The sequence below is a fragment of the Vibrio sp. 1F279 genome (genome assembly GCF_041439815.1).
Classification (GTDB): domain Bacteria; phylum Pseudomonadota; class Gammaproteobacteria; order Enterobacterales; family Vibrionaceae; genus Vibrio; species Vibrio tasmaniensis_A.
Genome location: NZ_JBGOOU010000040.1, coordinates 1 through 41,372 on the forward strand (window position 1 = coordinate 1; position 41,372 = coordinate 41,372).

The 41,372-nt window shown below is 44.1% G+C and carries 35 protein-coding genes; 15 read left to right on the top strand and 20 right to left on the bottom strand.

Annotated elements, in window-relative coordinates:
• The first annotated feature begins 407 nt into the window (after nucleotides 1-407).
• Complete coding sequence (locus tag ACED60_RS21690) at nucleotides 408-1,676, top strand: O-acetylhomoserine aminocarboxypropyltransferase/cysteine synthase family protein (protein ID WP_010434545.1); 1,269 nt, start codon at nucleotides 408-410, stop codon at nucleotides 1,674-1,676.
• Nucleotides 1,677-1,794: 118 nt separating this feature from the next.
• On the opposite strand, the gene glmS is transcribed toward ACED60_RS21690, so the two are convergent.
• Complete coding sequence (gene glmS / locus ACED60_RS21695; protein ID WP_371728451.1) at nucleotides 1,795-3,627, bottom strand: glutamine--fructose-6-phosphate transaminase (isomerizing); 1,833 nt, start codon at nucleotides 3,625-3,627, stop codon at nucleotides 1,795-1,797.
• A gap of 107 nt (nucleotides 3,628-3,734) precedes the next feature.
• Nucleotides 3,735-4,505 (bottom strand): DeoR/GlpR family DNA-binding transcription regulator, encoded by a 771-nt coding sequence (locus ACED60_RS21700; RefSeq protein ID WP_004736011.1) that lies wholly within the window; start codon nucleotides 4,503-4,505, stop codon nucleotides 3,735-3,737.
• Between the two features lie 429 nt (nucleotides 4,506-4,934).
• Between ACED60_RS21700 and pykF the strand changes: the two genes are divergently transcribed.
• Both pykF and ACED60_RS21710 read left to right on the top strand, forming a co-directional pair.
• Nucleotides 4,935-6,347, top strand: coding sequence for a pyruvate kinase PykF (pykF, locus tag ACED60_RS21705; RefSeq protein WP_012603178.1), 1,413 nt, complete (start codon nucleotides 4,935-4,937; stop codon nucleotides 6,345-6,347).
• Between the two features lie 176 nt (nucleotides 6,348-6,523).
• Nucleotides 6,524-7,195, top strand: a complete 672-nt coding sequence (locus ACED60_RS21710; RefSeq protein WP_012603177.1) for a GntR family transcriptional regulator — start codon at nucleotides 6,524-6,526, stop codon at nucleotides 7,193-7,195.
• 432 nt (nucleotides 7,196-7,627) lie between these two features.
• Here the strand turns inward: ACED60_RS21710 and ilvN are convergent, their stop codons facing one another.
• From ilvN to ACED60_RS21755, 9 genes are all read right to left on the bottom strand, one after another.
• Nucleotides 7,628-8,122 carry an acetolactate synthase small subunit gene (gene ilvN / locus ACED60_RS21715; protein ID WP_004735875.1) on the bottom strand — a complete coding sequence of 165 codons (495 nt, stop codon included), beginning with the start codon at nucleotides 8,120-8,122 and terminating at the stop codon, nucleotides 7,628-7,630.
• A gap of 1 nt (nucleotide 8,123) precedes the next feature.
• Nucleotides 8,124-9,881, bottom strand: coding sequence for an acetolactate synthase 3 large subunit (locus ACED60_RS21720; protein WP_009847808.1), 1,758 nt, complete (start codon nucleotides 9,879-9,881; stop codon nucleotides 8,124-8,126).
• A 460-nt stretch (nucleotides 9,882-10,341) separates the two neighbouring features.
• A complete protein-coding gene (locus ACED60_RS21725) occupies nucleotides 10,342-12,150 on the bottom strand; it encodes a long-chain fatty acid--CoA ligase (RefSeq protein WP_371728452.1) in 1,809 nt (602 codons plus the stop codon).
• A gap of 201 nt (nucleotides 12,151-12,351) precedes the next feature.
• Nucleotides 12,352-13,311, bottom strand: coding sequence for a transcriptional regulator LeuO (leuO, locus tag ACED60_RS21730; RefSeq protein ID WP_017100430.1), 960 nt, complete (start codon nucleotides 13,309-13,311; stop codon nucleotides 12,352-12,354).
• Between the two features lie 347 nt (nucleotides 13,312-13,658).
• Nucleotides 13,659-14,714, bottom strand: coding sequence for an MJ1255/VC2487 family glycosyltransferase (locus ACED60_RS21735; protein WP_371728453.1), 1,056 nt, complete (start codon nucleotides 14,712-14,714; stop codon nucleotides 13,659-13,661).
• A gap of 94 nt (nucleotides 14,715-14,808) precedes the next feature.
• A complete protein-coding gene (locus ACED60_RS21740) occupies nucleotides 14,809-15,333 on the bottom strand; it encodes a phosphatase PAP2 family protein (RefSeq protein ID WP_009847812.1) in 525 nt (174 codons plus the stop codon).
• Between the two features lie 273 nt (nucleotides 15,334-15,606).
• Nucleotides 15,607-18,714, bottom strand: coding sequence for an efflux RND transporter permease subunit (locus tag ACED60_RS21745; RefSeq protein WP_371728454.1), 3,108 nt, complete (start codon nucleotides 18,712-18,714; stop codon nucleotides 15,607-15,609).
• Nucleotides 18,711-20,048, bottom strand: a complete 1,338-nt coding sequence (locus tag ACED60_RS21750) for an efflux RND transporter periplasmic adaptor subunit (protein ID WP_371728455.1) — start codon at nucleotides 20,046-20,048, stop codon at nucleotides 18,711-18,713. Before ACED60_RS21750 ends, ACED60_RS21745 begins: the two co-directional genes overlap by 4 nt.
• Nucleotides 20,048-20,707, bottom strand: a complete 660-nt coding sequence (locus tag ACED60_RS21755) for a TetR/AcrR family transcriptional regulator (RefSeq protein ID WP_371728456.1) — start codon at nucleotides 20,705-20,707, stop codon at nucleotides 20,048-20,050. The genes ACED60_RS21750 and ACED60_RS21755 overlap by 1 nt, the downstream gene beginning before the upstream one ends.
• Before the next feature lie 568 nt (nucleotides 20,708-21,275).
• On the opposite strand from ACED60_RS21755, the gene leuA reads away from it, so the two are divergent.
• The 5 genes from leuA (at nucleotide 21,276) to ACED60_RS21780 (ending at nucleotide 27,147) form a co-directional block, all read left to right on the top strand.
• Nucleotides 21,276-22,823, top strand: a complete 1,548-nt coding sequence (leuA, locus tag ACED60_RS21760) for a 2-isopropylmalate synthase (RefSeq protein ID WP_009847816.1) — start codon at nucleotides 21,276-21,278, stop codon at nucleotides 22,821-22,823.
• A 97-nt stretch (nucleotides 22,824-22,920) separates the two neighbouring features.
• Entirely contained in the window at nucleotides 22,921-24,012 is a 1,092-nt protein-coding gene (leuB, locus tag ACED60_RS21765) for a 3-isopropylmalate dehydrogenase (RefSeq protein ID WP_017098917.1), read from the top strand.
• Nucleotides 24,013-24,129: 117 nt separating this feature from the next.
• Complete coding sequence (gene leuC, locus ACED60_RS21770; protein WP_371728457.1) at nucleotides 24,130-25,542, top strand: 3-isopropylmalate dehydratase large subunit; 1,413 nt, start codon at nucleotides 24,130-24,132, stop codon at nucleotides 25,540-25,542.
• A gap of 14 nt (nucleotides 25,543-25,556) precedes the next feature.
• On the top strand, nucleotides 25,557-26,159 hold the full coding sequence (gene leuD / locus ACED60_RS21775; RefSeq protein ID WP_371728458.1) for a 3-isopropylmalate dehydratase small subunit: 603 nt from the start codon (nucleotides 25,557-25,559) through the stop codon (nucleotides 26,157-26,159).
• A 205-nt stretch (nucleotides 26,160-26,364) separates the two neighbouring features.
• The gene (locus ACED60_RS21780) at nucleotides 26,365-27,147 is read left to right on the top strand and encodes a DUF547 domain-containing protein (protein WP_371728459.1); all 783 of its coding nucleotides are present in this window, start codon (nucleotides 26,365-26,367) and stop codon (nucleotides 27,145-27,147) included.
• A gap of 100 nt (nucleotides 27,148-27,247) precedes the next feature.
• On the opposite strand, the gene ACED60_RS21785 is transcribed toward ACED60_RS21780, so the two are convergent.
• Nucleotides 27,248-27,793 (bottom strand): DUF924 family protein, encoded by a 546-nt coding sequence (locus tag ACED60_RS21785; protein WP_371728460.1) that lies wholly within the window; start codon nucleotides 27,791-27,793, stop codon nucleotides 27,248-27,250.
• A 58-nt stretch (nucleotides 27,794-27,851) separates the two neighbouring features.
• Complete coding sequence (gene djlA / locus ACED60_RS21790) at nucleotides 27,852-28,706, bottom strand: co-chaperone DjlA (RefSeq protein WP_017098912.1); 855 nt, start codon at nucleotides 28,704-28,706, stop codon at nucleotides 27,852-27,854.
• Between the two features lie 149 nt (nucleotides 28,707-28,855).
• On the opposite strand from djlA, the gene lptD reads away from it, so the two are divergent.
• The 6 genes from lptD (at nucleotide 28,856) to ACED60_RS21820 (ending at nucleotide 35,631) form a co-directional block, all read left to right on the top strand.
• Nucleotides 28,856-31,204 (top strand): LPS assembly protein LptD, encoded by a 2,349-nt coding sequence (lptD, locus tag ACED60_RS21795; protein WP_017098911.1) that lies wholly within the window; start codon nucleotides 28,856-28,858, stop codon nucleotides 31,202-31,204.
• A 43-nt stretch (nucleotides 31,205-31,247) separates the two neighbouring features.
• Nucleotides 31,248-32,543 carry a peptidylprolyl isomerase SurA gene (gene surA, locus ACED60_RS21800; protein ID WP_009847824.1) on the top strand — a complete coding sequence of 432 codons (1,296 nt, stop codon included), beginning with the start codon at nucleotides 31,248-31,250 and terminating at the stop codon, nucleotides 32,541-32,543.
• Nucleotides 32,533-33,522: a 4-hydroxythreonine-4-phosphate dehydrogenase PdxA gene (gene pdxA / locus ACED60_RS21805; RefSeq protein WP_371728461.1), complete on the top strand. Its 990-nt coding sequence runs from the start codon at nucleotides 32,533-32,535 to the stop codon at nucleotides 33,520-33,522. Before surA ends, pdxA begins: the two co-directional genes overlap by 11 nt.
• Nucleotides 33,519-34,334 (top strand): 16S rRNA (adenine(1518)-N(6)/adenine(1519)-N(6))-dimethyltransferase RsmA, encoded by an 816-nt coding sequence (rsmA, locus tag ACED60_RS21810; protein ID WP_009847826.1) that lies wholly within the window; start codon nucleotides 33,519-33,521, stop codon nucleotides 34,332-34,334. Before pdxA ends, rsmA begins: the two co-directional genes overlap by 4 nt.
• Nucleotides 34,335-34,415: 81 nt before the next feature.
• A complete protein-coding gene (gene apaG / locus ACED60_RS21815) occupies nucleotides 34,416-34,796 on the top strand; it encodes a Co2+/Mg2+ efflux protein ApaG (protein ID WP_017098907.1) in 381 nt (126 codons plus the stop codon).
• Between the two features lie 31 nt (nucleotides 34,797-34,827).
• Nucleotides 34,828-35,631 carry a symmetrical bis(5'-nucleosyl)-tetraphosphatase gene (locus tag ACED60_RS21820; RefSeq protein ID WP_371728462.1) on the top strand — a complete coding sequence of 268 codons (804 nt, stop codon included), beginning with the start codon at nucleotides 34,828-34,830 and terminating at the stop codon, nucleotides 35,629-35,631.
• 64 nt (nucleotides 35,632-35,695) lie between these two features.
• Here ACED60_RS21820 and folA read toward each other — a convergent pair whose 3' ends face one another.
• From folA to rplU, 6 genes are all read right to left on the bottom strand, one after another.
• Nucleotides 35,696-36,175, bottom strand: coding sequence for a type 3 dihydrofolate reductase (folA, locus tag ACED60_RS21825; protein ID WP_371728463.1), 480 nt, complete (start codon nucleotides 36,173-36,175; stop codon nucleotides 35,696-35,698).
• Between the two features lie 40 nt (nucleotides 36,176-36,215).
• Nucleotides 36,216-36,689, bottom strand: coding sequence for a threonine/serine exporter family protein (locus ACED60_RS21830; RefSeq protein ID WP_371728464.1), 474 nt, complete (start codon nucleotides 36,687-36,689; stop codon nucleotides 36,216-36,218).
• Nucleotides 36,686-37,456 (bottom strand): threonine/serine exporter family protein, encoded by a 771-nt coding sequence (locus tag ACED60_RS21835; protein ID WP_371728465.1) that lies wholly within the window; start codon nucleotides 37,454-37,456, stop codon nucleotides 36,686-36,688. The genes ACED60_RS21830 and ACED60_RS21835 overlap by 4 nt, the downstream gene beginning before the upstream one ends.
• Nucleotides 37,457-37,624: 168 nt before the next feature.
• Nucleotides 37,625-38,803 carry an Obg family GTPase CgtA gene (cgtA, locus tag ACED60_RS21840; protein WP_371728466.1) on the bottom strand — a complete coding sequence of 393 codons (1,179 nt, stop codon included), beginning with the start codon at nucleotides 38,801-38,803 and terminating at the stop codon, nucleotides 37,625-37,627.
• A gap of 322 nt (nucleotides 38,804-39,125) precedes the next feature.
• Nucleotides 39,126-39,383: a 50S ribosomal protein L27 gene (rpmA, locus tag ACED60_RS21845; protein ID WP_004735905.1), complete on the bottom strand. Its 258-nt coding sequence runs from the start codon at nucleotides 39,381-39,383 to the stop codon at nucleotides 39,126-39,128.
• Nucleotides 39,384-39,402: 19 nt separating this feature from the next.
• Nucleotides 39,403-39,714, bottom strand: a complete 312-nt coding sequence (rplU, locus tag ACED60_RS21850; RefSeq protein ID WP_004740823.1) for a 50S ribosomal protein L21 — start codon at nucleotides 39,712-39,714, stop codon at nucleotides 39,403-39,405.
• Nucleotides 39,715-39,982: 268 nt separating this feature from the next.
• On the opposite strand from rplU, the gene ispB reads away from it, so the two are divergent.
• Nucleotides 39,983-40,954, top strand: a complete 972-nt coding sequence (gene ispB / locus ACED60_RS21855; RefSeq protein WP_269335451.1) for an octaprenyl diphosphate synthase — start codon at nucleotides 39,983-39,985, stop codon at nucleotides 40,952-40,954.
• An 87-nt stretch (nucleotides 40,955-41,041) separates the two neighbouring features.
• Here ispB and ACED60_RS21860 read toward each other — a convergent pair whose 3' ends face one another.
• Complete coding sequence (locus ACED60_RS21860) at nucleotides 41,042-41,233, bottom strand: hypothetical protein (protein WP_371728467.1); 192 nt, start codon at nucleotides 41,231-41,233, stop codon at nucleotides 41,042-41,044.
• Nucleotides 41,234-41,372 lie beyond the last annotated feature (139 nt).

The window sequence follows — 41,372 nt, forward strand, 5'->3', positions numbered from 1 at the left end:
CTCGACGGCGTCGTCGTACTAAATTCCCCCCATCATCCTCATCAACCTCGTCGTCGACGTCAGTAAACTCATGCGGATAATCAGGTGATGTGATTTTGCTGGTGGATTTCGGAGTGATTCGGGGCAGGGTTACTATGTTGATTACAGGGCTGAAGCTTGGCTCATAATCGTTCGGTCCCCAGTTCAAATCTGGGAGGGGCCACCAAATTAGAAAAGCCAGAACAGTTCACACTGCTCTGGCTTTTTGCTTTTCTGAAGCTGTACAACTCACCGCTGTATTTCCTACAAATAACGAATTGTCCCACACGCAATTCCAATTCCCTCTCTGTGACTAAATATACTTTTCTTTTATAAAAAAATCGGCAATATGAGAGTACACAAATCATTCAATAGTTCAGGGAAGACTCATGAAAGACGAAACGCTCTCGATTCACTTCGGCTACGAAACTGATCCAACAACCAAATCAGTTGCGACCCCTATTTACCAAACCGTTGCTTACGAATTCGATGACGCACAACACGGTGCAGACCTGTTTAATCTTGCGGTACCCGGTAATATCTACACTCGCATAATGAACCCAACCAATGATGTGTTGGAAAAACGCATGGCAGCCTTAGAGGGTGGTATTGCAGGCTTAGTGGTGAGTGCGGGCAGCGCGGCGATCAACTACGCCATTCAAACGTTGGCACAAATCGGTGACAACATCGTTTCAACGCCTCAGCTTTACGGCGGTACTTACACTCTATTTGCTCACATGCTGCCAAACCAAGGGATAGAAGTTCGCTTTGCCAAAGACGACAAACCTGAAAGCTTAGCGGCACTGATTGATGAAAAAACCAAAGCGGTTTACTGCGAAAGTATCGGTAACCCCGCTGGTAATATTATCGACTTAGAACGAGTTGCTGAGCTTGCTCACGCACAAGGTGTACCTGTGATTGTCGATAACACGGTGGCGACACCTGTGTTGTGTAAACCTATCGATTTTGGTGCTGATATTGTGGTGCACTCACTCACCAAATACGTTGGTGGTCACGGAACAACATTGGGTGGCGTGATTGTCGACTCAGGCAAATTCCCATGGGCAGAGCACAAAGATCGCTTCCCAGTATTTAATCAGCCAGAACCTTCTTACCACGGTGTGGTGTACACCGAGGCTTTTGGTGAAGCCGCGTTTATTGGTCGTGCTCGAACGGTTCCACTACGTAATACAGGCGCTGCACTGTCGCCTATGAATGCCTTCATGCTAATGCAAGGTCTAGAAACGTTGTCGTTACGCATGGAGCGACACACAGAGAACGCACTAAAAGTAGCAGAGTACCTTCAGCAACATGAGAAAGTGAGTTGGGTGAGCTACGCTGGTTTACCAACGTCTGAGTTCTATCCGCTGGCTGAGAAATACATGCAAGGTAAGCCGTCTGCCATTTTATCTTTTGGCTTGAAAGATGGTTATGAAGCCGGTGTTCGTTTCTATGATGCGCTACAAATATTCAAGCGCTTGGTGAACATTGGCGATGCAAAATCTCTCGCTTGTCACCCTGCTTCTACAACACACCGTCAATTAAGCGAAGCGGAACAAAAGCAAGCAGGTGTGTCACCAGAGATGATTCGTCTCTCAGTAGGTATCGAGCACATTGACGATATCTTGGCTGACCTAGAGCAAGCACTTAGCGCTTAATGCTTAATGCTTAATGACGCTACAGCTAGCTCTAACACGAATCGTTAACTAGCAGACACAAAAAAGCCCATCACAGGATGGGCTTCTTATTATCTAATTTTCTTAGATAAGCTAACGATTACTCAACAGTAACCGCTTTCGCAAGGTTACGAGGTTGGTCAACGTCAGTACCTTTGATTAGCGCTACGTGGTAAGACAACAACTGCATCGGTACTGTGTAGTAGATAGGTGCTGTTACTTCACTTACGTGAGGCATCTTGATGATCTTCATGTTCTCATCGCTTTCAAAGCCTGCATCTTCATCTGCGAATACGTAAAGTAGACCGCCACGAGCACGTACTTCTTCAACGTTTGATTTCAGTTTCTCTAGCAAGTCGTTGCTTGGTGCAATAACGACGACTGGCATATCTGCATCGATAAGAGCCAAAGGACCGTGCTTAAGCTCACCAGCCGCGTATGCTTCTGCGTGGATGTAAGAGATCTCTTTCAGTTTAAGAGACGCTTCCATCGCGATTGGGTAGAACTCACCACGACCCAAGAATAGTGTGTGGTGCTTATCTGCAAAATCAGGTGCTAGCGCTTCGATCTCTTTATCAAACGCTAATGCTTTTTCAATATCAGCAGGCAGTTGATGCAGTGCTTGAACGATCTCAGCTTCTTTCTCTTCATTGATGCGACCTTGTAGACGACCAATTGACGTTACCATCATCAGCATAGCCGCTAGCTGTGTCGTGAAGGCTTTAGTTGAAGCAACGCCGATCTCAGTTCCTGCGCGAGTCATGAAGGCAAAATCAGATTCACGAACTAGCGAAGAACCCGCAACGTTACAGATAGTCATTGCCGACATGTAACCTTTTTCTTTTGCAAGACGAAGTGCAGCAAGCGTATCCGCCGTTTCACCAGACTGAGACAGAGTCACCAATAGGCTGTTCGGGCGAACAACGAAATCACGGTAACGGAATTCAGAGGCAATCTCTACGTCACAGCTTACGCCTGCTAGAGACTCAAACCAGTAACGAGCTGCCATGCCTGAGTTGTAAGACGTACCACATGCGATGATCTGCACGTGTTCTACCTTGCTTAGGATCTCTTCCGCTTTAACACCGATTGCATTAGTGATTACAGAAGTGTCAGAGATACGACCTTCCATTGTGTTGATCAGCGCTGTTGGCTGCTCAAAGATCTCTTTCTGCATGAAGTGACGGTATTGACCTTTATCACCTGCATCGTGTTCTGCGTTTGATTCAACGATTTCACGCCCTACACGCTCGCCCGCTACATCAAATACTGTTACATCACGACGAGTCACCTCAGCAACATCACCCTCTTCTAAGTACATGAAGCGACGAGTTACGCTTAATAGCGCTAGTTGGTCAGAAGCAAGGAAGTTCTCGCCCACACCAAAACCGATAACGATTGGGCTACCAGAACGAGCAACAACGATACGGCTAGGATCTTTACGATCAACCGCCACCGTGCCGTATGCACCGTCTAATTGTTTTGCTGTTTTTTGCAGAGCTTCAACCAAAGAAGCTGACGTGCGAAGTTCCCACTCAACAAGATGAGCGATAACTTCAGTATCCGTTTGTGAAGTAAACACATAACCACGCTCTTGAAGAAGAGCACGCAGTGCTTCGTGGTTTTCGATAATACCATTGTGTACAACAGCAATATCACCAGACATGTGTGGGTGTGCGTTTGCTTCAGAAGGCTCACCGTGTGTCGCCCAACGTGTATGAGCTATACCAGTACCGCCAATAACATGTTGTTGATCGACTGCGTCTGCTAGCTCTTGTACTTTACCAAGGCGGCGTACACGAGTTAGGTTAGATTCGCTATCAACTACAGCGACACCCGCTGAATCGTAGCCTCGGTATTCTAGGCGGCGAAGGCCTTCTACTAAAATTTCGGCTACATCACGCTGTGCTACTGCACCAACAATTCCACACATAGTTTCACTCCATCAATTTCGTTTTATTCCTATTGGCAGCAAGCAAAGGCCAGATCTTTATCAAGATCAATTATAGGAAGGTAAATGCATAATACTTAAATTTGTTTTTACGCTGGATCAGTCAAGATCACACGAACATCATGTGATTCGATACTTGCTTTGGATTCTTCGCCTAAGTCTGTATCGGTAATTAAGATGTCAATGTGCTCCCATGCCAGCTCTAAGTTCGGGATCTTTCGTCCCACCTTTTCCGACTCAACCATCACGATCACTTCTCGTGACACTTCAGCCATTACTTTACTTAGACCAACCAATTCATTGAACGTGGTCGTGCCTCTATCAAGGTCGATACCATCAGCCCCAATAAATAGTTGATCAAAATCGTAAGCACGAAGTACTGACTCTGCGACTTTGCCTTGGAAAGAATCCGAATGGGTATCCCAAGTGCCACCGGTCATTAGCAGTGTTGGTTCGCTTTCCAACTCATTAAGTGCATTAGCAACGTGCAACGAGTTGGTCATCACAACCAAACCACGCTTGCTATTGAGCTGCTGAATTAGCGCCCCTGTCGTGCTACCGCTATCGATCACAATGCGATTATGGTCGCGAATTAAATCTGCCGCGGCTTTCGCTAATGAAATCTTTCGAGTCGAAACTTGTGGACCCAGCTCTTCGTTCACAACCTCTTTCGGTAATGAAATCGCACCACCATAACGGCGCAAAAGCTGACCGTTTTTCTCTAAAGACGCCAAGTCCTTTCTAATCGTGACCTCTGAGGTTTCGAACTTAGCGGATAATTCATCAACACTAACCTCCCCTTTTTCATTCACTAGGTTAGAAATTGCATGTCTTCTGAGCTGGGTGTTTCGTTTCGACATTTAAAAAAGGCCATTAAGTTTCGATGTGAAACATATTATAGTTACAACGAAACTATTTAGTCCATTTATTTTGATCCAAAAAATTAATAAATAGCGATAAAACCTTGTCCTAAGACAATTGTTAAGCAGTGATATTGAACTCATTAGGTGGTAGAATCCGCACCCGAAAAGAAAAAAAATTACAAAACTGACTGTTATTTTTTTGCAACTTACCGCCTATATAGTGGGGTAAGTCACAGAAAACCGATATTGAATCAAAATCTTTTGGTCATAAAATGACTAAAATTGATGAAAGACTTACAACTCTGAAGGACATATTGGAAGTCCCGCGCTTTTACACAACAGGCACAAAATGTTGATGTAGCGGACCAATCTTCAGAACTTAAATAAATTTCAAATTGTAACAATACTTACCGGAGAGTACCTTCCATGAAAAAGACCAAAATCGTATGTACGATTGGCCCTAAAACTGAATCTGTAGAGAAGCTAACTGAACTAGTAGATGCTGGCATGAACGTTATGCGTCTTAACTTCTCTCACGGTGATTTCGCAGAGCACGGCACTCGTATCGCGAACTTCCGTAAAGTAATGGAAAACAATGGTGAGCAACTTGCGATCCTTCTAGATACTAAAGGTCCAGAAATCCGTACTATCAAACTTGAAGATGGTAACGACGTAGATCTAGTAGCTGGTCAAGAGTTCACTTTCACAACTGACGCAACAGTTGTTGGTAACAAAGACGTAGTAGCAGTAACTTACCTAGGTTTCGCTAAGGACCTAACAGCAGGTAACACTATCCTTGTTGATGATGGCCTAATCGAAATGGAAGTTATCGCAACAACAGAAACTGAAGTTAAGTGTAAAGTTCTTAACAACGGTGCTCTAGGCGAAAACAAAGGTGTTAACCTTCCTGGCGTTTCTGTTCAACTTCCAGCTCTTTCTGAGAAAGACAAAGCTGACCTTAAGTTTGGTTGCGAGCAAGGCGTTGATTTCGTAGCTGCTTCTTTCATTCGTAAAGAAGAAGACGTTAAAGAAATCCGTGAGCTTCTAAACGCTAACGGCGGCGAGAACATCCACATCATTTCTAAGATTGAAAACCAAGAAGGTGTAGATAACTTCGATTCAATCCTTGAAGCTTCTGACGGCATCATGGTTGCTCGTGGTGACCTAGGTGTTGAAATCCCAGCTGAAGAAGTAATCTTCGCTCAGAAGATGATGATCGAGAAGTGTAACCGCGCACGTAAGATGGTTATCACTGCAACTCAAATGCTTGACTCTATGATCAGCAACCCACGTCCAACTCGTGCAGAAGCGGGTGACGTTGCGAACGCAATCATGGATGGTACTGATGCAGTAATGCTTTCTGGTGAAACTGCTAAAGGTAAGTACCCAGTTGAAGCTGTTACTATCATGGCTCAAATCGCGAACCGTACTGATTCAGCTCTTAAAGCTGAGCTAGGTTCTCGTCTAGACAGCCCACGTCTACGCATCACTGAAGCAGTATGTAAAGGCGCTGTAGACACAGCAGAGAAGCTAGCTGCTCCTCTAATCGTTGTTGCAACTGAAGGCGGTAAGTCTGCACGTTCAGTACGTAAGTACTTCCCAACTGCAAACATCCTTGCTCTAACAACTAACGAAAAGACCGCTGCACAGCTAGTTCTTACTAAAGGTGTTAAGCCAGTTCTTGTTGACTCTATCGAGAACACAGACGCGTTCTACATCAACGGTAAAGAAATCGCTCTACAATCTGGCCTAGGTAACAAAGGCGACATCGTAGTTATGGTTTCTGGTGCTCTAGTCGCTTCTGGTACTACAAACACAGCATCTGTTCACGTTCTATAAGAATGAACCGATTCGCATAAAATATAAAAGAGGGCTTCGGCCCTCTTTTTTTATGAAACAAAATCTTGCCTAACTTTTCAGTACGCTGTATTATCAATCACATTAGAACTACGTACTGTTAAAGTCCAATAAACTCTTCCTAAGAAACGGATTAGCAGACTAGAAATCAAATATACATGAGGTTTGTAATGTCTAGTCCTACGCTTACTGACAAAGTATCAAAGATGATTCGCCAAGATATTCTCAATGGTGAATTAACCCCAGGTAAAAAACTCGTTGTAGCTGATCTCAAAGCACGATACAACGTCGGCGCATCTCCAATTCGCGAAGCCTTAGTGCAACTATCTTGGAGTAAATACGTAAAGCTAGAGCCACAAAAAGGCTGCTGGGTATCACCGGTATCAAAGAAAGAACTCAATGACCTATATGAAAGCCTTCGTGTTGTCTCTTCTGTTCTGCTTAAAAAGGCAATTTCAGCAGGCGATGAAAGCTGGGAACTGGAAGTATTAACCTCCTACCACAAGCTATCACGCATACAATATGTCTCAGAAGAGTTTGATTGTGTTGAGTGGGAAGAACGTCACCAGCAGTTTCATGCAGCGTTACTTGAAGGCGCAGACTCAGAGAACATGTTTAAGTTCTTTGATGATCTTATCAATCAAGTAAAACGCTACCGCTTCCTAGCGATGTCAGCGAAAAGCGCATCTGATGATCTGTTCAATATTGATGAGCATGAAATGATCATGAAGCTGGTACTTGCTAAAAATGTCGATCAAGCGACAGAACTATTGGATCAACACCTGTTAAGTTCAATGAAGCGAATTGAAGAAGTTATCGAAGCCGCATAATGTCAAGATAGATTCTAACCACATAAAAACGGAGCCTAATAGCTCCGTTTTTTATTTCCAGTATTACGACTGAACTACCACCCAAAAAACTCTTTGTGATGAGTATTGAGTAGCACAACCATAGGTAAAAAATACAATGCACTCAGTTGAAAGCCAAGAACGGCTAATGTACCTATGGTTACCCTCACTAAAAAATCGACAAACATACCACGCCTCTTTCAATCAGACTGTATGGTTATCATTCAGTTTAGTTCAAATCATCGAGAGCATTAGACTTTAGTCTAATCATATAAACTTTGTGGATAAACGATAGCGACTTCCAAAAAGCAAAACGGCCCAAATTAAGGGCCGTTCGTATCAGTAAAATCGCTATCTTTTTCAAACGATTAAATGATCAGTTTTAGCTTAAAAGCAGCTTTAAATCTTTCTTCGTTAGGCTTTCAACGCTCGTTCACCACGTGCGATGCCAACAACCCCACTTCGAGCCACTTCAAGTACTTCCGTTACTTCAGACAATGCCTGAATGAAAGCATCCAGCTTCTCGCTAGTGCCAGCCATTTGAACCGTATATTGCGAAGCCGTCACATCAACGATTTGACCACGGAATATATCCGCTGTGCGTTTCACTTCAGCGCGAGCAAAGCCGCTAGCGCGTACTTTTACCATCAGAAGTTCACGCTCGATATGCTCAAGCTCAGACACTTCTTGTACCTTAAGTACGTCGATTAACTTGTGTAGCTGTTTTTGGATCTGCTCAAGCTGCATTTCGCTCGAGTTAGTGGTGACATTCAGACGAGAAAGCGTTGGATCATCCGTAGGGGATACATTCAAAGACTCGATGTTGTAGCCACGCTGAGAAAACAAGCCAACCACACGAGATAGTGCACCTGGTTGGTTTTCCATTAATAGTGAAAGGATGTGTCTCATATTATGTTCTCTCCGTTTTGCTTAGCCACATGTTATCCATACCCTCGCCTTTGATCTGCATTGGGTATACGTGCTCGGTGTCATCCACACTAATATCGACAAATACCAAACGGTCTTTCATCGCTAGTGCTTTTTCCAAACCTGATTCCAGTTCATCCGGAGATGAAATACGCATGCCAACGTGGCCATAAGCCTCAGCGATAGCAGCAAAATCAGGAACAGAGTCCATATATGAATTAGAGTAACGACCTTGATAAACAATGTCTTGCCACTGTTTTACCATGCCTAAGAAACGGTTGTTAAGATTAATAATCTTAACGGGAATATTGTATTGCAGCGCAGTCGACAGCTCTTGGATATTCATTTGAATACTGCCGTCACCAGTAACAATCACAACTTCTTCATCAGGTTTCGCAAACTTAACGCCCATACCAGCAGGTAAGCCAAAGCCCATCGTGCCTAGACCACCAGAGTTAATCCAACGGCGCGGCTTGTCAAACGGGTAATACAAAGCAGCAAACATTTGGTGTTGACCTACATCAGAAGCAACATAGGCATCGCCATTGGTTACTTTATGCAGCGTTTCAATAACTTGTTGTGGCTTAATTCGACCCGACGTTTTGTCATACGCTAAGCAGTCACGTTCTTGCCACTGTTTAATTTCACTCCACCAGCTTTCCATCGCTTCTGCATCGTTAGTTCCACCTTGCTCAATAAGCAGGTTAACCATGCTTTCTAGTACTTTTTCCGCTGAACCTACAATCGGTAGATCCACTTTAACGTTCTTAGAGATAGAAGATGGATCGATATCAATGTGCATGATCTTCGCATCAGGGCAGTACTTATCTAGGTTATTGGTCGTTCGATCATCGAAACGTACGCCAATACCAAAGATCAAGTCCGCATTGTGCATCGCCATATTGGCTTCATACAAACCATGCATGCCCAACATACCCAAAGAGTTCTTATGAGTACCAGGGAAAGCGCCAAGCCCCATTAGGGTACTTACCACGGGTAAATTCAGTGCCTCTGCTAATTTTAATAGCGGCTTATCTGCCTCAGAAATAACCGCACCACCACCGACATAAAGTACCGGTTTCTTCGCTTCAAGAAGGGCTTTTAGCGCCTTTTTGATCTGACCTTTATGACCCGTAACCGTTGGGTTATATGAACGCATTTTGATCGTTTCTGGGTATTCATAAGGAAGCTTAATTTGTGGGTTTAAAATGTCTTTTGGCAGGTCAATAACCACAGGACCTGGACGTCCTGTCGTTGAAATATAGAATGCTTTTTTAACGACTTCAGGGATATCTTCCGCTTTCTTAACGAGGAAGCTGTGTTTAACGATCGGGCGTGATACACCAACGATGTCACACTCTTGGAAGGCGTCGTTACCAATAAGGTTATTTGGTACGTTACCAGAAATAACAATCATTGGGATTGAGTCCATGTAGGCTGTTGCAATACCAGTAACGGTATTGGTCGCACCTGGACCAGAACACACAAGTACTACACCCGGCTTACCGGTAGAACGAGTATAGCCATCTGCCATGTGGGTAGCGGCTTGTTCGTGTCGTACTAATACGTGTTTAATTTCAGCAGTTTTAGCATGCAGCGCATCGTAGATATCAAGTACAGAACCACCTGGATAACCAAAGATTTGTTCTACACCCTCTTCAATTAGAGACTGCACCACCATCTCAGCGCCGGATAACATTTCAGCGCCGGATGACATAGCTGTTTCAGGTTTTGTTGTCATATTGCTCTCCTCACCAGTTTCCAATCACATTTGGTGAACATGTTGGGCTGGTTTTTCATAGTCTAGGGCTTATTCGTAGCCTAATTCGAAATACTTCCACTTTTTCGGCTATGGCTGTCTGTAGTGATAACAACAAACAGTAATACGAAACAACTTTAACGCTTTATTATCATCTGGTCTAACGCCTGTTATTCGGCAACTGTGCCAAAAAACCAACTATTAGCTCAAAGCATCAAATAAAACCCAACACAGGCTTTCACACTAGGTTTAAATACTGCCTACTTGATAAAAAAAAGCACTTAATATTTCAACAGTTCGCTATTTATCGATAAACAGCGAGCTTGTTGGTGTGCGCTTTCGCACATTGTGCTGTGTCATTAGATACAAAAAATCCCCCTAAAAATGCAATCACATTCGTAGGGGGATTTTTAAACAACTGAAAATTTATCTAAACAGAAAACTACTTATCTTTAGGCTTTTCGTTGTACATTTCTTCGATTTCGTCTTGATACTTATCGTTAATAACCTTACGACGCAGTTTCTGGGTCGGTGTTAGCTCACCATCATCCATAGAAAACGCTTTTGGCAGCAACTTAAACTTCTTCACTTGCTCAAACTTCGCTAGCTCTTGTTGTAAATCATTCACACGCTTCTCTAGCATCTCTACTATTTGGTGATTTTTAACAAGTTCCACACGGTCATGATATTTGATATTAAGCTCTTTGGCATACTCTTCTAGCGAGTCATAACAAGGAACAATCAGTGCAGAAACGAATTTGCGCGTATCAGCGATAACAGCAATCTGCTCGATAAAGTGATCTTTACCAATTGCGCCTTCAACCACTTGCGGTGCAATGTACTTACCGCCAGAAGTCTTCATTAATTCTTTGATGCGATCAGTAATGAATAGATTACCATTTTCATCAAAATGACCCGCATCACCCGTTTTCAGGAAACCATGCTCGTCAAATGTCTTAGCTGTCTCTTCTGGCATCTTGTAGTAGCCACGCATCACCATTGGGCCACGAACAAGGATCTCATCCTTAGCGCCAATTTTCACTTCAGCGCCCGGCATCGACATACCGATCGAATCAGGGTTAAAACAACGGTCATCCCAGCACGATACTGTTGCCGTGGTTTCTGTCATGCCGTAGCCAAGTTTTACATTGATACCAATCGCGAGGAAGAAGCGACCAATGGTTTCATCAAGCTTCGCGCCACCACATGGCATGAAGTTGATGTTACCACCTAACAGAGCTCGCAGTTTAGATAACACAAGCTTGTCAGCAAGCGCATGGCTCTTCTTCAGCATGAATGATGGTGTACGACCTTCTTGATGACAAACAGAAAGCTTCGCGCCCATGTTCACCGCCCAAGTAAAGAGTACTTTACGAATAAACGGTGCTTTAGATACTTTCTCGTGAATCGCTGAGAAAATCTTCTCGTAGAAGCGAGGAACAGCAGACATAACCGTTGGTTTAACATCACTCAATGCATCACGAACTTGCATGGTGTCTTGCAAATAGCAGTTGGTTGCGCCTTTATAAAGGACATAGAAAGTCCAAGCGCGCTCAAATACATGTGATAGAGGTAAGAAACACAATGAGACGTCGTCTTTGCTTAAGCTGAGACGCTCATCATGGCCTTTTAGTTGATAGCCAACATTAGTGTAATCAAGCATTACACCTTTAGGCTGGCCCGTTGTACCAGAGGTATAGATAAGCGTCAGTAAGTCATCCATGCTGGCATCCGCAAGACGAACATCAAGCTCAGCTCGCTGCTCTTCAACACCACGAGCCATGAACTCTTTCCAAGAGACGGCAAAGCGATGTCCTTGCAGATCGATATCATCAGACATCGCCACAACAACTTCTAGCTGTTCACACTCTTCAAAAAGGCTAACCGCCGCATCGAACTGAGCTTGCTCGCCAACGAATAAGATCTTCACATCTGCATTTTGGATAATGTAAGAAGACTGCGCCGCTGTGTTGGTTGGGTAGATTGGTACCGTTACAAGACGCGCTTGTAAGGATGCGAAGTCAGCCACAGTCCACTGAGGCATATTGTTCGAGAAGATACCGATCTTATCCTGAACTCTCAATCCTTGAGCCAATAGCGCTAATGAAAGCGTATCGATTTGTTGTCCAAATTGTTCCCAGCTAATACCTTGCCATACATTGCCTACTTTGTGCTTCAAAGCTGTACGGTTGCCACCTTGGGCAATTTGGTCACGAAGTCTTTTTACGATATGAAAATCTAAATTGGCCATCTCTTTACCTTTGGCTTACACCTGTAAGCTTTTTTGAGCGCACAAGTGTACCTCTGATCATGGAAAAGGCAACTGATGAAGCTCAAAGTTATAAGTAATAGTACGTCTCACGCTAAGTTTTCTATCAACAAAAATAGCAGGTACAAAAAAACCCCAAGCCAGACTCCTAGCTTAGGGCTTATAAATCATAGGAATTAGTGTCTAGTTAAGCGCCACTACTTCGCCACAGATCATCATTAACTGATCTCGTAACCAGATGTGTCCTTTGTCCTTTTCACTTGATTCGTGCCAGCTAAGGAAGCCAGAAATCGCCGCATTATCGAATGGGAAATCTAGAATCTGAAGCTGATCTTTGTTTGCTGCATGTTCTACCATCCAACGAGGAGCTATCGTCACAAGTTCAGATTGACCAACAACGTAAAGTACGTTGCTTAAGCTCGTACCTTCGTAGAAAGGTGTGCAATCGAGGTCACGGTAAGCTTGCTCAGAGAAGCTACGTTGACCATGGATGCGAGACAGTTTAGCGTGCTTTTCGTTAAGCAACTCTGCCGCTGAAACTTCACCGTTGATGCGTGGGTGAGAAGCAGAAGCGACCACAACCAATTCATCTTGGAAGATTTCAGTGCTTGAGAAACCTTGCTCATCAAAACGCGAGTAATCAATAACGAAGTCAATTTCTTGGTAACGCATGCGCTCAGAAAGTTGACGGTCAAATTCCGCATCCATGTGCAGATTAACGCTAGGTGCTTGGTCGTTGATTGTCGACATAATCTTAGGTGCAAAACGCATGTCGCAAGGGCTACAAATTGCAAGTTTGAACAAACGAGAAGACGACTCTGGTGAGAATACAGAACTTGGCAATTCGTTGCGTACTAACTGCAGCGCTTGGCGGATTGGGCCAAACAACTGACGAGCACGTTGAGTCGGTTGAATACCACGACCTTGACGCATGAATAGCTCGTCGTTGAACATTACTTTCAAACGAGCAACAGCATTACTTACCGCTGGCTGAGACATGCCCAGATTATGAGCTGCACGTGTAATATTTTGCTCTTGCATAACTGCATCAAATACAGTCAAAAGATTTAAGTCGACTCCACGAAGTGTGCTTTCCATTCTGTAGCTTGCAATTGCACTCATTGCGTCTTTTTTCTCTAACATTCAAGTTGCCTCTTGTCGGTTCGACAGGGTTAAATTGGTAATGGTGTGGGAATAGATAACCACTAATTCTTACATTTATCAGACCGATGTTTTTCGGATTGCCATTACTATTAACCAATAAATCTCGAGCTACCAACAAGATTGATAAAGAATAATTTAATTTTACCTTAATGATTAAACAACACCTAAAAATCAGTTGCTTATGGAGTTATAAAAAAACATAAAATGCGTCACTTATGAGTTTCATTTCGACTTATTTAGCTGTTCTATCGTTTTGGTTACATTTGTTACAAATTATTGAACTCGTGAATCGTTCAGCTAGGCAATTCAGAAATAACACTTATGGGTTACGTGAGTGATGCATAACTAGGAAAATCCACCTTATCCCAAAGTTGCTTTCTCAAGTCATCTTGGTTAGACCATTTGCCCGCCAAAACCCACTCAACAAGTGCACTTGCCACGTCAGGGTAAGTAACCCTTTCAGCCTGCTTTTCACCGAGCCAACTACGCAAGATAGCCGCGTCTAAAAAACTCATGGTTTGAGCCAACCCGAGCGCTTCAAGCGTCGCCACATTACTTTGTTGTTCGAACTGTCCCTCAAGAGGCTTAAGAAGCAACTTCTTACCTAAAGTTAAGGCTTCAGATGGCAATTCAAAACCGCCGTTGGCCACCACACCAGAGCACTGATTGAGATCGAATTGGAAGCCGGCATGACTGAGTGGTTTGAACTCTATATTTTCGACTCGGCTATACTCAATCACATTCGGGTGATAACAGACAAAGTGATGAGAAACAAACTTCATCAACAACTCAGAGATCGCATCAAGATCCTCAAATGGTAGATAAACCAAGGTGAAGTCTTGTGTTGCTTTCGCTCGCTCATCACACGCTGGCGTGTGAACGATAGGTGGCAATATTGGCTGTTCAAAGTGATACCAGTGCAAACCAATAGAGTGCTCAGTTGGGGCGAAATGTTGAATCACGGAATGTTCAATCCAGTTGCCCCCTTCTTTAGGTACATCATAGCGGAACGCATTCTGGTGGCTTATACCAATACATGGCACACCTTGCCTCTTAGCCGCCCATGCCGTCACAGGTTCAAAATCATTAAGCACTAAGTCATAAGGCGCAAGATCGATCTGGTTAACCTCGCGGAGAAATCGCCAGATGTTGTTCTTGATGAATGTCTTGCCGTATTTAACCTTCCCCTGCTCGCTGTAAAAAGTTAAACCGCTGCGGGTCTGATAGTTGCCAAACGCTTCCATCGAAAAGAATTTACTCTCGTCTCGCCCAGAGAACAGAAAGTCGACATCAATATTTTGCTGACGAAAAGCGACGGCCATTGCTCTCGCTCTAGCGATGTGCCCATTTCCAGTGCCCTGTACGCCATATAAAATTTTCATTCAGGTTCCTTGAAGATTAATAATTCGAGCTCTGCTGTCTTTGCCTGTGTCTTTTTAATATGAACAACAGAACAAACAGCCATACGACTAAGCGCTATAAAATGAAGTAAATGGCTAGGCTTGTGCACGCTATACCTAGCGCTGCGCCAATCAGTACGTCCGTTAAAAAGTGCACACCGAGTAGGATTCGAGAGCCTGCAATCGCTGTCGCCCAAATCAAGCTAAAGAGATAGAGACTTGGATAAAAATGTCCGATTAGAGTCGCCATAACAAATGCAGCAGCGGAGTGCCCTGATGGCAGGCTGTATTTATCTGACGGCACAATGTGAGAGTGAAGTAATGAAGAGAATTCAGCGGGTCTGCGGCGCTTTAGGGTGTTTTTGGCTACCCAATAAATCGGTAGCTCTATCGCAAAAGCGGCTAGACCAACCATTAAAAATTCACGACCGGTGTAGCCATCAGCTAACAGCGCAATCAGAGCGATCAACACATATAGATGACCATCCCCGGTATGAGACACCGCTTTACTCAATGTTGCATGTTGCCCGCTATAACGGTTCTTCAAACAGAAAACAGAAAATGCCACATCCCAGCGGACAACAGGTTCGATAGTACGCATACGATCTCCTTAACAATCCTTATTCAGTTAAGGCTCAAGGTATGCCCCTGAAATGACAGTTAAGTGACGTTTTGAATGAACTAAAATGAATTTTGAAGCGAATTAACCGCTTTCACTAAGTAAGCTAATAGGAGCCTAGAAGCAGCCGATAAAAATAAAGCGACACAAGGCCGCTTTATTCTTCTATGTTTTTGCTTCTTTATATAAGCAAACAAACGCTACTTCTATCGTGCTAATGGTTATAGAGCTCGCTAATGATAATAGCGCTAAAGATTATAGCGCTAATGGCTCATGCTTCTTCACCAACCCGAAGTCAGCCAATATCGCGTAAGCGGCAGGGATCATAAACAACACCAGTAAGGTTGAAGCAAATATGCCAAACACAATTGAAATAACCAGAGGCTGGATAACCTGAGCCTGCAAGCTGGTTTCCGTCAACAGCGGTAGCAAACCTGCTGCTGTCGTCATTGATGTCAAAAATACCGCACGGAAACGCTCGCGACTGGCCTTCACCACCGAGTCATGAACGCTATCTCCCTCATCAACATGGTGACGAATGTATTGCACTAACAAGATGGAATCATTGACCACGATCCCGGCAAGCGACACAAAGCCCATCATGCTTGGCATACTCAAAGCGTGCCCAAGTATCCAGTGACCAACCACTACCCCAATGAAGGCTAGTGGAATCGCCAACATCACGACCACAGGTTCTAAGTAACTTCTGAACTGATAACTTAGAATCGCAAATACGCCGAATAAGCCGAGCAAGAACCCTTTGCCTATTGAGGCTCCGGTCTTCGCGGCATCTTTGGCTTCACCTTCAAAATCAAAACGTAAACCCGGGTACTTCTGAATAAGTTTGGCGGCTTCATCTTTTTGGAACTGAGCCAGAATCGCGGATGAACTCGCTTTCTTATTATCAATATCACCAAAGATACTGATGGTTCTCAGCCCATCAATACGTTGAATTCGCACGTAGTTACGCTGGAAATCTAACGTTGCCAATGTAGCTAGCGGGATCTGGCTGCCGTCTGCGGTGATGATTGGGAAGTTAGCCAGCTGTTGTATGTCGCCCGCTTGCTCCTTATCAAGACGCACTTCAATCGAGATATTCTCAACACCAATTTGAATCTCGTCCGCCGTTTGCCCAAAGAAAGCCGCTCGTAACTGAGATACAATCATCTGCCCATTCACATTGTAGGTTTCCGCACCTGGACGAAGTTTAACTAAGATCTCTTCTTTACCCATGCGCATGTCATCAAGCACACCATGCACGCCATCAAATTGATTAAGGTACTCCTGAATATCCAAAGAAGCGGATTTCAATGCGCTCAGGTCATCGTGTTTGGCGCGGATTTCAATAGCACGACCGCCCGGCCCCATTGTGGGTTGCTTGAACACCAATGAAATAGGATCCGCTAAATCGCCAATATCTTCACGCCACGCATCAATGAAATCATCGATAACCGTATTACGGCTCTCTGCTCCGCGTAAATCTAAGCGCACTGTGGCTAAGTGCGGGCCAGATTCATTGGCATCGGCGTTAGCATTGAATTGGCTGGTGATATGCTCAACCAACTTATTACCGTCCTCAACCTCTTCGCTCCATTGCTCATTCAAACGCTCAGCAGACGCGACAATTTTGTCGACGACTCTCTCGGTTTGAGACAATGATGCGCCCGGCGGAAGAATAATACGCGCCTCGGCAATATCGCCATCCAGCTCAGGGAAAGGTTGAAACTTAACAACGCCACCCGCAATCAAGGCGACTGAAAGCAACAACAGCGTAATTACTCCGCCCATAAAGGCATAACGGAAGGTCACGACTTTCTCAACCATGTTCATCAAAGTGGTATTACGAAAGTTCTCGAATTTCTCAAGTAACACAACCTTAAAACGCGGCGCTGGCTTGTCATTTTTTTCTTTGTGTAATGAATGAGATAGGTGATTAGGTAGGATCAGGAAGGCTTCAATCAAGCTCAACGACAGCACCAGAATCAAAACTTGAGGAACGGCCTTAAGCACCGCGCCCATCTCACCATCAAGAAACAATAAGCTACCGAAAATACACACCGTGGTTAGGAAAGAAGACAGTACTCCGGGAAGCACTTTCTTAACGCCGTTGTACACCGCATCATCGACGCTTTGTCCCCTATCTAAGTGGGAGGCTATCGATTCGGCTATCACTATGGCGTCATCCATCATAATACCGATTGCCATCAACAACCCGACCAGCGACATAATGTTAATCGACAAACCCAGGTTGGCCATTAAGAACAAGCCACCAAGGAAGGCAACTGGCAACCCTGCCGCCACCCAAAATGAATAACGTAAGCTGAAGAACAGCCACATGGTTGCGAACACTAGCACAATACCTTGCCAGCCATTACTCACCATCATGGTTAGACGATCCCAAAGTACAGAAGAGAGATCGTTGGTCATTTGTAGTGTCACGCCATCAGGAGCAATCGCGCTTTGATCTTCAACGAATCGTGTTACGTTTTCTTTGATTCGTAGCGCATCGTCTTCTTTGTTCTTACTGATCTTAAGCAGCGCCGAAGGCTTGCCATCAAACAACACCTTCTGTTCATCAAGCTCAAAGCGGTCGGTTATTTTGGCTATGTCTCTCAAACGAATCACCGAGCCATTAGGCGCAGATCCAACCACGATGCTTTCCAATTCAACAGGCGTAATTCGTCTCTCGTCGAAACGAATCAGGAAGTTTTTATCTGGTGTTTCAACGTTACCGCTCGGCAGTTTTACATTCTGTCGACCAATTTGATCCGCGATATCACCGACACTCAAACCCAACTGACGAATAGCTTGGGTATCCAGTTCCACTCGATATTGATGATCAGAGAAGCCGTTGACCTCGACCAAAGAGACATCGTAATCAAGCTTCATGGTACGCTTAAGATCTTCCGCGTAGGCCTTAAGTTCCGGCCACGACGTTTCAGCAGTGATAGCGATATCAACAACCGGTTCATTCCAATCTAACTCTTGAACAACAGGCGATTCAATCTCAGTTGGGAAGTCGTTGATCGAGTTGATCTGGGTTTGCACATCCACCAGCATTCGGCCGATGTCCGCTTTCTCATTTAACTTGAGAATTAAACGGGCGCTGCCTTCGATCGCTTCACACTGAGTCTCTTCAATGTTGGCTAAGCCGTCTACTGCATCTTCCATTCGCACACATAAGCTCTCTTCCACTTCTTGTGGAGAGGCGCCGGGATAAACAATCGCAGCCATAATGTAAGGCGGATCGTAAGCGGGGAAGGTTTCACGTTTGATGGTAGATAGTGAGCTTATACCCAAGATCAACAACCCAAGCATCAACAAGTTTGCTGCTGTTGGGTGTCGAGAGAAAAACTTGATCATGACGCACTCTCCTGAGTATCTGACTCAAGCTCAGCCTCTTCAGAGTTCGACTCTCTCAGTAACATGCCTTCGATTGCTGGCAGGACATCATTGAGAACCAGTTTATCTCCAGCTTGTAGCTCGCCACTCACAATCACTTGATTGTCTCTGCGATAAAGCACTTCAACATTAATCACTTGCAGACGCTGATTGTCATCCATCAGGTAAACCTTATCACCATGCAGTGCTCGCTCTGGAACCACCCAACTCAGATTAACTCCCCCCTCAATCTCGGCTTTGACAAACATACCGTTAACCAAAGGCGTTGCACTGTCTGGTTGCAATTGCGAGTAATCTTGAGCGATCTCGAGAATAATCCCCGCCGTCGCTTGGTTTTCATCAACCGTTTCGCTGATTCTTGCCACCTTCGCTGGCCAGCTGAGATTCAGGTTGCCGCTGTTAAGTTGAATGCTTGCTTTGATTGGCGCTTCATAAGGATTAGGGATTCCTGCAGCATCACGAGGGAACTGGTTAAAGCTGGAGGCTAAAGTTTGCATATCGTGAATAGAAAGTTGCGCCTCCACTTCCATGACATTAATCCCGTGAGCAATAAACATCTCTTGTTGAAGATTAACCACTTGATTTTGTTCGATATCAACCTGAGCAATTCGCATCGCTCTTGGCAAAGTGATGGTGGTCTTATCAAGAGAGCGTTGCGCCTCTTTTACTTTAGAGACATTCACCTTAATCACTGCTTCCGCAACACGCTTTTCATCTGGCATCAATGCAATTTGGTTATCAATATCCAATACAAGCTTCTGTTGAGACAACGCACTTTGTTGTTGCAGGTCGGCATCCGATTGAGAGGTGAGCCCTTTCTTGCGCAGATCTTGTTTACGTTGCAGCTCTTTGTTGCTGATCACTAAGCGGTTCTTTTCGATCTTTAGGGTCTGCTTAAGGTTATCTTCTTCTTGATTCAATTTAGCTAATGAGGTCTGGCTTGATTTAAGATCCGCTTCGGCTTGTACCAGCTTTAACTCGTAATCTAAGGGATCGATCTTAAGTACCTCAGTACCCGCTGGAATGATCTGCCCTTTTTCTAGGTCTGGATGTCGATAAACAATCTGCCCTGTCACCTCGGCGATGGCTTTCCATTCAACTTTAGGTACTACTTTGCCAAAGCCCACCGCCAACGGCGCGATCATTTGTTGTTCTAAACTGACTGTTTCAACTAGACGAGCCCGATCTCCCGCGGGCTTAGTCGGCAGATCCGGCTTTAAGCTAATCGCAGTCACAAGGCCGATGACACCAACCGCAAGTGCTGGAAAGAAGAGTAGTTTTTTATTTATTTTCATTATCTTTTGTCCTGCACTGCAGAAGGGCTTGGTGCGTTGATAAAGCCTTCGGTCATCAATTGAATGTTGTGTTCGATTAAACGGTTAAGAAATTCTTCATTAATCTCAATACCATGGATTGCTAATAGAGGGGGCGGAGCAATGAAGGGGAACACCATCAAGCTTATATACGAAACTCGACACAATTTTGGATCCATGTTCTGTTTTAAGATGCCTTGTTCAACCAGCTTTTCAAAAATGACATCTTGGGCTGGCTTGGCGACATCGAGAAAAACCTTTTCGAGCAGCTCTCTCTGCACTTCAGAGGGAGTCATATTCATCACTTGAGCAATCAAGCGAGGAAACTTGGGCACCTTGACCATCTCTTTATAGTAAGTCCGCATTAAATCAAGAAAGTTCTCATGGCTGCTTTCTTCAACCAATCTCTGCATTTGCAATTGCATCGGTCGTAGCGTTTCACGCAGCATCGCCTCAAATAATCCAGCCTTACTGCCAAAGTAATAACGGATCATCGCAATGTTCACACCCGCACGATCAGCAATCAGGCGTGTCGAGACCTTGTCGTATGACTGAACGACAAACAGATCACGAGCATGCTCAATCAATAGTTGTCGAACATCTAAGTTCTGTTGAGGTCGCCCCGCTTTTCGTGCTGTCATGGCATCAACCTATCTCTATAATTAATCATTCGATTAATTATAGAGATAAACAGGCATAACAGTAGAAGATTAATTACTCACTATTTAATCAATTGATTAATTACTTTAGTCACGCTTGTGATTTTTTTGGTGAATCGTTCCATTAAAAATATTTACTACAAAGTTTTAACCTACACATCAGCCAAACGATAAACTAACCCGCCAATACAAAACCACCATTTAGTTGATATCGCTAACACTCAAACAAAAAACAGCACAAACAAAACCAAAACACTGCCAATGCACGCTGATATTGGATTTTCTTGTTTGACGCTCAGAATAAATTACGGTAAATATGGTGTTAACAGTTTATTTACGGATATTTGTGTAATGATTTTTTCTTCTTCTCTACTGCTGAAACTTCTCCTTATCGTGAACCAATCGCGCGGGTAAGTTGTGGGTCAAGAACTACACAAATATTAAAACCCGCACTGAGCGGGTTTTTTTGTAACTGGCACTTTTAAAAGAACATCATTCTTAATAATAATTTGGATAGCAATCGATTCATTATCGATATAAGGAAGCACCCATGAACGATCAAGTAATAATTTTTGATACTACCTTACGTGACGGCGAGCAAGCATTGGCTGCAAGCCTTACGGTAAAAGAGAAGTTACAGATCGCTTATGCTCTTGAGAGACTGGGTGTAGATGTTATCGAAGCTGGCTTCCCTATTTCTTCTCCGGGTGATTTTGAGTCAGTACAAACCATCGCTAAACACATCAAAGACAGCCGTATTTGTGCGCTTTCTCGTGCCGTAGCGAAAGATATCGATGCCGCTGCCGAAGCGCTTAAAGTTGCTGACCAGTTCCGTATTCATACCTTCATCTCAACATCAACGGTTCACGTACAAGACAAATTACGCCGCAGCTACGATGACGTAGTAGAGATGGCAGTGAAAGCAGTCAAGCACGCTCGTAACTATACCGATGATGTTGAATTCTCTTGTGAAGATGCCGGCCGTACCCCTATCGACAACCTATGTCGCATGGTTGAAGCCGCGATTAACGCAGGCGCGAAAACCATCAACATTCCAGACACAGTGGGCTACACAGTACCAAATGAGTTTGGTGGCATTATCAAGACGCTATTCGATCGCGTACCCAACATCGACCAAGCGATCATCTCTGTTCACTGTCACGATGACTTAGGTATGTCGGTTGCAAACTCAATTGCTGCTGTGCAAGCGGGCGCTCGTCAAATTGAAGGCACAATCAATGGTATTGGCGAACGTGCTGGTAACTGTTCTCTAGAAGAAATCGCAATGATCATCAAAACTCGTCAAGAGCTTTTGGGTGTTCATACTGGCTTGGATCACAAGGAGATCCACCGTACCAGTAAGTTGGTAAGTCAGCTTTGCCACATGCCAATTCAAGACAACAAAGCAATCGTCGGTGCTAACGCATTCAGCCACTCTTCAGGTATTCACCAAGATGGCATGCTAAAGAACAAGAACACTTACGAGATCATGACGCCTGAGTCTATTGGCTTGAAAAACAAAGCCTTGAACCTAACAAGCCGTAGTGGCCGAGCCGCTGTTAAGAGCCACATGGACGCTATGGGTTATAAAGATAATGAGTACAACCTAGATTCATTGTACGAAGACTTCTTGAAGCTTGCTGACCGTAAAGGCCAAGTGTTCGATTACGACCTAGAAGCATTGATGCACTTCGCGAATCTACGTGATGAAGATGACTTCTATAAACTTAACTACCTAAGCGTACAATCTGGTAGTGTTATGTCTACCACCAGCATCAAACTGCAATGTGGTGATGAAGAGAAATGCGAAGCCGCTGTCGGCAATGGCCCTGTTGATGCTTTATACCAATGTATCTACCGCTTAACAGGCTACGAAATAGCGTTGGATAAGTTCGACCTAACTGCAAAAGGTGAAGGCGAAGATGGCTTAGGTCAAGCGGACATCATTGCTAACTATAAAGGCCGTAAGTACCACGGTACTGGCGTTTCAACCGATATCGTTGAAGCTTCTGGTCAAGCGTTGCTACACGTTATCAATAGCATTCAACGCGCAGACACTATTGCTGAAATGAAGCAGCAAAAATTCGCGACAGTTTAAGACCCCAATAACAGAGCCCTAGAGCCGATGTTGTTGGCTTTAGGGACAAAATTTAAAACGAGCCAAAAAGCTCAGTAACAAGAATTAAAGGATTAACATGACAGATAAATCATACAAGATTGCCGTACTACCTGGTGATGGCATTGGCCCAGAAGTAATGCAGCAAGCACATAAAGTGCTAGACGCGATTGAAAAGAAGCACGCGATTAGCTTTTCTCGCGAAGAGTATGATGTTGGTGGTATCGCAATTGATAATCACGGCTGTCCACTTCCAGAAGCGACAGTAACGGGCTGTGAAGAATCTGACGCAGTACTATTTGGCTCGGTTGGCGGACCTAAGTGGGAACATCTCCCACCAAACGATCAACCAGAGCGTGGTGCCCTACTTCCTCTACGTAAACACTTCCAACTGTTCTGTAACCTACGTCCTGCACAAATCCACAAAGGTCTAGAGTCTTTCTCTCCTTTGCGTGCTGACATCTCAGGTAACGGCTTCGATATCGTTGTAGTTCGTGAACTAACAGGCGGCATCTACTTCGGCCAACCTAAAGGTCGTGAAGGCGAAGGCGCAACTGAGAAAGCTTTTGATACAGAGGTTTATCACCGTTACGAGATCGAACGTATTGCAAAGATTGCGTTTGAATCTGCACGTCTACGTAACAAAAACGTTTACTCAATCGACAAAGCAAACGTTCTGCAGAGCTCTATCTTATGGCGTGAAGTGGTTGAAGAAATCGCAAAAGATTACCCAGATGTCACGCTAAACCACATGTACATCGACAACGCGACCATGCAGCTAATCAAAGACCCATCTCAGTTTGACGTAATGCTATGTTCAAACATCTTCGGTGACATCATCTCTGATGAGTGCGCAATGATCACGGGTTCTATGGGTATGCTTCCTTCTGCAAGCTTGAACGAAAGTAACTTCGGTCTATACGAACCTGCAGGTGGCAGCGCTCCAGATATCGCAGGTAAGAACATTGCGAACCCAGTCGCGCAAATTCTTTCGGCAGCGCTAATGCTTCGTTACAGCCTAGGCGAAGAAGCGGCAGCGCAAGACATCGAAACAGCGGTCTCTAAAGCACTTTCTGCAGGCGAGCTAACTGCAGACCTTGCAGGCAAGAACCAAGCGCTGACTACCTCAGAAATGGGTGACAAGATCGCTGAGTACATCTTAGCTTCATAAGCTAGATGCTTAGATTAAAAGCAAGTACATAAGAATAATATCAAGCCAAGTCAGCTTAGACAGTATGACTTGGCTAGAAACAAACACTGGGACTGATGCTCCCAAGGAAGAAAAGCTATGTCGACAAACCAGCAAGCAAAAACCTTATACGAAAAAGTTTATGACGCTCACGTTGCGGTTGCAGCGAAGGGCGAAACGCCAATTCTTTATATCGATCGCCACTTAGTCCACGAAGTAACGTCGCCACAAGCCTTTGATGGCCTACGTGAAAAAGGTCGTAAAGTTCGCCAAGTAGGCAAAACTTTTGCAACCATGGATCACAACGTATCGACACAAACGAAAGACATCAACGCCTCTGGTGAGATGGCTCGTATCCAAATGGAAACGCTATCGAAGAACTGTGAAGAGTTTGGTGTCACGCTTTACGATCTAAACCACAAATACCAAGGTATTGTGCACGTAATGGGTCCTGAGCTAGGTATTACGCTACCGGGCATGACCATCGTATGTGGTGACTCGCATACGGCTACACACGGTGCATTTGGTTCACTAGCATTCGGTATAGGTACTTCAGAAGTTGAGCACGTTCTAGCTACTCAAACGCTAAAACAAGCTCGCGCAAAAACCATGAAGATCGAAGTAAAAGGCAAGGTTGCTCCGGGCATCACTGCAAAAGACATCGTACTAGCGATCATCGGTAAAACAACGGCTGCTGGCGGTACAGGCTACGTGGTTGAATTCTGTGGTGAGGCAATTACCGACCTTACAATGGAAGGTCGTATGACGGTATGTAACATGGCAATCGAGCTAGGCGCTAAAGCAGGCTTAATCGCTCCAGATGCAACGACATATGAATACATCAAAGGTCGTAAGTTCTCTCCACAAGGTGAAGACTTAGAAGCAGCAATACAATACTGGGATACGCTAAAAACCGATGCTGATGCAAAGTTCGATGCGGTTGTTACGCTAGAAGCAGCAGACATCAAGCCACAAGTGACTTGGGGCACTAACCCAGGTCAGGTTATCTCGGTAGACACGCCAATCCCTGCACCAGAAAGCTTTGCAGATCCTGTTGAAAAAGCTTCAGCAGAAAAGGCTCTGGCGTACATGGGCCTTGAAGCGGGTAAATCACTATCGGATTACAACATCGATAAAGTCTTCGTAGGTTCTTGTACTAACTCGCGTATCGAAGACATGCGTGCAGCTGCAGCAGTAGCGAAAGGACGCCAAGTAGCGAAACATGTTCAAGCATTGATCGTTCCGGGCTCTGAGCAAGTTAAAGCACAAGCTGAAGCTGAAGGCTTAGATGTAATCTTTAAAGAAGCCGGCTTTGAATGGCGTTTGCCAGGTTGTTCTATGTGTCTTGCAATGAACAACGACCGCCTTGGTCCACAAGAGCGCTGTGCTTCTACATCAAACCGTAACTTTGAAGGTCGCCAAGGCCGTGATGGTCGTACGCACCTAGTTAGCCCAGCAATGGCAGCCGCAGCAGCAATCGCTGGTCACTTTGTCGATATTCGTGAACTTTAATTAGAGGATTTAACATGTCAGGTTTTCAACAACACACCGGATTAGTCGTTCCTCTAGATACGGCCAACATCGATACTGATGCGATCATTCCAAAGCAGTTTCTACAGAAAGTGAACCGTATCGGTTTTGGTAAGCACTTGTTCCACGATTGGCGTTTTCTAGATGACGCTGGCCAGCAGCCAAATCCTGAGTTTGTAATGAATGCACCACGCTATAAAGGCGCTTCAATTCTACTGGCTCGTGAAAACTTCGGTTGTGGTTCATCTCGTGAGCACGCACCTTGGGCGCTTGCCGATTACGGTCTTCAAGTGATGATCGCGCCAAGCTTTGCCGATATTTTCTACGGTAACTCGATCAACAACCAGATGGTTCCTGTTCGTCTTACAGAGCAGGAAGTTGATGAGATTTTCCAGTTCGTAGAAGCGAATGAAGGTGCTGAGATCGACGTTGATTTAGAAGCAATGAAAGTCAGTGCGAACGGTAAAGAATACTCGTTTGAAATTGATGAGTTCCGTCGTCACTGCTTGCTGAATGGCCTAGATAACATCGGCCTAACACTTCAGCACGCCGATAAGATTTCAGAGTTTGAAGCTAAGATTCCTAGCTTCCTGAAATAAGAAGTCTTGAAGTAGAATCACACAGTTTTGTGTTCATATAAAAAGGTTGGCCTAGCGCCAACCTTTTTTATTTGGCTAAGCTTTTAGCTTAATGTGCTTATTAAGCTCAGCCCTTTATTTAGATCAGTTCCGCTATTTAACTGAAAAGCCATGAAAGAAAATCGCAAAGCATAAGGTCTTAGTAGTCAGTCATCAGGAGAATGCCATGAAACAACTACTTTTTATTGTCAGCCTACTTTTCTCAACGTTAGCTTGGTCTGCGCCTAAATCCGATCTTTGGCCATACTGGAATCAAAGTAACGAAACCAATCTAGAACAGGTATCTCATCAAGATTGGCAGCTGTTCCTCGACAACTACTTAGTTCAACAAGGTCAAAACACCCTAGTTCGCTACCAAGCAGTGAGCACTGCCGATAAGGCCAAACTCAGGCAGTACATAAGCCGACTTGAACAGATTGCCCCACTCGACTATCCAAAAGCGGAACAGTATGCCTATTGGGTTAATCTATATAACGCCGTGACTGTCGATTTGATTCTTGATGCCTACCCGATCAAATCCATCACTAAACTTGGCGGACTATTTAGTTTTGGGCCATGGGGAGATGATGTCGTCGTCGTTAACGGGAAGTCACTGACACTCAATGACATTGAACATCGAATTTTAAGACCGATTTGGCAAGATCCGCGCACTCATTATGCGGTGAATTGTGCGAGTTTGGGTTGCCCTAACTTACAACTTCAAGCATTTACGACTGACAACACCGAGACTCTACTAGAACAAGCAGCCTCTGAGTTTGTTAATAGTGACAAAGGTGTGTGGGTTAAAGGTAATAAGCTCCAACTATCATCGATTTACGAATGGTTTGCTGTGGATTTTGGTACAGAGAAACAGCTCATTCAGCACTTAGACCAATATCGAACTCAACCTATCACGAATACTCACAAAATCAGCTATGACTATAATTGGTCACTTAACCAAGCGAACTAGTTTTAACATTAAAGCTCATGAATGAAGCTAAACAAAAAGAGGCTAGAGGTTTTTATTAACCACTTGCCTCTTTTTTATCTATTGAACCGTATTTCTACAATTAAAAGCTTGAACCCGGTTGCTGCAAGAACTCAGCCTCTTCAGGAGTCGAAGCTCTACCTAACACCTCATTACGGTGAGGGTAGCGACCAAAACGCTCAATAATGACCTTATGCTTAAACTCAAAATCCAAGTTATTCTCTAAGCCTGTCTGGGAAAAAAGCATCACAGCCTGTTCATGCATCAGCAAAGACTCACTGTGCATATAAGGCATATACAGGAAGCTTTTTTGTTGCTCGTTAAGCTGGTGATCAAAACCACCCGCTACCGCCTCTTGGGCTAGAGCCAACGCCATTGGGTCAGCCGAAAAAGCTGTCGGACTGTTTCTGCCAATATTTCTAGAAAACTGATCAAGCACGATAATCTCTGCCAAGCGCCCTTGTGCGTTTTGTCGCCATTCAAATAGCTCACCTTGGATAACTGCTTTGTGCAGTTCAGCAAAACGAGATTCTATTAAAGCATCAATTTCTTCGCCGCCAGTAAACCAGTCTTTTGGCGTCAATTCATCGAACCAAAACTCTAGAACATCCTGATACGTTACCGTCATATAATTCCCTTTAATAAAAAACCGAATCATTTAATAGTATGACTCGGTCTATGTTCGATTACTTAAAACCTTTTACTTTCTTTATCAGATCATAAGCATTCTGAATTTCTTGCGATTTTTCTTTCGCGACATTCATCATTTCTGGTGGCAAACCCTTCGCCATCAGTTTATCTGGGTGATGCTCATTCATCAGCTTGCGGTAAGCTTTCTTCACCTCTTTACCGTCGGCACTTTCACTCACACCGAGAACTTTAAACGCATCGGCCAGTTGGTTTTGTTGCGAAGCCTGTTGCCAACCCGATGATTGCCCATGCCCTTGATGGCCACCAAAGCTTCCACCCTGCTGTTGAAAACGGAATGCAGCTTCTTGCATCTGCAAACGACGCTCTAGTTGCTCTGCTGAAAAGCCAAGGCCTTGCGCTATCTTATGCAAAACCTGACGTTCACTAGGGTGCAAACTTCCATCAGCAAATGCAGCAGATACTTGTAGCTCTAAAAAAAACTGCAGGAGATCAAAACGGCCACCCGATGAGATCTTCACACGCTCAAGCACATCGCTTAACGGGAAGTCACTCTCCTTGCCGCCACGGAAAGCATCTTGAGCCGCTTTACGTTGTTCGCCATGCAGGTTCATACGCTCCATCATTGTAGAAGCGAGCTGAATCTCTTCTGGTGTAACCTGCCCCTTAGCTTTAGCAACGTGTCCCATAACCGCAAAAGCAGATTTGAAAAACTCGTTTTGTCTTTCAGCTTGGCTTGGACCTCGGCCAAAACCAGAGCTATTGAAGCCCGATTGGTTCAATCGGCGAGCTTTATCGAACTGGTGCCCTAAAAATAGGCCAAAAACTAAACCGAGCGGCCCCCCAAATAAAAAACCAAAAAAAGCGCCCAAAATTTTGCCAAATATTTGCATTATGTGTTCTCTATCTATGAATTTTGTCTGAGTAATGCTGTCTGATGATGCTGAATGCTAATATTTCCTTTATCATAAGGAAAATGCTTTATTAATTGGATTGATACTAGATCAACCCTTCATCTAGTGACACAGGATAGTTCAACTTCATGCAATCTTTTTCCCGCACCTTGTTAGCCGCGTCTATAAGTACGGCATTATACGTATCGACAACTCAAGCTGAAACAATCACAGATAGTAGTGTGCAGGAAATGCCCTCTATAGATCAATGCTTGATCGAGCCCGCTGCAGAAAACGAGACACAACTTCCCGCTCATGTTGAGTCCGATCGCTTAGAGGCTATCAATGGTGACAAGGCAATCTACTCAGGTGATGTAAGAGTTACCCAAGGAAACAAAACCATCCTTGCCGACAATGTAACGCTTCACCAACAAGAAAATATCGTTGTAGCTGAAGGCAACGTAAACTTTAGCGATGGTCAAATAAAGTCAGTGGCAGACAGAGCCACTAACAATCTGACCACCGATGAAATGACGCTCGAAAATACCGATTATGAGTTCCTCTGTGAGCAAGGGCGAGGAGATGCGGTTTACATCGCAAAAACCGGAAAAGCGGTTTATGAGATTGAAGATGGCTCAATCACCTCTTGCCCTATCGGCGACAATGCATGGCGACTAAGAGCGTCAAGTATCGATGTCGACCAAAATGAAGAAGAGGCTACGTTCTACAACCCAAGGTTTGAAATTCAGAGCGTCCCTGTTTTTTATCTGCCGTACTTAACCGTTCCGATTGGTGATACGCGTAAAACAGGCTTCTTATATCCAACGGTATCATATGGCTCAAGTGATGGTTTTGAATTTGAGATCCCTGTTTATTGGAATTTGGCACCAGAGTATGACCTCAAAACCACTTTTAAGCACATGAAAGAGCGTGGTACTCAGCTTAACAGTGAATTTAGATATTTAAGCGATTTTGGTTCCGGGATGATTAAGTCTGAATACTTGCCTGATGACAAAAAATACCCAGAGAAAGGCAAACGTTGGGGGGCTCAACTTAATCACTCAGGAATATTCCAAGAATCTTGGTTGTTTGAAATTGATTACTCAAAAGTTGGCGATATCGAGTACTTCACAGATGTCAACGGAAGCGGCATTGGTAACCGTGAAGATGGCCAGCTTCTTCAAGAAGGGCAGGCTACATACCGTTCTCAAAATTGGGATGCGTCTGTACTTGTGCGAGATTTTCAGGTCCTCACAAATACGACAAACAACCTTCCATACCGCCTGCTCCCACAGCTGGAATATAACTATTATGCCCCGGAGGTAATGGAGTATTTAGATTTCGACTTGGTCAGCCATGTGTCTCTGTTTGATACAGATGCAAAAGGGAAACCATCGGCAACTCGTATTCACGTTGAGCCGGGAATTACAATTCCAGTAGGCAACACTTGGGGTACTTGGACCACAGAAGCCCGACTTCTTGGTACTTACTACCAACAAGATCTTGATGGTGTTGATACAACAAGTGACAAATATAAAGATTTAGAAAAGTCAGTAAGTCGAGTTGTCCCAGAATTTAGGAGTCATGCTGGTATCGTTTTAGAAAGAGATACCAAGGTTATTGGTAACTACACTCAAACTCTAGAACCCCAAGTTCAATACCTGTATGTACCAAAAGAAGATCAAAACAACATTGGTCTTTACGATACGACACTTCTGCAGACTGATTATTATGGCCTGTTTAGAAGCCGTAAATACAGTGGTGTAGACCGTATCGCTGCAGCTAACCAAGTAAGCTACGGTGCATCATCTCGTTTCTTTGATGATGAGTATAAAGAGCGACTCAATGTGTCGTTTGGACAGATCTTTTATATCGACAAAGATACGAAACAACATCTAACACTTGATACTAAAGATAAGAACTCGAATTACTCATCTTGGGCTGTAGAAGTCGACTTTAATTACGACGACTACCTGTTTTATCATGGTGGGGTTCAGTACGACATCGATACCACAGCAATGCAACTAGCCAACAGCACCATTGAGTACCGTTTTTCTGGTGGTTATATCCAAACCAACTACCGCTACGTAACCAAAGAGTATATCGAAGACACTGTTGATTTTAATGTTGGATCGATTACTAAAGATGGTATATCTCAAGCAGGATTACTCGGAGCCTACCAGATTTCACGTAAGTGGAGTGCCAGCGCTCAGTACTTCTATGATTTAACAACCGAAGAGAACCTTGAGTGGTTAGCTAAACTCAATTACAAGTCCGATTGTTGGTATATCGGCTTCACCTATAGTAACCAATTGCGTAGATGGGAAGGTGATTACATCAACACATCGAATGCGACACCAGTATACGAGAAAAACTTTGGCTTTAACTTCGGTATTGTTGGCTTTGGTACCAACATAGGCTCAAACTCAAGCGAAGTAAGTGAAACAAGCTCAAGTAACGCACTCAGCTATGGTCGCCCATTCTTCTTAAACAACTAATTTTCTTTATTGATAACACATCGGTAAATATAAAGGATTACACATGACATTGTGGAAACGCACATTAATAGCTATCGCAGCGGCTTGTACTTTATCAACAAGCTATGCCGCACCAGTTGAACTCGATAGCGTAAAAGTAATCGTCAACGAGGGCGTGATCTTACAAAGTGACATTGATACTTCAATGAAAACACTGCGCGCAAACGCGAAGAAAAGCGGACAAACATTACCATCACAAGATGTATTGAATGAGCAAGTTCTAGAAAAACTGATCATCGATACAATTCAGACCCAAGAAGCGGAACGTATTGGGGTTCGAATTGATGATGCTCGACTGGATCAAGCGATTGAAGGCATTGCCAAAGATAACAACCAAACAGTACAACAACTTACTGCATCGGTCGCTGAAGAAGGCCTTAGCTACAACGCATTTCGTGAGCAAGTAAGAAAAGAGATTGCGGCAAGTGAAGCGCGTAATGCTTTAGTTCGTCGTCGTATTAATATCCTTCCAGCAGAAGTCGACAACCTAGCGGACATTTTAGCGCAAGAAACCAATGCGACGGTTCAATACAAAATTGGCCACATTCAACTTCGATTCAATGATGACCAAACCAAAGAAGAATTAGAAGCACAAGCGACTGATTTAGTGGAAGAGCTAAACAACGGCAAAGACTTTAGCACCATGGCATATACTTACTCTAAAGGCCCTAAAGCGTTACAAGGTGGTGATTGGGGTTGGATGCGTAAAGAAGAGATGCCTACGATTTTTGCAGACCAAATCAAAATGCAGAATAAAGGCAGCATCATCGGTCCTTTCCGAAGTGGTGTTGGCTTCCATATTCTAAAAATTGAAGACGTAAAAGGTTTGGAAACCGTTGCAGTTACCGAAGTTAATGCACGTCATATTTTGATTAAACCAACGGTTATCTTAAGTGATGACGGTGCGAAAGAGCAGCTTGAAGAAATCACTCGTCGTGTAAACGCAGGTGAAGCGAGCTTTGGTGATCTTGCACAGCAATACAGCCAAGATCCAGGTTCAGCAGTACAAGATGGTGAGTTAGGCTACCAAACTCCAGATTTATACGTTCCTGAGTTCAAACACCAAGTAGAAACGCTACCTGAAGGTAAGATCAGTGCGCCATTCAAAACCGTGCACGGTTGGCACATTGTTGAAGTACTAGACCGTCGCGAAGTCGACCGTACCGATTCAGCATTGAAAAACAAAGCTTATCAAATTCTATTTAACCGTAAGTTCAACGAAGAAGTCGGTGCTTGGCTGCAAGAAGTAAGAGCTAGCGCCTTTGTTGAAGTGGTCGAGGATGACCAAGATGACAACTAAACGCCTTGTCATTACAGCAGGTGAACCGGCGGGAATTGGGCCAGATTTAACTCTCGCATTATCCCAAGAAAGCTGGACACATCAGCTCGTGGTTTGTGCGGATAAAAGCCTATTATCAGAGCGAGCTGAAATGTTAGGGATTGAGGTTGAGCTGTTGGATTACGATTCAACCGCGCCCAAGCAACCTCAACGCTCTGGAACATTGGTTGTGAAACACGTTCCACTAGCTGAAACAGCAGTTGCAGGCCAGCTCAACGAGGCTAACGGTCATTACGTATTAAATACTTTAGAAACCGCAGCAATTGGCTGTATGAATGATGAATTTGATGCTATTGTCACCGGCCCTGTTCACAAGGGTGTAATTAACCGAGCTGGCGTTGCTTTTAGTGGCCATACCGAGTTCTTTGCAGAGAAGTCCAATACTCCACTTGTCGTGATGATGTTGGCAACAAAAGGGCTGCGTGTTGCTCTAGTAACAACGCACATCCCGCTAGCTTATGTATCTCAAGCAGTGACCGAAGACAGATTAGAGCAAATCATTGCTATTCTGCATAAAGACTTGGTTGAAAAATTTGCTATTGAGAAACCAACTATCTACGTGTGTGGTTTGAATCCACATGCTGGTGAAGATGGTTGTTTGGGTCGTGAAGAGATAGAAACTATCACCCCTACGCTAGAAAAAATTCGCCAGAAAGATGGTATTAATTTAGTTGGCCCATTGCCAGCAGACACCATCTTTAATGAAAAATATTTGCAAGATGCAGATGCTGTTTTAGGTATGTATCACGACCAAGTACTCCCGGTATTGAAATACAAAGGGTTTGGTCGCTCAGTGAACATCACGCTTGGCTTACCGTTTATTCGCACATCAGTCGATCACGGTACCGCCTTAGACTTGGCAGGGAAAGGCCAAGCCGATACAGGGAGCTTTAGAACAGCGCTCACGCACGCCATTGAATTAGTAGAGAAAAAGCAATGAGAAATGATGTCCACTTAGGGCACAAAGCGCGTAAACGTTTTGGTCAAAACTTCCTTAACGACCCATACATTATTGATGGAATCGTATCGAGTATTAACCCACTACCAGGCCAGAACTTAGTAGAAATCGGCCCTGGTCTTGGCGCAATTACTGAGCCTGTTGGCAAGCTTGTCGACAAGTTCACAGTAATTGAACTGGATAGAGATCTTGCTGAACGTCTGCGTAATCACCCTGATCTTGCTGAAAAGTTAACGATCTATGAGGGCGATGCAATGAAGTTCGATTTCGAACAACTTGTTAAGCCAAACAACAAGCTGCGTATCTTCGGTAACTTGCCATACAACATCTCTACACCATTGATGTTCCACCTTTTTGAGTTCCATAAAGACGTGCAAGACATGCACTTTATGCTTCAAAAAGAAGTCGTTAACCGATTAGCAGCGGGTCCTGGTACTAAAGCTTACGGTCGTCTAACGGTTATGGCTCAATATTACTGTAAAGTCACTCCTGTTTTAGAAGTGCCACCAACAGCATTTGTTCCGCCACCGAAAGTAGACTCTGCAGTCGTTCGCCTTCAGCCTTATGAAGTACTGCCTTACCCGGCAAAAGATCTTAAGTGGTTAGATCGCGTATGCCGCGAAGGCTTTAACCAGCGTCGTAAAACAGTCCGTAACTGCTACAAGAGCCTAATCGACAAGGAAGTGCTTGAAGAGCTAGGTGTAAACCCTGGCATGCGCCCTGAGAACCTGACGCTCGAACAGTTTGTCGATATGGCGAACTGGTTGCACGACAGTCACAACGCTGACAAATAATCGAAAAAGGCTCCTACACTTCGGTGAGGAGCCTATTTTTTATGTAATACTTAAAGCATACCAACAACAAAAGGTGCGAATATGGATATATCTACGCCTTGTATCAAATGCCAAGTTCATTCTAAATATATTGAAGAACAATCAGAGCCATCTAAGAGTCGCTACGTTTTCGCTTACATCATTACCATCAAAAATCTAAGTAAAACAACGGTACAACTTATGTCTCGCCGCTGGTTGATTACCGACTCTAACGGTAAACAACTCACCATAGAAGGTGATGGCGTGGTTGGACAGCAGCCTGTAATTGAAGCCAATGACGAATACACATATACCAGCGGTACGGTCATCGAAACCCCTGTGGGTGTTATGCAAGGTCACTATGTGATGACCGATCATAAAGGCATTGATTTCATAACAGAAGTCGACCCATTTAGACTGGCTATCCCCAATATCCTTAACTAGTACGTATCTCTACCACTTACAGGAAAATACTGTGTCGAATTATATTGTCGGAGACATTCAAGGATGCTTCGACGAGCTTCAGTTACTGCTTGAAACCATCAACTTTGATAAACAACAAGATACGTTATGGGTCGCCGGAGACTTAGTTGCTCGTGGCCCTAAATCCTTAGAGACGTTACGTTTTGTTCGTAGCCTTGGCAGTTCAGCGAAGGTGGTATTGGGTAACCATGATTTACATCTACTTGCGGTATCCTTAGGCCTCTTTTCAGCCAAACCAAAAGACAAGACTCAACCAATTCTTGATGCTGAAGACCGTGACCAATTGCTGGAATGGTTAAGACAACAACCCTTGATGCAAGAGCACCCAGAGTTTGTCATGACACATGCAGGCATCTCACCTCAATGGGACTTGGAACAAGCACGTACAGAGAATCGAGAGATAACGTCATTACTGAAATCGAACTGTTGGCAGTGGCTTATTGAGAACATGTACAGCAACACGCCAGATCTCTGGAACAACGAGTTGCAAGACATCGAACGTTATCGCTATGCGATCAATAGCCTGACAAGAATGCGCTTCTGTTTTGAAGATGGCCGACTCGACATGGCATGTAAGCTACCACCGAATGAAATTACCGATGAACCACTAGTGCCATGGTTTGACCTTCCGCAACGCATAAAGCTCGATAAAACCGTTGTTTTTGGACACTGGGCTGCGCTTGAAGGCTATAACGGAAAAGATGTAATTGGACTTGATACTGGATGCGTGTGGGGAGGAGAATTGACGATACTTCGCTGGGAAGACAAACAGTTTTTTACTCAAAAAGCGCTATAAAAAAACGAGATACGAGAAGTTTGCGTTACTGTTACAGTAACGCAAACGTTTTTAACTTCAGAGCTTAACGCTCGAGAATCACAAACTCCATGTTGTGTTTATTTTTCTCGTCCGCTTGATAGGCCTCGCGAAAGCTTAACTTCCAATCTTCACCCCAATCAGGGAATTGCGTGTCGCCATCCACATAAAAATCAATATAAGTCAGATAGAGCTTGTTCGCTTTAGGCAGACAGCTTTCATAAATCGAACCACCACCGATGATCATCACTTCGTCAACGTCACTGACAATTTCTAATGCTTGATCAATTGAAGTAACAGTAGTCACTCCTTCAATCTCTAAGCTCTCATCGCGGCTAATTACGACATTCAATCGACCTGGTAGAGGGCGTCCAATTGAATCATAGGTCTTACGCCCCATAACTACCGGTTTCCCCATCGTTGAGCGTTTAAACCATGCGAAATCTGCAGGTAAATGCCATGGCATCTGATTATCTTTACCAATTACACGGTTGTTTGCCATTGCCGCTATCATACTGATGATCATAAATAGAAAGTCCTGTCCTTACCCGAAAATAAAATTGAAGCTAGACGATAGGTCTACGACGGTAGAATAACAGCCCAGGCACCGCCAAGCCAACCGCTAGCCCTGCGATAATGAACATCGATTTTAAGAAATTCTCCATCAACATGGCGAGCAACTCTGGGTTATACCCTGCTCGGTTGATTTCTACCATAGCGATCATCGCTTTGAACGCAAAGACTCCAGGAACCATCGGAATCAAAGCGGCGACGGTAAATACCTTTGGGTGCGCCAACAGTTTATGTGACCAATGCACCCCTATCATGCCGACCAATGTAGCAGCAAAGAACGTCGCCCATTCAATGGGAATGCCGAAATGCATCATTAAGTAACGGCTACCGTGGCCAATGGATCCTCCGAGAGCACAGTAGATCAACGCTCGTTGTGGTACGTTAAAAACTAATGCAAAGCCGACGGCAGGTATGGCAGCAAAAAACATATCGTTCAGAAGGCCTACCAATAATTCAAAGATAGTCATTGGCTTACCCACCCCCACACGTCTGAAAGGCTCATCGCAGCAACAATGCCTAAGCTTGTTGCCAACGTTAATAAACTAGCCATGGTAAAGCGTGCGAGCCCCATATTGATATGGCCTTTAAGCATATCCGCAACAGAGTTAATTAAAGGGAAACCGGGCACAAGCATCAGCACAGAAGAAGCCATCACGATAGTGGGTTGGCCACCGATGTTATAAAGAACCGCTTGCGCTGAAATAGTTGTCGTAACAAACGCTGTGATAGCAAAGTTTAATAAGGGGTTAAAATGGCGATGACCAATTTCTTGTCTGACGATCATGCCGCAAGCTGAAGCAATAAAAGTCATCATGAAGACTTGCCAGTCTCCGCCCGCAAGGTGGCTAAAAGAGGCGCACGACAACCCTATCATCACAACCACTAACCAACGGTTGTAGCGCTCGGGGCTGATGTTTTGAATCTTTTTATACGCCAAATCATAATCGAGAATTCCCTTCTCCATCATGATGCAAATGCGTTGAATGTCGGTGATAACCTGCATGTTAATGCCACGATCAGCACAGCTTCGAGTAGTCGTTATGCAATGATCATCCATTACTGTTGTCACGACCAACGCATTGGCTGACAGTGCAACTTCAACCTCATTCACCCCACAAGCAATACCGATGCGGCGCATAATATCACCGACCAGTGTGCTCTCGGCGCCGTGTGCCAATAACATTTGTCCTGACTGAGCGACTAACCTTGAGATCGCTCTTTGTTCTGATGCCATGATTTCCTTCCCATAGGCGTAAAGTATCTAGAAACAAATTCTGCATTAAAATTCGATAAGACATAATGATTTAGATACAAAAACACCGCAATTTTCATTGCGGTTTAGTAAAACTATCAGTGTGCTTTAGAAAGAAGCGACCAAAGTATCTATAAGAAACTCTGAGGCTTAGTCACGAACATAGATAACATGACCGTCATCTTCTTCGTCATCCCAGTCATCCCAATCATCGTCATCTTCATCTTCAGTAACGACATTCTTACCGGCCATCGCATCTTTATGGTAGTCATCCCACATAAAGTTAACTTTCTCTTCTTCTTCAATTGCTTCAACTTCACGAGGTAGGTTCTCCATGAACTCACCCAGCTTAAAGCAAAGATCTTTCGTACCGATCTTGTTTACAGCAGAGATCTTGAAGTACTCGCCTTCCCAACCTAAAGCTTCGACGATTTCTTGAATCTTTTCGTCCGCTTCTTCTTCAGGCATTAGATCAACTTTGTTGAATACTAACCAGCGAGGTTTCTGTGCTACCTTTTCGCTGTACTGCTCAAGCTCGTCAATGATCGTCAGTGCATTCTGAATAGGATCAGAACCATCAATCGGCAAAATATCGATCATATGCAGAAGAACGCGACAACGCTCAAGGTGTTTCAAGAAACGAATACCCAGACCAGCGCCATCAGCTGCACCTTCAATTAGACCCGGGATATCGGCAACGACGAAACTCTTCTCAGGGACAACACTTACCACACCTAAGCTAGGGATTAGCGTGGTAAACGGGTAATCAGCCACTTTTGGTTTCGCAGCAGATACTGAGCGAATAAAAGTAGATTTACCAGCGTTTGGCAAGCCAAGCATACCAACATCCGCTAATAGAAGAAGCTCTAAACGCAGTTCGCGAACTTCACCTTTAGTACCCATTGTCTTTTGACGAGGAGCACGGTTAACCGACGACTTAAAACGCGTGTTACCAAGACCGTGCCAACCACCTTTACCAACCATTACTTTTTTGCCATGTTCAGCAACTTCAGCAACGATTTCATTAGTGTGGATATCAACAGCACGAGTACCTACAGGTACTTTCATGGTCATATCTTTACCACGTTTACCCGTACAGTTACCACCGCGGCCATTTTCGCCACGCTCTGCATTGTAAAAACGTTGGAAACGGTAATCGATCAGTGTGTTTAAGTTCTCATCCGCTTGGATGTAAACATCACCGCCATCACCGCCATCACCGCCGTCAGGACCACCTTTAGCGACGAATTTTTCGCGCCAAAAGCTTACTGTACCATTACCGCCATCACCGGCTTCTATTTTTACTGATGCTTCATCAACGAATTTCATTTTTTAACTCCGCACTTACGTTGCGTTACCACTCATCAAGGAGTGATATAAATTCTAGCAGATCCGTGTTTAGATCGATCACCTAAGATCTAGATCGATCTGCAACCAAGGAACAAATAAGGAGAGGTTCTTTGCTTTCTGTTTCTTAAAAAACAAGCGGATTCTTAAAACTAAACTGTTTATCAAAAACCAAACTGCTTCCCAAACTAAAGCCAGAGCGTCTACTTTTTTATTCTCGCTATAAATAAAAAACCCTGCCGAATCGGCAGGGCTTTTGAATTCAGCTTGAAAGCTAGTATAAATAATCTAATAAAAGATTAAATTACTCAGCTTCGATGCTTACAAACTTACGGTTTTTAGGACCTTTTACTGCAAATTTCACTTTACCTTCAGTAAGAGCGAAAAGAGTATGGTCTTTACCGATGCCAACGTTTGTGCCAGCGTGGAACTTAGTACCACGTTGACGAACGATGATGTTACCTGCAAGAACAGATTCACCACCAAAACGCTTAACACCAAGACGTTTGCTTTCTGAATCGCGGCCGTTATTAGTAGAACCGCCAGCTTTTTTATGTGCCATTGTTAAACTCTCCTAATACTTAAGCGTTAATGCCAGTGATTTTCACTTCTGTGAACCACTGACGGTGACCAGCTTGCTTACGCGAGTGCTTACGACGACGGAACTTAACGATTTTTACTTTATCGCCACGACCGTGTTGTACTACTTCTGCAGTAACCTTGCCACCTTCAACAAGAGGTGCACCAACAGCGATTTCTTCGCCGTTAGCAACAAGAAGAACTTTATCAAATTCTACAGTTGCACCAGTTTCAACGTCTAATTTCTCTAAACGAAGTGTTTGACCTTCGCTTACTCGGTGTTGTTTGCCACCAGATTGGAAAACAGCGTACATATTTTACTCCGCTTTTTCCGCACAGCCTATGGTTGTTAATTCTACAACTCGGGTGTGCGCTAAACTAATCAATAGGGCGCAGATTCTACGGGAATCATGCCGCTATGACAAGCCATATTTTTAAAATATTGGCGAAAACATGTTCGCCAAAGAAAAGTGCGGCAATGATGCCTTTAAGTGATGTATTAATCAACGTTTTTTAGTGTATTATTCAACAATTAAATACAACGTATAAGCCTTACAGGGTCTAACTTCAGCCGGATGAACAATGGATTTTAAAGCTATCCAAACGCTTACTGCCAATGATATGGCAAAAGTGAATGAAACAATTCAAGCCCAACTTAATTCTGACGTAAGTTTAATCAACCAGCTTGGTTTTTATATCGTTAGCGGTGGTGGCAAACGCCTACGCCCTTTGCTTGCTCTTTTATCAGCTCGTGCACTTGGTTACCAAGGTGAAGCTCACATCACCTCAGCCGCTTTTATTGAGTTTATCCACACAGCAACACTGCTTCATGACGATGTTGTCGACGAATCAGACATGCGACGTGGCAAAGCTACAGCGAATGCGGCTTTTGGTAATGCAGCTAGCGTTTTGGTTGGTGATTTTATTTACACCCGCTCATTCCAGATGATGACGACGCTTGGATCTTTAAGGATCCTTGAGCTAATGAGCGAATCAGTAAATGTGATTGCCGAGGGTGAAGTTCAACAATTGATGAACTGTAACAACCCAGACACCACAGAAGAAAGCTACATGCAGGTGATCTATTCAAAGACCGCTCGTTTGTTTGAAGCCGCAACCCAAATCGGCGCAATTCTTACAGAGTCTACACCTGAGATCGAAACGGCGATGCAAAACTACGGTAAGTACCTAGGAACAGCATTCCAGCTTATTGATGATGTGATGGACTACACCGCTGATGGTAAAGAGATGGGTAAAAATGTTGGTGATGACCTAGCAGAAGGCAAACCGACGTTACCGTTGCTTTACGCAATGCGCAATGGTTCCCCAGACCAAGCAAGCATGATTCGTGAAGCGATTGAAAAAGCTAATGGTATGGAACGTCTCGACGACATTATGTCTGTCATGAAAGAGACTGGCTCGTTAGAGTACACGACCAATAAAGCCTACGAAGAAGCTGATAAAGCCATTGCTGAGCTTTCTATTCTTCCTAATTCAGAATATAAGCAAGCTTTAACTACGCTAGCTCACCTTGCAGTAAAACGTAGCAAGTAAATAGAGGCTAAGCAGTAAGTAGACAGCTATACAAAAAAAAGAGCCTGTTGGCTCTTTTTTTGATCCTGCTAGATAATACACTGGGTCTCAATAACGACTCGATTCTAACGATAGAGGTAGTTGCGCTTCGATCTCTTCAAGTTCTTCCAACGGAACTGCATATTGCTTATGACTATTGTAAGACTCAAACAACACGAACTGCTCTTGCTCATCGATAACCAATATCTTGCCCAAGCGACCTAGATAGTTAACATTCATCCCTTTTTGTACTCTAGTCATCGTTCAATACCCTAATTCTTCGTGGTTAGAAAAAGATTACGAGTGGATTGAATACAAGGATCAAAAAAGCCGATCGCAATGATCTAATGCCGTTCGGATAAGCATTATTGCTTGAACCTGAACGGATATTTGGCTGGGA

Excerpts from the sequence above, each read along its gene's own strand:
- ACED60_RS21690 (WP_010434545.1), top strand. The coding sequence starts at position 408 with ATGAAAGACGAAACGCTCTCGATTCACTTCGGCTACGAAACTGATCCA.
- glmS (WP_371728451.1), bottom strand. The coding sequence starts at position 3,627 with ATGTGTGGAATTGTTGGTGCAGTAGCACAGCGTGATGTAGCCGAAATT.
- ACED60_RS21700 (WP_004736011.1), bottom strand. The coding sequence starts at position 4,505 with ATGTCGAAACGAAACACCCAGCTCAGAAGACATGCAATTTCTAACCTA.
- pykF (WP_012603178.1), top strand. The coding sequence starts at position 4,935 with ATGAAAAAGACCAAAATCGTATGTACGATTGGCCCTAAAACTGAATCT.
- ACED60_RS21710 (WP_012603177.1), top strand. The coding sequence starts at position 6,524 with ATGAGGTTTGTAATGTCTAGTCCTACGCTTACTGACAAAGTATCAAAG.
- ilvN (WP_004735875.1), bottom strand. The coding sequence starts at position 8,122 with ATGAGACACATCCTTTCACTATTAATGGAAAACCAACCAGGTGCACTA.
- ACED60_RS21720 (WP_009847808.1), bottom strand. The coding sequence starts at position 9,881 with ATGACAACAAAACCTGAAACAGCTATGTCATCCGGCGCTGAAATGTTA.
- ACED60_RS21725 (WP_371728452.1), bottom strand. The coding sequence starts at position 12,150 with ATGGCCAATTTAGATTTTCATATCGTAAAAAGACTTCGTGACCAAATT.
- leuO (WP_017100430.1), bottom strand. The coding sequence starts at position 13,311 with ATGTTAGAGAAAAAAGACGCAATGAGTGCAATTGCAAGCTACAGAATG.
- ACED60_RS21735 (WP_371728453.1), bottom strand. The coding sequence starts at position 14,714 with ATGAAAATTTTATATGGCGTACAGGGCACTGGAAATGGGCACATCGCT.
- ACED60_RS21740 (WP_009847812.1), bottom strand. The coding sequence starts at position 15,333 with ATGCGTACTATCGAACCTGTTGTCCGCTGGGATGTGGCATTTTCTGTT.
- ACED60_RS21745 (WP_371728454.1), bottom strand. The coding sequence starts at position 18,714 with ATGATCAAGTTTTTCTCTCGACACCCAACAGCAGCAAACTTGTTGATG.
- ACED60_RS21750 (WP_371728455.1), bottom strand. The coding sequence starts at position 20,048 with ATGAAAATAAATAAAAAACTACTCTTCTTTCCAGCACTTGCGGTTGGT.
- ACED60_RS21755 (WP_371728456.1), bottom strand. The coding sequence starts at position 20,707 with ATGACAGCACGAAAAGCGGGGCGACCTCAACAGAACTTAGATGTTCGA.
- leuA (WP_009847816.1), top strand. The coding sequence starts at position 21,276 with ATGAACGATCAAGTAATAATTTTTGATACTACCTTACGTGACGGCGAG.
- leuB (WP_017098917.1), top strand. The coding sequence starts at position 22,921 with ATGACAGATAAATCATACAAGATTGCCGTACTACCTGGTGATGGCATT.
- leuC (WP_371728457.1), top strand. The coding sequence starts at position 24,130 with ATGTCGACAAACCAGCAAGCAAAAACCTTATACGAAAAAGTTTATGAC.
- leuD (WP_371728458.1), top strand. The coding sequence starts at position 25,557 with ATGTCAGGTTTTCAACAACACACCGGATTAGTCGTTCCTCTAGATACG.
- ACED60_RS21780 (WP_371728459.1), top strand. The coding sequence starts at position 26,365 with ATGAAACAACTACTTTTTATTGTCAGCCTACTTTTCTCAACGTTAGCT.
- ACED60_RS21785 (WP_371728460.1), bottom strand. The coding sequence starts at position 27,793 with ATGACGGTAACGTATCAGGATGTTCTAGAGTTTTGGTTCGATGAATTG.
- djlA (WP_017098912.1), bottom strand. The coding sequence starts at position 28,706 with ATGCAAATATTTGGCAAAATTTTGGGCGCTTTTTTTGGTTTTTTATTT.
- lptD (WP_017098911.1), top strand. The coding sequence starts at position 28,856 with ATGCAATCTTTTTCCCGCACCTTGTTAGCCGCGTCTATAAGTACGGCA.
- surA (WP_009847824.1), top strand. The coding sequence starts at position 31,248 with ATGACATTGTGGAAACGCACATTAATAGCTATCGCAGCGGCTTGTACT.
- pdxA (WP_371728461.1), top strand. The coding sequence starts at position 32,533 with ATGACAACTAAACGCCTTGTCATTACAGCAGGTGAACCGGCGGGAATT.
- rsmA (WP_009847826.1), top strand. The coding sequence starts at position 33,519 with ATGAGAAATGATGTCCACTTAGGGCACAAAGCGCGTAAACGTTTTGGT.
- apaG (WP_017098907.1), top strand. The coding sequence starts at position 34,416 with ATGGATATATCTACGCCTTGTATCAAATGCCAAGTTCATTCTAAATAT.
- folA (WP_371728463.1), bottom strand. The coding sequence starts at position 36,175 with ATGATCATCAGTATGATAGCGGCAATGGCAAACAACCGTGTAATTGGT.
- ACED60_RS21830 (WP_371728464.1), bottom strand. The coding sequence starts at position 36,689 with ATGACTATCTTTGAATTATTGGTAGGCCTTCTGAACGATATGTTTTTT.
- ACED60_RS21835 (WP_371728465.1), bottom strand. The coding sequence starts at position 37,456 with ATGGCATCAGAACAAAGAGCGATCTCAAGGTTAGTCGCTCAGTCAGGA.
- cgtA (WP_371728466.1), bottom strand. The coding sequence starts at position 38,803 with ATGAAATTCGTTGATGAAGCATCAGTAAAAATAGAAGCCGGTGATGGC.
- rpmA (WP_004735905.1), bottom strand. The coding sequence starts at position 39,383 with ATGGCACATAAAAAAGCTGGCGGTTCTACTAATAACGGCCGCGATTCA.
- rplU (WP_004740823.1), bottom strand. The coding sequence starts at position 39,714 with ATGTACGCTGTTTTCCAATCTGGTGGCAAACAACACCGAGTAAGCGAA.
- ispB (WP_269335451.1), top strand. The coding sequence starts at position 39,983 with ATGGATTTTAAAGCTATCCAAACGCTTACTGCCAATGATATGGCAAAA.
- ACED60_RS21860 (WP_371728467.1), bottom strand. The coding sequence starts at position 41,233 with ATGACTAGAGTACAAAAAGGGATGAATGTTAACTATCTAGGTCGCTTG.